The organism is Candidatus Jidaibacter acanthamoeba (assembly GCF_000815465.1).
Taxonomy (GTDB): Bacteria; Pseudomonadota; Alphaproteobacteria; order Rickettsiales; family Midichloriaceae; genus Jidaibacter; species Jidaibacter acanthamoebae.
On sequence record NZ_JSWE01000184.1, the window covers coordinates 1 to 57,671 of the forward strand.

Consider the following 57,671-nt stretch of genomic DNA (forward strand, 5'->3'; position numbering starts at 1 on the left):
AGTTATGGTATGCTGTAAATGATAATATGTGTAAACAAGGACGCCTAACTTATTATTCGGATTATGCAATAGAAACTATGGTAACATTAAGCATGCTACTTAAGTTGCCGTTGAGGCAGACTAAAGGGTTTGTTAGATCTATACATCCCTTGCCGTTATAAAATTTTAATGCATTAGCTTCCCTGTCAGTTTGCTTTATATCGAGTCCGATTTTCAGTATAATAGGAACTGAGTCCTGATAGCCGCTTAAAATATAATTATGACTAAGGTTTTTGAGCGGAGTTAATTCACTTAAACCCCATTGCTTGGCGCAATCGGCGGATAAGCGGGGTAAGCTGTTAAGCCAACTACTTCCTTTCTTTCCCCAAATACTTTTTATGTTATGTTCAAAAGTATTCATTTAGTTACTTTTAAAAATCCTGACGCATTTTCAGTGCTAAGTTTAATGTGCCTTCATCCATATAATCAAGTTCGCCACCCATCGGGATACCATAGGCAAGCCTTGTTATCTTTACCTCAAACGGGGTGAGTAAATCAACGATATAATGACCGGTGGTTTGTCCTTCAAGTGTCGCATTAGTTGCAATGATTACTTCTTGAATAGCACCTTTTGCAACTCGTGTGCTTAAAGAATTAAAGTTTAAGCTTTCTGGGGGTCTTCCGCCGAGCGCGGAAAGAGTGCCTCCTAATACATGGTATTTTCCTTTAAAGAAGTTCGATCTTTCCAGTGCCCACAAGTCAGATACAGTCTCAACTACGCAAACTATCGAATCATCACGCTTTTCATCATTACAGATATTACATGGTGATACCACATCCACATTGCCGCATACTTCACATATTTTTATTTCTTCTGCTGCTTGAGTCAACTGCTCGGCAAGAGGTAGCATAAGCGCGTCGGGGCTTTTAATCAGATGTAATACGATTCTTCTTGCCGATCTCGGCCCTAAGCCGGGTAGCTTTGCAATAGTCGAAATTAACTTATCTAACGTGCTGTTATTCATATTTATAATTGTTCTAAGATGTTTAAGTGCTTACCGCCGTCCAAAAATAAAACCTGTCCGGTCATTGAGGGTGTATTTAAAATGAAATTTATTGAATTGAAAATTTCTTTTATATTCGGCGAGAGCCTAAGCGGTGAATCGTTGATGGACTTAGCAAAATTTTGCTCCGATTGCTGTTCCGCTTTTAAAGTGTTACTAAGTGCAATCGCGTTTACTCTAATATGAGAGGCCATTTCATAAGCTGCAACTTGAGTAAATTCCCACAAAGCTTTCTTACTTAAAATATAGGAGAGAAAATTTTTAGGCATCCCGCTTATACAGTAATCAAGTATATTGATTATATTACCCTGCTTACCCTCCGACTGTAAATCTTTAAAAAATCTTTGACTTAAGATAATCGGAGCATATAAGTTAGCTTTAAAATGTTTATCTAAACTTTTGTAATCAATATTTTTGAAGTTATCGTTTTCAAATATACTTGCATTATTAATAAGCAAATTAAACTTTTCATTAACAAACAAGTTATTCACTTCATTTTCATTTAAAAAATCTACAGTTTCCAGTTTACAACTAACACCCAGATTCTCAATCTCGGATTTGAGCTTAAATGCTTCATCGCTTGAGTGATTATAATGCAGAAGGATATTATAATGATTTTTAGCAAGAAATAAACATATCTCTCTGCCTATCCTTTTTGCAGCTCCAGTAACTAAAACGGTTTTATTAGTCATTGATTATCAGATAAAATGCTTGTGCAATTCATATGGTATAATATAATTAAATATTGTATACAAAAGGTTTTTTATAGGTTTTAAAGGTTTAATGCATAATCTCAGATATTTACCAGACATATTAGTGCTTCTAGGAGCTTCGGTTTTTATAGTTGTTTTGTTAAAAAAGCTTCGTTTAAGCCCAGTTTTAGGTTACTTAGTTGTGGGTGCGGCAATCGGAGAGCACGGGTTTAATTTAATAAAAGATTATCAGTATACTCAATATTTTGCCGAATTCGGTGTAGTTTTCCTATTATTTGTTATAGGACTTGAGCTTACTTTTGAAAGACTGATCCAAATGCGTTTGCATGTATTCGGATTCGGGGGGCTGCAGATCGCGGTGAGTACGCTTGCTATAGTAGCAGTGTTAAAGCAGATATTTATGATTGAAACCAGTGTTGCCGTTTTAATTGCAGCGGCGCTTGCTCTTTCATCCACTGCAATTATTTTACAGGTTCTGGCAGAGAGTAAAAGGCAATCCACCCAGGTGGGAAGGTTATCGCTTGCAGTTCTGCTTATGCAGGATTTTGCCGTTGTTCCGCTTCTTGCAATACTTCCGTTAATCAGTGGTACAAAAGAAAACCTGCTTGCAGGTATCGGCTTAGCATCGCTTAAGGCACTGGTGGTAATTATTTTAATTTCTATAGCCGGTAGGTTATTTTTGCGCCCCCTCTTTTCATTAATAGGTTCTGCAAAAAGCGAAGAAGTATATGTTTCAGCTACCCTACTTATCGTTTTAGGTGCAGCTATGCTTACTAACGAGCTTGGGCTATCAACTGCTATGGGCGCTTTTATAGCAGGGTTATTGATTGCGGAAACCGAATACAGGAATAAAGTTGAAAGTAGTATTATGCCGTTTAAAAGCCTGCTGTTAGGGTTATTCTTTATGACTGTCGGGATGTCGATAGATATCAATTTTATTCTCGGTAATTTAAGTAAATTATTTGCTATTTCTTTCGGATTACTGGCAATAAAAGCAATCATAGTATTTGTGCTGTGCAAGATATTCAGGTTTGGTACGGGTGCTGCCATTCATTCAGGGTTATTACTTTCTCAAGGGGGAGAGTTCGCGTTCGTACTTTTTGGGCTCGCTTCTCAGCAAGGGATTATCGGTCAGGAAACTGCACAGTTCCTATTTATGCTGGTTGCGATCACCATGGCGGTTACGCCACTGCTTTCCATGCTCGGTGCATTTATCGAAGATAAGGTGGATATTAATCAGGAAGTGGAAGGAAATCAGGAATTTAAAGGGGTTAGTGATTTAAACGGGCATGTAATTATTGCAGGATTCGGAAGAGTAGGGAGAGTTGTCGGGTTCATGTTATCGCAAGAGCAGATAAACTACGTTGCGGTTGACAGCAACTATACGCTTGTTAAGCAAGCGCGTACGCAAGGGTTCCCGGTCTACCACGGCGAGCTCAGTAAGATTGATACTCTAAGAGCAGTAGGAGCTGAAAGGGCGGCAGCGGTTATACTTACCATGGATGATAAAGTTGATTTAAGGAAAGCAGTTAAGACTATATCCACGCACTATAAAAACCTTGAAGTTATTGCAAGAGTTCAGGATTATAGAGAAGGTAAAGGAATCAGAAAATTGGGCGCCGATATTGCGGTGCCTTCAACTATCGAGACGGGGTTGCAGCTCGGCGGGGCGCTCTTAAAATCCTTAGGTATTGTTGAGCATGAGATACTAACCACTAAAGAAAAAATCAGAAAAAATGACTATATTTTAGTGGAAGAGCTTGAACTCTTCAGCGGGATAATAAATGGAAAGCCTAAAGCTCAGGTTAAGGCTTAAGGGTTTAAGTTTATAATCTTTAGGGAAGTGTTAATAAAAAAATCTTTATAATTGCTTAGCAGAGCTTTAATTTAAAAGATAATTATTTATAAAATAGTTTGTAAATATATAAAGCTGTTAAAGAATTATTGAAAGTAAATAATACCCTTACTCGTCTTGATTTAAAGTATAATGAAAATGTACTTGAAGGGGTGATAGATTTAGAGAAGAAGGAATAAAAGATAATAAAACTCTTAAGGAGCTAAAATTAATTAAACAATATGGGAAGGGGGCTGACTTAATAGGTTTTTTGGAAGAAGTATTAAAAACAACTTTTGTTAATACCCTAGATGTGACCGAATATTAAGGAATAGACTCAAAAGGGGCAGAACTTTTACTATCAATTGTTCAATCTAATCCGTTTATTACACAAGTTCCATATGAGGCTTATGATCAATGGTCAGTTATACCTTACTGGTACAAAGTTAATGAGGCTTTAGAAAAAGTTAATCAAGTCTGTAAAGAGAATAAAAGATTTCAGGAAGCTTTTCTGAAATTTAATCCAGACGACATCACTTCTTTTACAAAGGAGATAGCTGATTGCTTTAAAATATTAGACAGGAGAATAAATTTAAATGAAGACTTTCAAGAAATAAAAAATAAATTAGAACAGATTCTAATTTTACAACACTTTAAGATAAATAAAATTATGAATAAAAATGGCGTATTGCTTCCAAATATAATTATTCAAAATGGTGTTTATAAATGTGAAGGTATACCTAGTGAGATAAGTGAGGTGATTTTAAGAAAATTAAGTTTTCCCGATATAAAGTTCGAACAAATAAAATTTCAACCTAATATTTTAAACTATGCATTATCAGAGTTGGCGGTTGTTTGCTCAACCTTGGTATTTTTAGCTCTTACCGGATTAGATATAGTTTCTACCACATTAGCAGTAGCTGCTGTTTCTTTGAGCGCAATGCTGTTTAAAGATTACATGCCCCCTGTGATTGCAGGCGCGATTAACTATAGTTTAGAAGCAACTCAAAAGTTTGTTGATATGATAAGCAAACCTCAGCCTGCTTTAGCTAGAGAATAATTTATCTTGGAAGGCCACTCTCTTTCTTTAAAAATTGAGCGTGGCTTTTGCTTTATTATAATATATCTTTATTGATAAATTGCGCTCTACGGCTTTCTCAGCTATATTGTGAACTAAAAAAGATTTATGATTACAGAAATAGAAAAGTTTTTTCTCAAAAATACCAAGTTTGTAACCGGGGCTGTAAGTGTAGAAGGTTTGCCTTCAGCTAATATTCCGGAGGTTGCCTTTATCGGGCGCTCTAATGTCGGTAAATCAAGCATTATTAATGCCATACTCGGTCAGCGTATCGCAAGGGTTTCCAATACCCCGGGCAGAACGCGCGAGCTTAATTTTTTTTCGGTAAATAATAAGTTACATATCGTTGATTTACCCGGCTACGGTTATGCCAAAGCTTCTAAAAGCGAGATAAAAGGCTGGAATCGGTTAATTTATGATTACTTGCGCGGAAGAGTAGAGCTGAGGCGTATTTTTATGCTCATTGATTCCAGGTTCGGTATTAAAGATAACGATTTAGAAATGATTAAATTTTTAGGCGATTATGCAACTACAGTACAGATTATCCTGACTAAAACTGACAAGTTAAAAGCCTCGGAACTGAAAGCGGTAAATGAAAAAACCGAGTCGGAAATAAAGCAGCATGCTATACTGTTTAGCAATATTATTTCTACCAGTAGCGTGAGCAAAGAAGGAGTCAACTTGGTAAGGGAAGAAATTTATAACCTAACTCAGTATTAAATTATTGTTTGTTTAAATCAATATGGGGTTCCCAACTTGTTTAGGAGCTTTCCTTTCATTTTTAATATATTCTATATAACTTATAGGTTTTTTTTCATTAGCATTGTTATATATACTTTTACAAGTCAGCTTTAAATTTAATATATCTCTTGCGTTTAAAGACTCTCTAAAAGCAACTTCCGCTTCATCTGATAAGGCTATAGGAAATATTATAGTCATGAGTGCTTGTGTTACAAGCGGCTTTTCAATTATATTCATTTGATAATTTTTATAATCCTGGTAAGCTGATAGAGCTTTGATTTTTGAGGATAATAGTTTGGTTTCGGGTAAAGATTTAAACCTTGATTCTTGTGATTTATAATTGTAAATATGCTTGTTTATAAATTCAGAGGTGAATTTTCCAACTTCTAAAATTATTTCCAGAATTTTAATATCTCGTATACAATCTATTAAGCTCTTTTTTCTCTCATTAAGGTAATATACATCATCACCGCAACTAATTAGCAATTTGATTATACTAAATAATGATTTCACGTCTATTCTCAGTTCCGGAGGTTTTCCGCAACATATAATTTGTAAGTAATTAAATTTATGTGGATTATATTCCAAATTATCAGGTAGCTTAAGCGAAGAACATGAAGTAGAGGAAGAGGGAGAAGTGGTTTGAAGCGGAATTTTTTCTAAATTAATTTTAATATTATTAGTTAAAGCATGATTTAAAATTTTTTCTATCAACAAAAGCTGCTTACCTTTAAAATCGTCATATCTAAAGTCCGGTTCATGCCTGCGAAATAAATTTTCTAATAACACTTCCAACGGAGTTCGTCCGAACCCCGGATTAATTTCACAACCTTTGTTCAGCAGCAAATTTACCAGGTCTTCTTCAGCTGCTTGAGTTGCGATGGTAAGTAAACTTGCTTTATCCGGTATATGTGCAGGTAAAACCGTTCTATCCGCAAAAGAATATCGATTGCGCGATTTGTGATATTGATAAATACCATTTAAATCTATTAATTTTATGTCTTGGCAGAAAATATATTCATATAAACTTTTCCATTCATAAGAGATAATGAATTTTTGTATTTCAGATTTATGGCGCATAATAATTTATAACATTGGTGTTAATAAAATATTATGAAATAAAACAAGTTGTTAATCTACAATGTTTTTTGTATATGGTTTGTAAATAAAATAAAAAAAAAGATTCAGAATATAAGCCTTTAAAATATTAATTGTTTAGCTAAGAAAAGAAGGATCATTTTCAATATTTTTCGCAATACTGTCAAGCACAACCCTAATGCTAATTTTATCAGGATCTACTTTAGGTGCACCTATGGTTTCACACTCAAACCCGGGATTTAAGTATTTTTTCAACACAGCATGCTGATAACCGATATAAGGCGGGTTGGAAATGGCTAAAATAGTACCTGACTTAGGGTTTGACTTCATCCAAGCTATAACCGTATCACTTGTGGAAGCCCTTTTCACGGTTGCCGGTAACCCGCCTTTCCCCGGGGTATCGACAAATATCACTGGTAAACTTTGAAGTTTTTCAGGTAAATCAGATTGCTCAAATAAAAATTTAGCAATTTCTGTTTCGGTTGCAGGCGTTTTTTTAGGTTTAACCCAACCTTTTTTAAGAGGAAGGTACAAATTATTTTCATCAAATAACATTTCCTCAGTCTCAATATTTTCGAATCGGGGACGCTGGGAAACTAAGAAAACCACCTGCTTAATCTCTACGCCTTGATCAATCTGCTTAGCTAAGTGTGCAAGCCTGATTCTCATAGCATTTGCATTAGCACCTAAGACTACTCCGTAATCATATTGAGAATTCTTAGCATCAATCGCATCATAAATTTTTAATTCATTAAGTAATGTGATTATTCTATCTTTATTTTTTAAGATACTTTCATTCTCGGCATCCCTTATTTCCCATCGCTCTTTGTTTTCAGGCCTCATCCATTGTTTTGTACAACTTGTAATATCTCCTGCTTCTTCATTGCACACAACCCCGGTTAAGTTCAATAATTCTTTAATTACGGCTTTATGGTTAAAATGTTTATGCTTTGCATGCTTTTCGCAAGATAAAGCAGTTATAGAAAGCCAACAAAATATATTAAGTATAATAAAAGAGAAAAATAATAGGGGAAGATTCTTTTTCATAATTTAAAGCCTGCAATAAGGTTTAACTTAAAATTTAACCTAACATAAATAGTCATTTTGTAAAAACAAAATCTATAAAAGTAAAAATCAGTTTATATAAAAAAGTATTCATGTTATAAACAAGCAGGAAATTTTTTAATTATAACTCTTTTTTTTTAAAGATAATGAGCATATTTGATTTACAATCAAGCTATCAACCTGCAGGGGATCAACCAAGAGCAATTGATATGCTTGAACGGGGGATCAAAGCTAATAAAAAAGATCAGGTATTACTTGGTGTAACGGGTTCCGGTAAAACTTTTACCATGGCGCATCTTATTGCAAGAACCGGAAAGCCGGCTCTTATTATGGCGCATAATAAAACTCTGGCGGCTCAGCTGTATTCGGAAATGAAAAGCTTTTTCCCGAATAATGCGGTTGAATATTTTGTTTCATATTATGATTATTATCAACCTGAAGCATATATAGCAAATAAAGATGTTTTTATCGAAAAAGATGCACAGATTAATGAAAGGATTGATTTACTCAGGCACTCCGCAACCAGGGCGCTTTTAGAGCGTAAAGATGCAATTGTAGTTGCCTCCGTCTCATGTATATATGGTCTCGGCTCGCCTGAACTTTATCTGCAAATGACTTTTAAAATTGAAAAGAGCACTAAGGTTGATCGCAATGGCATTATGAGGAAACTGGTAGACTTGCAATATCAGCGTAATGATATAGATTTTAAGCGTGGTACCTTTAGAGCAAGGGGAGATAACCTGGACATTTTTCCTTCGCATTATCAGGATAGAGCATGGAGAGTAAGCTTGTTCGGTGATGATGTAGAAAAAATTTATGAATTTGATCCATTAACAGGAGAAAAGATTAAAGACCTGGAAGAAATTACCGTATTTGCGAATAGCCACTATGTTACTCCAAGGCCAACCCTCGAGCAATCGATTAAGTTTATAAAAGAAGAAATGCGCAAGCGTGTAGAATGGTTTCGAGAGCATAACAGATTAATCGAAGCACAGCGCATTGAAGAGCGCACTAAGTTTGATCTTGAGATGATGATTGAATCGGGAAGCTGTAAAGGTATTGAAAATTATTCCAGATATCTTTCCGGTAGAGGAGCAGGGCAGCCGCCGCCGACATTATTTGAGTATTTACCCTCCAATGCGTTATTGTTCGTTGATGAAAGCCATGTAACCGTGCCTCAGGTGGGCGGAATGTTTAATGGGGATCGGGCTCGGAAAAATGTTTTGGTTGAATACGGGTTTAGATTACCTTCGGCTTTAGATAATCGGCCGCTTACTTTTGCCGAATGGGATTCAATGCGACCGCAAACCATATTTGTTTCTGCTACTCCCGGCAAATTAGAATTAAAATATACAAACGGAGAATATGCCGAGCAGGTGATCAGGCCGACCGGTCTTATAGATCCAATATGCACGATAAAGCCGGTTGAAACCCAAGTAGATGATTTATTAAATGAGTGCAGGAATGCAGTAGAAAAAGGAGAAAGAGTTCTGGTCACTACACTTACCAAAAAGATGTCCGAGAACTTGACCGAGTATTTAACCGATATCGGAATTAAGGCGGTTTATTTGCACTCTGATATTGACACCATTGAGCGTGTGGAAATTATCAGAGATCTTAGAAAAGGTATTTATGACGTTTTGGTTGGGGTTAACTTGCTAAGGGAAGGGTTGGATATTCCGGAGTGCTCCTTAGTTGCTATTCTTGATGCTGATAAAGAAGGATTTTTACGTTCGGAAACTTCACTTATCCAAACTATCGGAAGAGCGGCCAGAAACATAGAAGGCAGAGCCATTCTTTATGCTGATAAACTTACCGAATCAATTAAGCGGGCTATGGGAGAAACCGAAAGGAGAAGGAAGATACAGCAGCAGTATAATGAAGAGCATGGAATTACTCCGCAAACTATTAAAAAATCAATCAGAGATATAATTGAAAGCGTTTATGAGCATGATCATTTAACGATTGAAACTGAAGGGAAGCTTGAAAGCCCTGAAAAGATTAAGTCTAAAATTCAAAAATTACATAAAGAAATGCTTAAATTTGCAGCTGAACTTGAGTTTGAGAAAGCAGCGGAGATCAGGGATCAAATTCAAAAGCTGGAAGAAAGTATTCTATTTAAATAACTTTACAGGCGGTATTTTTTTAATATACGGTATTACTAAGGGGAAAATAACAGTATCAATATTATGAAGCAAAATGCAATATCTGAAAGCATTTTATGCATTTCAAATCCTAATTTTATAGCGAACAAAACTCCTGATCACATAGTGTTTGTTGAAAATGGCAAGGAGAGAAAAGTTAGTAAAGAAATAATCAGGAGAAAAATTCTGGAAGAAACCCAAGACAAGTATTTGTTGATTCTAATGAAGGCTACCATAGACGGAGATAATCTACTAGTAAACGGGTTGAAAAGCGTTGAAAGCTTTAATTCCAAAAAGATTATTAATTCAGCAGTTAAAAAATTTGTTCAAAATGGTTTAGAGGAAGAAACGGATTTCTTGTTAAAGCATGAGGGAGATGTTGAATATGCTGCATTTTGCGCGATTAGTATAGGGGACTACGGCTATGCTGATAAACTTTTAAGTAAAATACCTGACTTACATAACTTAGCTTTTATGGCATTAGATACTAAGCGGTTTAGCTATTTAGAAGATTTAAGGCTAAGTGGTAAAGTCGGTATCGAATATATTATGGCTCAACTAACAGCATATAATGATATTGAATATAATCATTATTTCGCATATTTAGCATCAGTTAATCTTATGGATTGTAATGTTAAGAAAAACGAGAGTGTTTTAAAAACTTATCTTTCAAATGAAATAAACGCAGTGAGATTTTTTTCTTCCTTAAGTCATGAATTTTTTATTAACTATGCTCATCTTATTGATGAAAAAAATAAAAATATCATTATAAGAAGTCGTGAGGTTGTGTTGAACCCGAAAAAGCTTGATATGGAACATATCAATGCGGATAGTGCTTATTTTTACTTAAAAGAAAGAGAAATGATGGAGAGGGGGAAGATTACCCAGGGTGGAGCTGCTGCTATTTTATTATATTATCCCTTATATAAAAACCGTACTAGTAAAGAAGGTGAAAAGTTTGATAAAGCTAATCAACTGACTCCGATTTGTAATATACCGCCTGAGATAATTACCCATATTGTTGATATTTGTTTTACGCACTCTGAAAGAGATATTTCCTATCCGAAAAATATATTAGCTTCGGTTAAAGAACGCGTAGTGGCTGAGTGGACAGAAAGGGTATTCGGTAAAAACCTTACTGTGGCGCATTCTCTTTAAAAAAGCATCTATATAAAGCTTGCGATTATCAAAGCTTTATATTAGGTGTATTTGAAAAGTCGATTAGCCGAAATGTCCGCCAAGAAAGTAAGTAATAGCCAACCGCATGATGTTTTTTTCAAAAAAGCAATGGCTAACCCGAGGGTAGCAAAAGAGTTCTTCGAAGCACATTTGCCTAAAGAAATAAGAAATAAAGTGGACCTGAATACTTTGAAACCCGAGAGTGAAAGCTTCCCGGATAACAGCTTAGGTAAGGGTATGGTGGATATGCTCTTTTCAGTAAACTTCGGCGAAGAGAAAGGGTATTTTTATTTATTGGTCGAGCATCAAAGTAAGCCTGATTACTGGATGCCGTTCAGGTTATATAAATATATGCTTCGTATTTGTGATAAGCACCTAAAGAAGCACCCTAAAGCTAAGCATTTACCGTTTATATATCCGATGATATTTTATGCCGGACTGGAAAAATATACTGCTCCACTTGATCTATGGAGCTTATTTGATGATCCCTCTCTTGCTAAGCAAATATATAATGACCCGTTCCAACTGATAGAGGTGCAAAAGACAGAAGATGAGGAGCTGAGAAAAAGGGTGTGGTCGGGAGTAATGGAATATATAATGAAGAGGATATTTGCACGCGACATTTTACCTTTTTTAAGGAATATACAGCCGCTGTTAAGGGAAATAAGCGAGAAAGATAGTAATTACATAATAGACATTTTGTGGTATACTGTAGAAGCTGGTGAAAGTGAAAGAGCCGAAGAGATAATAGAGGCGTTTAAAGAGGCGGTAACCGAAGAAGGAAGGAGAGATATTATGACTATTGCGGATAGACTTATAGAGAAAGGCGTACAACAAGGGATTGAAAAAGGAATGCAGCAGGGTATGCAACAGGGTATGCAGCAAGTGGCTATTAATATGCTTGATATGGGACAAAGCATATCATTTATCTCCAAAGCTACTGGATTATCTGAATTAGAGATAAGGAAGCTGCAATCTATTCGCTCTAAAAAGCATTAATATTATAAATTAGTAAGCTTGCAAAAAATAGGAGCGTGATCGGAAGCTTTTTCCCATCCTCTCACTTCGGAATAAACACCGGCACTTTGTAAATGATTTGCGGCATTGGGCGAAACCAAAATTTGATCTATACGCATGCCCTTATGATGCTGCCATCCGCTGCTTCTGTAATCCCACCAGCTATACTCATGGCTAAGCGGATTAAGCACTCTAAATGAGTCTTTCATTCCCATATTTAAAAGTGATCTAAACGATTTTCTTTCCTCTAAATGAAAACCTAGACTTCCGTCTAACTTTTTCGGGTCATAAACATCTATATTTTCAGGTGCAACGTTATAATCTCCCCCTGCAACCAACATTTCATCTTGCATTAATATTTGCCGATAACGCGCTTCCATAGCTTTATAAAATCTAAGTTTAAAAGCAAATCTTTCCGAATCCACCTCAGTGCCCTGAGGTACATATACGGAAGCAACTCTTAAGTTTAACCCGTGTACTCGGGTAAAGCACTCTATATACCTGGCATGCTCTTTAAAATCAGGTTCTTCGATAAGGGCAGTAAAAACATCTTCAGTAGGAGACTTACTTAATATTGCTACTCCATTATAAGATTTTTGCCCATGTACTGCTATATTATAACCGAGTTCTTCAAGTTCCAGAAAAGGAAAATTATGTTTTTCACATTTGATTTCCTGAAGTAATAAAACATCAGGTTGATTAGCTTCAATAAACTTTATCAGATGTAAGAGACGAGATTTGACTGAATTGATATTCCAACTGACTATTAGTGCCATTAATATACCCAAAGCTAGCACTTATTAACAAAAGATGGCTCCCCGGGCCGGATTCGAACCAGCGACCAAGCGGTTAACAGCCGCTTGCTCTACCACTGAGCTACCGAGGAACATCCAAAAAAGTTTATAGCATATAAAAATAAAAAAGCTAGCATCATTTTTAAAATTTTTTAACAATAGAGCATTTTTAAATCCATTAGAAGGGTGGGGGAAATAAGATTATAAACCGGTAAGAAATATAGATTAAGTAATATTAGAGTGTTTTGCAGATAATTTGATATTTTGCTTGCAAAGTTATTATCTCTATATTTTAATTAAAGTATACTACTAGGAAATACTTTGGGAGAGGGTATGAAAGACGTTAATAAGAATTTATTAAATCAAAAAGGTTTTACGCTTGTAGAGCTTTCGATCGTGTTAGTTATTATAGGGTTTTTAATTGCGGGGGTATCTGCCGGTAATAATCTTATAAGACAGGCACAATTACGCTCAGTAATTACTGATTTTCAACAATATGCAACAACATATAATAACTTTTTAACTAAATACAGTAAAGTTCCGGGTGATATGGATACCGCATACTATCTTTGGAATACTAACTGCGCGGCATCTTCGGCGATTTGCGTCGGCAATAATAACGGAGTAATCAACTATGATAATGCTTCAACTACTAATAATGAAGTTAACAAAGCATGGAAACATTTGCAGCTGGCCGGTATGTTAAATGCTAATATTGTCGCTGTTACTGCAACTACAACTGCTATAGGAACAAATGCACCGGCTAGTAAGATAAGCGGCGGAGGATATATAATGGCCGGTAATATTACACCTTTTTCTTCAACAACTAATGCAGTGTTTTTAGGAGCACCGCTCGCATCTGATACATTGCTTACCGGTATACTTAACCCTGATAGTGCATGGAGTATTGATCAAAAAATGGATGATGGGGGAAGTGATGCAAGCGGAAATTTTGTCGGCGGGACTTCCGGAATTGTAAGATCTCTTGACGGAAGCGGTGCAGCAGTGGGTGCTTGTGTTGCATCGGCAACTGGGTATTATAATATGACAACTACCTCATCTGCATGCAGAATAGGTATGGCCTTAAATTAAGTTGATATTAAAATTATAAAAATTTGGCTCACTGTTTTTATTTAAGAATAGTGAGCTTTTTTATTGTAATCATATTATAAACACTTCTTACTATTAGTTCACGGTTACTTTAAAACTAATTTTTTAAAATTGTAAATTACGTAGTTTGATTTCATTTTCTCTGCCTATCATTTTTACCCAACCTTTATTATCGCCTTGGTGGATAGAATATGAAAAGTTTTTATTTTGGTGCAATATCGGAGCAATCATATTTACTTTAGATTCTTTTTTTATAAGTAGCTCTATAATAGCTGTCTTCTCATTCTCGATTGCAATATTTAATGCAGTTCTATTTGTGTTGTTTTCAATATTTATATCAGCGCCGTTTTTCATGAGTAATTCTACTACTTCAGCATTTATAGCCAGCATCAAAGCGGTGTTACCTTTTCTATTTTGCGCATTAACATATGCTCCTTTACTTAGGAGTAATTGCATACTGCTTATATCTCCGCTCTCAGCCGCAAAAATTAGAGGAGTATTACCACTGCTGTCTGTTGCATTAATATCAGCGCCTTTAATAATTAAAATATTCGCTATCTCAGCCATATTGAATTGAACCGTAAGCCTTAATGCCTTACTTTTTATATACTCAGAATATGTGGAGCCGTCCTGCTCTAAAAGTTGTTTGGCAGCTTCTTCATTAGCATCTTTAATAGCAGTGATTAAATCTTGTTGTGTATCGGCCGCATTAAAGTTATTTTGGGAGGTATATTCTATATTTTGTTTCATGGATATTAGAAAAAAATTATTTATGTAGTTAATACAGTTTGGTATTATAACATGAATATATTAATAAATATTGTAAAATAATGGAACTTTCGTTATACAGGTTTTTTATTTATTAAATTTAAAGAAAATTAAGCATTATCCTTCTTTCTGGTATAGAAGTTTACATTTAAACCGAATTGGGTTTCAACCTGATAATTGAATTCAGCCCCGAAAATGAATATTAAGCTACATATATAAAAATAGAGCAGGGCTATTATTACCCCTGCAATACTCCCGTAAATTATATTAATTGAAGGAAAATAACTCAAATATAATCTAAATAAGGCTGAAGATATTGCCCATCCTAAGAGCACGGCAATCGTGCCCGGGAATGTCAGGGTGAATTTCATCTTTCTGTTCGGTAAATAATAGTAAAGCCCTGAGACAAGTAGAAAGCCGAAGAAGATTAAAATCAGGTAGCGGAGCATATGTGTCGGTTTACCTATAAAATTAATTAGCGGGTTATCGTAAATTTCTACAAACATATATACATAATTCCATATCCAAGGCACGATTAACAAGGTAACCAGTAAAATAATAGTTATCATCATTAAGCCGGCAAATTCCAGAAAACTTATCAGACGTCTTTTTAAATAGGTGGCTGTTGTAGTTATCTTATAAGCTTTATTTAAAATAGTACGTAACCCCTCAAATATAGAAGAAGCAGTCCAGAGTGCACTTATAATCGCAATAGTAAGTAAACTTTGCGGTGGGCTGGAAGTGATTTCAATAATCCTCGGTTTTAAAGCTTCAATAAAATTAGCCCATGAGCTTTCAAGAATTAAATTAACTAATAGTTCAGATAAGTTCTGTTTGCCGAAAAACCCAACTAAAGCGACAAAAAATACAAGGGTTGGAAAAATAGTCAGCATCAGTAAAAATGCCATGTAACCCGCATGTTCAACGCCTTCGTGGTACACAGTGTCATATATTGCTTTATAAAAGCAACGCAAAAGTGTTTTTAATCTACTTTTCATTTCTTTCTTTCTCAAGAGATATCTTTTTTTGAGCACATGCAGCTTTAATTGTATTGCCGAGCATACAAGCAACAGTCATGGGACCTACTCCTCCTGGAACAGGAGTTAAATAGCCGGCGACTTGTTTTACATCATCAAAATCCACATCTCCGTAAAGTTTCCCCTCTCTTCTTACTATCCCAACATCAATAACACATGCCCCTTCTTTAACCCAGCTTGCCTTCAACATTCCGGGATTACCGGTTGCAGAAATTAAAATATCGGCTCGTTTGCACTCTTCTTCAATATTTTCAGACTTTGAATGTAAAACAGTTACCGTACAGTTTTCTTTAAGTAACATCATAGCCATCGGTCTACCGACAATCATGGATCTACCGATCACGGCAGCTTTTTTCCCCGATAAATCTTCCCCGAAAATGCGCTTTAAAAGGATCAGTACGCCTTTTGGTGTACACGGTTCAAGGCAATCCCGCCATGAGCTGAGTAACCCGATATTTTTGATTGTAAAACCATCTACATCTTTTTCAGAATCAATATAGTTGATTATTTCATGAGAATCTAAATGGCCGGGGAGGGGAAGTTGCAGTAAAATACCGTGTACGCGATGGTCATTGTTTAAATGCTCAATTTTTGCAATTAGTACTTTAGAAGAAATTTTCTCAGGCAGCGGATATTCAAAAATATTGATTCCGATTTCCTTTGCTCTTCTTAACTTATGATTTACATAAACTATGCTTGACTGGTCATCACCGACTAAAATTACTGCAAGGCCGGGAATAAGGTGATGTTTTTCCTTTAAATAATCCACATCAGCTTTAAGTCGTGCATAATATTCTTCTGCTATCTTTCTACCGTCAATAATTTGGCAATTAGCCATAAAATCATATTCTCTTAATATTTTTTATATTTTTGGTATGCCTTTAGTTGTGGAATATTCAAAATGTAAAGGCTTATTCGGATATACCACAGAATAGACTGAGTGGCAAGCCAACGCTGCTTCCGAGAAACCAGTTAGGATTAATTTCAATTTTCCTTTATAGGTGGCTACATCACCGACTGCATAGATATTCTCTAAGTTTGTAGTCATATTTACCGGATCAACCGCAATGTGTTTCTTATCAAAGTTTAACCCCCAATCGGCAATTGCTCCAAGCTCCATAGCAAGACCGAAAAAGGGTAAGAGTATATCCGCTTCAATAGTTCTTACATTATTATCTAAATCAATAACTTCAACTTCTTTCAGATAACCGCTCTCTCCGCGGATTGCACTTAACTGATAGGGGATTACAAATTCAATTTTACCTGTCTTGGATATTTCATGCATTTTGTTTATATTCTCAGGTAAAGCTCTGAATTTATCCCTTCTATGTACTACATAAACCTTTTTAGCAATACCCGAAAGGATGATTGTCCAATCAACGGCTGAATCACCGCCTCCGGCAACCACAACTACTTTATCTCTAAAGCCTTCCTTTTTATTTACCATATAGAAAACACTTTTACCCTCAAAGCTTTCTATACTTTCCAGCGGGGGTTTATTAGGTCCGAAGGCTCCGCCGCCTGCTGCAATTATTATTGCTGATACTTCAATCTCATTATTTTGAGAGGTTTTTAGCTGCCACTTATGATTTTCTCTTTTTATGCAGGTGACTGTGTTATTAAGCAGCAGGTGAGGATTAAAAGGTTTGGCTTGTCGGTAAAGATTTTCAACAAGCTCTGAGCCTGAAATATGCTCAAAACCAGGGATATCATAAATCGGTTTCTCAGGATATAGAGCAGCACACTGGCCGCCCATAAATTCCAATGAATCAATTATTATTGATTTTAAGCCAAGCATACCGGCTTGGAAGGCTGTAAAAAGCCCGACCGGGCCTGCACCTATTATTGCTATATCAGTCTTGATCAACTTTTACCTCAGTGTCTTTTTCTAAACTTTTAAAGAAGTTTCTCATTTCAGTAAACACTGTTTTTGAATCATAGTTAGTATGGTTTATACCCGGATAAATAATTAACTTTTTCGGCTCATTTACTTTTTCTATAATTTTTAATGAGTGAGTATGTGGAATAATCTCATCGTTATCACCATGAATAATAATTACCGGAACCTTAACTTTTGATATATTGTTAATGGTATCAAAGTTATCTTTGAGTAAATATTTAACCGGGATATAGAAATATATTTCACTTGCTCTATCTTGAATCGTTGTATAAGGAGTAATTAACAGCAAGCCTTTAAATTCATGCTTAGCAGCCATTTGAGTGGCGATCCCCGTTCCCAAAGATTCTCCTATAACAATAACTTTTTTAAGGTCATAGCCTTCTTTTTTTATAAATTCAATAGTTGCTTCCGCATCATTAAGGATTCCTTCTTCGGTCGGAAAGCCTTCACTTTTCCCGAATCCCCTCCAGGCAGGAATAATAAATCCGTAACCCATTGCATTTAATTCTTTCAATTTATCTATTCTTTGCGGTATATGCCCGGAATTACCATGGTAAAATATTACCATTTCTTTACCCATATCCGGTTTTTTATACCATGCTTGAATTTTAACCCCGTCTTTGGTAGTTAAAAATATTTCTTCGGTGGTCGGCATGTTATAACTTTCCAAGCCGATTATTTCCTGCTCGGGATGATATAATAACGTCCTTTGATTTAAGTAAATATAACCTAAGACCCCTAGATAAAGCACCATGCAAGCTATAATAATACGAAATATATTTTTCTTGGTCATCACTAACTCTTAAAATTGAAATTCGAGCAATGTTAACAAGTTTTAAAAGCCTGCTCAAGAGAAAGTATATAAACTTTGTTTAGTTAATATAAAAATATCGATAACTCTCATAAAAAAGCTTAGAAATAGGGGGAGATTAATAGTATATAAATTAGCAATTTAATTTTTTGTTTTAACGTGAAAGCGGCTTATCATCTTGTCTTTCATTGTTTTTTATAGTTGTTTTAAAGCTATTTACCGGATTCTTACTAACTTTATCTTCTATTTTTACTTTTGGATAGATTAAATCAATTATATTTTCTATCAACTTATAAAAATGTTGTAATATTGAGAAGCTACCGGGAAAGTTTTCCGGCTGTAAGTGGTTAGATTCTTGCGAAGATTTTTGCGTATTCTTAACATAACCTATGTTATCTTTATTTACCGGTGAATGCACTTTATGGCTGATTTTTGTTTTATTTGATACAGTACCTAAGCTTTCCGCTAATTTTCTATCCTGCTTTTCCTGGAGGTTACGTGCTAGGTATTCATCTTTTTCTTCGGAATCTAATCTTTTAGCAAGTTTTTTATCTTCTTTTTTCTGAAGTGTTAAAGCCAGTTCATAATCTGATTCTTCTTGTTGGAGCTTCTTAGCAAGCTTAATATCTTTATGTTCTTGTTTACTTCTCTTTTGTTGTTCGGTTAAATGTGTATTCTTTTCGTTTTTAGAAGTTGTCTTAGTAGAAGCTATAGATTCTCCTTTATATTGTTGCTTCCCGTCTTTATCAATCATCTCGCTTAGCTTTCTATTACCGATATTGCTCAGCAATCTATTCATTGCACTTAGATCATTTATATTAAGCTTTTCAATATGCTTCTTTATTTCCGATACTATATCAGATTTTTCTCTATCCGCCTCACGTCTGTCAGCGATCATATTATTTACAACTTTTGATACTTTCCCAAGCTCATGAATTTGTGCTTGCTTTGCATCTATAATTTCTTTATTCACTCCTTTCTTCTTAGCAAAAGAAATTTCTTTCATCAATTGCACTGAAAGATCAGTAATTTTAATTTTAATATCTTTGAGCTCTTTTGTAGTTTTCAATTTTAGTTTGAGTTCTGCGGTTCTTTCCCTAAGTTCCAATATGTCTTCATAAGGATTTTTCATTGAGCCTAATTTTTGAGAAATGGATAACTCAGATTCCTTATCAGGTTTTTGAGGTTTGTTGGTTACTTGGTGGGATGCTTTTCTTAACTTTTCTTTATTAAAACCTTGAATTGCTGATAATAATGCAGAACGATCTTCACTTTCAGGTGCATCTTTGGCGTTTCCAGTTTCTGTTATCACCATTTTGGAGATTGCTTTACCTTGGTCAAACATTGATTTTAAGGCTTGGGCATCTTCTAATGTGATATCGTCAAGTTTTCTAGAAATATTATCTTTCAATGTATTCTGCTCAATAATTATACTGTTTTCAATTTTAAATTGAGCAATCTTTTTATCTATATATAATTTTCTTGCCTGGAGGTTTTCTTTGAACTTATTGTATTCCAGTTCTTTTTGAGGGGTGAGCTTGCCGCTTTTATTTAAATGGTTAAGAGTATTAGTTATAAATAGAAGATCTTCTTGCAATGTATTTTTTAACTTTTCTAGAGGTCGTGTATTATTTTGGCATTCTTTGTAGGCATCATCGATCTCTTTCTGAAAAACTTCTTTTTCTACTATCTCCAGTTTTTTGCTTTTAACAGCAACTTTCCCAAGAGATGCTTTTTTTTCACTAAAAGTTTTTTCCGTTTCTTTAATCTCTACTTCTTTGCTTCTTTCAGAGGTTTTATTTAACTTCCCTTTTTTAGCATTTAATTCTTCTAATAATCCCATTATTGCCTTCCATTTTGAATTGCTTATATAAATGTAAAGTAAATATGTTAATATTTAGTTAATATTATTTGTATTTTTATTGTTTTTATAGGAGAAGACTTCCATAAATGCAAAATTATAGCTTATACTATATAAAGAAAGTATATTTTAATTAAATAAATAAATTTTAAATATTACTTTTAAATTAAAGAAATAATATTTTTAAGGTAAATAAGACCTATTCTAAGCCGAATAAGCTTTTACTAAATGCTTTAGCATCAAATTGATCTAAGTCCTCAATTTTCTCTCCTACTCCGATTAAATGAACGGGAGTAGAAAATTTTTGAGCGATTGCAACCAATATTCCGGCTTTAGCAGTGCCGTCCAATTTAGTAACTATAAGCCCGGTAATATTTACTATTTCTTTAAATATCTCAACTTGAGAGATGGCATTCTGCCCGACGCATGCATCCAGAACAAGCAATGTGTCATGCGGAGCTTCAGGGTTTAATTTTTTAATAACTTTAATAATTTTAGCGAGTTCTTCCATGAGATTTTTTTTATTTTGCAGACGTCCCGCAGTATCTATTAATAAAACATCGATTTGTTCGGTTGTTGCTTTTTCTAAAGCTTTATATGCAACACTTGCAGGGTCTGCTCCCGGTTCTCCTTGAATTAGTTCGCACCCTGCGCGTTCAGCCCAAACTTTAAGTTGAAGATCAGCGGCCGCGCGGAAGGTATCACAAGCTGCAAGTAAAACCGTTTTACCTTCATTTTTCAGCTTATTGGCAATTTTGCCGATAGTAGTAGTTTTACCGCTGCCATTTACTCCGCATACTAATATAACTTGCGGTTTACATGTAAATTTCAGCTCTTTAGCAAAGGGAGAAACTATATTTGCTATTTTATCCGCAAGATAAGTTTTAACTTCTTCTTCAGTAATATCTTTTTGAAATTTATCTTTTTTTAAACTTTGGATAAGACTGCTTGCGACTTTTACCCCCATGTCCGACATGATTAAGAGTTCTTCAAGCTCTTCTAAAGTCCGGTCATCAAGTTTTTTAGTCGTGAATATACTAGTTATGCTTGATGTTATATTGCCTGAGGTTTTGCTTAGGCCTTTTTTAATTCTTTCTAACCAACTCATATCAACCAACTAATTTTTTTTGAAAATATAACCATGATAACAATAAATGCAAGAATAGTAGCTGAAGCTCGCAGCTTTTTAAACACTCCCTTTCATCTGCAAGGAAGAAAAAAAGGGATAGGAGTGGATTGTATAGGCCTTATTATAGGTGTTGCGGAATCTCTTACTATTTATTCTAAGCAAGGCGGGTTAATTAAAGATTATGATATTTTAAACTATTCTATATTTGATGGAACGCAATATTTAAAAAAGAAGTTAACACAACACTTAGAAGAAACTAATTTTCTCAATTTAGGCAATATTGTTTTATTTCAAGGTTTGCCGAATTCATACCATTTAGGAATTATTGCGGATTATAGCACAGAAAATTTTTCGCTGATTCATGCTTGCATTAGTAGAAGTAAGGTGGTTGAGCATAGGTTAACCGATGAGCTTAAAAACAAAATTATAAAAATTTATCAATTTGTAAACAGGGGGTAATTAAATATGGCTTCAATTATTTTAAGTAGTGTCGGAAGCATTGCAGGTGCAAGCTTAGGAAGTATGGCAGGCATCGGAAGTGCACTCGGGGCAAGTATCGGACAACTGGCCGGAAGTTTTGCCGGTTCATTTATTGATCAAAACCTATTTGGAAGTAAGCAGAATATTAATACTTACGGTAAGCGACTTTCCGATTTAGCAGTGCAAAGCTCAGTATACGGTGAAATGATTAATATACTTTTTGGTAGTGCACTTATTGCAGGAAATATTATATGGGCAACCGATATCAAGGAAGCTTCTCATATTAGGCGCCAGACCGGCGGCGGTAAGGGGATGAAAATCAAGCAAACCCATACTGATTACAGTTACAGTATTTCACTTGCAATTGCATTATGTGAAGGAACAATTTCTTCAATTAATAAGGTGATAGCCGATGGAAGAGTGTTAGACCCCACTCTTTATAATATGAGGGTTTATCGGGGAGATGAAGCCCAACTTCCAGATCCCTTGATAGAAAGTATACAGGGAATAGGAAAAACTCCAGCTTATCGAGGGATTGCTTATGTAGTATTTGAAAATTTAGAGCTTGCAGAATTCGGTAACCGTATTCCTAATTTCAATTTTGAAGTAAGAAAGGAAATCAGCTCTAGTGGTGAAGTAGAGAGAGTAGAGGATTTAATTGAATCGATTATTATTATCCCGGGTTGCGGGGAGTTTGTTTATGATACGAATACGCAGCAAAAACTGGATGTGGATTATTATGATGGAGGTTGGATTCAAAGGGGAATGCGACAATCAATTAACCGAAATAACTTATCGGGTAAGGCCGATGCCGTGCTCGCGCTGGATCAGTTGAAAGAAACACTGCCTAATGTTAAATGGGTTGCTCCCGTAGTTTCATGGTTTGCCTCTTCGCTAGATATAAATAATGCAATTATTGAACCGAGAGTCGAATATAAAGCTAATGTGCTGACTACTCCTTCAGTGTGGAAAGTCGCCGGATTTACTCGTGAAACAGCTCGGCTTATTACTCAGAAAGAAAGACGTCCGATTTACGGCGGTACTACTAATGATGAAAGCATATCACGCTACTTGGATGAAATGAAATCGAGAGGATTTAAAGTAATGTTCTACCCTATGGTCTTTGTGGATCAAGAGGATAAGCCGTGGCGAGGACATATATCGGGTGAAGCCAAAGATGTTAAAAGCTTTTTTAATAAAAAACGGGGTTATAATGAATTCATTTTGCATTATGCTCGCCTGGTTAAAGGTAAAGTTGATGCTTTTATCATCGGCTCGGAGTTGAAAAATTTAACCTCTGTAAAAACTAAAGATAATAACTTTCCGACTGTTGAGGAGCTAATAAATTTAGCAGCTAAAGTAAAAGTTATTTTAGGGGAGGAGGTTAAAGTCAGTTATGCTGCCGATTGGAGTGAATATCACCATTCTGATGAGGGATGGCACCATCTCGATGATTTATGGGCATCACCTCATATTGATTTCATCGGAATTGATGCATATTTCCCGCTTAGTAATGAAAAGCACAGTGTATATGATGTTGAGAAATTAATGAAGGGATGGGAATCGGGAGAAGGTTATGATTTTTATTATTTGGATTCGGCTAAAAAAGAAGGTAAAGCGGGTTTATCACCCGAATGGGCATGGAAAAATATAAAGTATTGGTGGGAAAATGAGCATCATAATCCGAACGGCAAAAAGACTTCCTGGGTGCCAAAATCTAAAAAAATTTGGTTTACCGAATATGGATTCCCCTCGATAACTTGCGCTTCAAATCAGCCAAACGTATTTTATGATCCGTCTACCTCGGAATCAAATGTGCCGATTCATTCCGATGCAAGTATAGACCTTTTTGCTCAGCGTGCCGCAATTGAGGCCACTGAGAAGAAATGGCGAAATTCCGATATGATTGAAAATAAATTTTTATGGACTTGGGATGCAAGGCCTTATCCCTATTGGCCTAATTTAAATGATGTTTGGGCTGATGGTGCCTGCTGGGTTAGAGGGCACTGGGTACAAGGTAAATTAGGTATCTCGACTCTTGCGCAAGTGATCATGGAACTGCTGCAAAGGACTGCATTAAAGCAATCCGATATTGATCTCTCTAAACTTAATCACCCGATTGAGGGATTTTGTATTACATCACCAAGCAATCTAAGAAATATGATCAAAATACTCCAACAAGCTTACTTCTTTGATATTGTTGAGCAGAACCGGCGCCTTACTTTTATGCCGCGGATACATAAAGAAATATGTAAAATTAATTCGGATGACTTAGTTGCTACTAAAGTCTCAAGAGATAATATTGAAACAATTCATATAAAAAGAGTGCAGGAAATGGAGCTTCCTCAATTCATTAATATTAATTTCTTCAATTCTTACCGTGATTTCCAGGTTTCTACCGTTCATGCACAAAGATATCACACCTCAAGTCAAGAGCAACTAACCATTAACTTGCCGATTGTTATGACTGAGCATATCGCCCGAAGAATTGCTGATATAGCGTTGTTCGGTTCATGGCTTGAGCAGATGCAATATACTTTTACCCTATCACTTAAGTATGCATTTCTTAAACCCGGAAATTTAGTTGAAATTGAGGTTAACAATGAAAAGCATTTAATTAGAATTACTAATACATGTTTCGGTAAAAACCGTGTTTTAAAAGTTGAAGGGGTAGCCGAAAATCTTGATTTATATGATACTAGACCGGATATGGATATCAGCGGTATAAATTCCGTCGATAATAGAATTGCAGAAACTTACCTGGAAATTTTAGATATACCATTACTGGGAGAAGAAAAAACTAATCAGACGGGTAGGGTACTATTTGCAGCTTGCCCACTGAGCAGCAATTGGAGCGGCTGCACCGTATATTTAAATTTTAATACACAAGAATATAAAGAAATTTGCCGAGTAAAAAGAGCTGCGACTATGGGAGCAATATTAAACACTTTAAATAATGCGGCAATTCCGGGAGTTATTGATCTTGAAAGTTCAGTGACGGTAAATATCATAAGCGGTAGCTTAAAAAGCATAAGCTTTGATGAGTTAATTAACTACGGTAATTTAGCTGTGATAAATAATGAAATTATCCAATTTCAAAATGCTGAGCTTCTGAGTGAGAATCAATATAAACTAAGTAAGTTTCTAAGAGGAAGATTTGGTACCGAAAAAGAGATCGGTAACCATAATAGCGGGGATAGGTTTATACTTTTAGATGAAAGTTTAGAATATGTTGAAATACCTAACCAATATATCGGTAAAACAGCTCTTTATAAAGCAATAAGCTTTGGTGAACTTGAAAATAAGGAAGTCGAGCTTAAGGAAATAACATATCAGGCTACTTGTTTAAAGCCTTACAGCCCATGTTATCTTCATGTTGTAAAAGAAGCAGATAACTTAAAAACACTGAAATGGCTACGAAGAACAAGAGGAGATGGAGAATTGAGGGATAATGTTGATGTTGTGCTTAATGAAGATAAAGAAGAATATTTAGTGAGAGTAACTAATAATGAAGTTATAAAAGAGATAATTACCCATATTCCTGAGTTAAAAATAGACTTGGAAATTATAAAGATATTAAAAGAGAAAGGAGCTATGATTAAGATTTCACAACTTTCTCAAAAGGTAGGGGAAGGAAATGAAGTTTCGGTACCATCTGAACTTATAAGGCGGCTTACTTTGTAATACTAGTTTTTTTATCATACCATCCATAAATTAAGCATAAAAATTCTCGGAAAGTATACCATTTATTTTTAAAAAAGAGTATATTCGGAAAGGATTTATTAATCAGTTTCAGTTTCAAAATAATTTTTTAATTAATTTATTTAACCGGAGTATAGCTTATGAGGAAAAATTTTATGATGCCGATCTTTCCGGAAAAAGAATATTGTGATTTACCCTGTGAGCAGGGTACTTTCTCCCAAGCGTTGTGTGAGAAATATAATGTATTAAAGACTCTAAATAATCAAATAGACGCTCAATTAGAAAAGAAGGTTGAAGGAGCATTTAACATCTTAAAGATAACAAGTTTACTCAATAAACTATATGATAAAACATTTAATTATAACAAATCCGATTTTGCTATATGTACTAATATTGTTTCAAAATGTTATAAGGAAAACAGTAAAGCAGAAAACTTCGAGCAGAACTTTAGCAGCTGTGTTGAGGAAAATATAGAATATGTTTTATTTAGGGAAGATTTTAAAACTTATCTGAACGAAGGGCATTGTACTGATAATCTTTCCTATTGTCTAGCTGATAACTTATATGAAATAAACTTAGGTTTCAGTAACATACACGCTATGCTAAGCAATATGGGCAGTTCCTTATGTTATAATTTTATAAATAATGATGAAATTATAAGTTAATCTTTTTGTAAAAGTAACTTTTTTAAAAAGAATTTATATTATTTAAATATATTATCTGTTCATGTAGTTGATGGCCAATCTGTTTATGGGGGGATATAGTAAATTAAGTTGAATACCTTACACATTTATTTGAATAAGCTAATAGTAGCGCGCACCCCCGCCCCCTTTAGAGAGGCAGGGCTCATAAAAATTATTTAATAATTTTTATGTATATTATTTTTTTACAACCAATAGGCTAAGAATTTGTTCTCAGATTTATAGCTTAATTTATTCTAAACAACAGATATGTAATTAATTGGTATCAATTCATACTCGGCTATTTTAAGTCTTTTAAAAAAAACATTGTTCCGTAATTTTTAAGAGTTTTATAATAGCCGGTTAAATCATTTTATGTTTGAAAGTTATTGATTACCTTTTCTTCTTAAGAATGCAGGAATATCAAACAAGTCCTCTTTTGAAGGCTGTTTCTGAGATTTATCGTCATTAGAGGTGTTTTTATGTGCAAAGCTTGAAGTAACTTTACTGAATAAACTGAAAGGCTTAGCTTCTTTGGTTTTATCAGTTAAAGCTTCAGCGGCCGGTTGTTGAGTATGCTCAAAAGATGTATTGTCTTCCGAGTCTTCTTCCTGATCATTAACCAAGTTTTGAAACTCATACTCTTCAGGTTCAGCCGGTTTTGGTGCTATAAAAGCATTGCTCACCTGTTGCTGCTCTTCACTTTCGGTTACCGAGTCGTTAGCATAAGTAGTTGTATCAATTGCTTGAGGCCTGGTTATAATATTTTCAGGCTTTTGGTAGCTTACATCAGGTTTAGTACGTTTGATGAAATGTTCGGAATCAATGCCGGTTGCAACCACCGATACCCTGATTTTCCCTTCTAAATCCGCATTGAAAGCAGAACCGAAAATAATATTCGCTTCGCCGTCAACTTCTTCTCCAATTCTCTTAGCCGCTTCATCAACTTCAAATAAACTCATATCCGTACCTCCTGTGATGTTGATCAGCACGCCTTTAGCACCTTTCATGGACGAATTATCAAGGAGCGGATTAGAGATAGCATTTTCAGCTGCCTTAATCGCGCGATTTTCACCGTCAGCTTCACCGGTGCCCATCATTGCTTTACCCATTTCACTCATAACGGTTCTAATATCCGCAAAGTCCAGGTTAATAAGTCCCGGCATGGTGATTAAGTCGGTTATACCTCTTACTCCCGAATGCAGAACATTATCTGCCATTTTAAAAGCATCAGCAAAAGTTGTCTTTTCATTAGCGATTCTAAATAAATTTTGGTTCGGGATCACAATTAATGTATCCACATATTTTTGCATTTCTTCTAAACCGAGTTCGGCAACTTTCATCCGGCGCATTCCTTCAAAATGAAACGGCTTGGTAACAACACCTACAGTTAAGATATTTTTTTCTTTTGCAGCCTTAGCGATGACGGGAGCTGCACCTGTTCCGGTTCCGCCTCCCATACCTGCGGTGATAAACACCATATTCAAATTTTCCATCGCGGAAAGAAGTTCGCTCATTGATTCTTCCGCCGCTCCTTTACCGACCTCAGGATGAGAACCGGCTCCTAATCCTTTTGTCGAAGTTGCTCCCAACTGAATTCTGTTACTGGTAAGTGCGTGATCTAATGCTTGTGCATCAGTATTTGCCGCCCAAAAATCCACCCCTTCAAGGTTCGACGTAATCATGTTATTGACTGCGTTATTACCTGCTCCACCAACACCGAATACTCCGATTTTTACTATCATATCCATGTTGCTTGGAAGACTAATACTTAATGCCATAAATTATAACTCTAAATTTTAGATAAAATATTCTCAATTAATAGTAGCATTAAAGGTGATAATTACAACCCCTATTGTTATAAATGCAACACATAATTTAAAGTTTAAATAAGTGCTCCATCTGCTTGTTTTATGAGCCGTAAAGTTGTTGTTACCTCTCTGTTAGCCCGCATGCGACTTTTGTATATAACCATTTATTATTTAATTATTATTAAATATTTAAGGATTTAAAACTCAAAACGACACTTTATTATAATTTTAACTACTAATCAATCATAAAATTTTAATCGTTCTACTTGTTACCCGATAAAATCAGATCTTATAACCATAATATTTTCTACGATTATAGAGCTAGAAGAATTAAGGAGTTATTATATCAACGCATACCATATCTTTTGCGTTAATAAAATTCCAATCTGACTTCCCGACTAAACTGTCACTTTCGACTAAACACATCTTATCAGGCTTATTAGCATCAACAGCGCCATCATAAATTCCAGGGCACACTGAAAATTCAGCAGTATAATCAGGCTCAAGCATAGCACCTTTCGGATTTTTACATGCCGTAATAGGCGGAACTAAACAGTTAGAAGATTCCACTCCTCCGGCACAGCATAGATTTCTGATTCTTTTTCCTGAAGGGACAGTATATGAAGGATACATATCGGAACCTGTGTATCCGTCTTCTCCCGGGATTACACTATAAGCACCGCAACCGTCCGTACTTGCTCTTATAGCAGGAGTTATAATTTTTACTTTGCGATATGTACCGTTAGCATTAAATTGCGGAATGAATGCAGCAAATTGTACACCGTAAACTTTTGCCGAAACGTCTTGTGCAAGTATAGTTGTGGTTTGGCCATTAGAAGCGGTAAGAATATTTTCATAATATTCTTTAAGCGGAGGGGAATCTTTTTCTTGATTGCCGAAGGTCGGAGATAGCGCAAGCTTAGCATAATTCAAGGTTCCATTAGCCGGCGTTGCGGTTAAACTACCCGCAGCATCAAGCTTATAGGCTATTTTATCACTACCGTAGGCTGCGGCCGAGCCGTCGACATCAATATAAATGATTTCTCCGCTATTAGTTAACTTAACAAAATAATATTTTAGAGCGGGATATTGTGTAGATTTGCCGCTAACCGTGCCGTTAGTGGTAGTATATTCACTGACAATTCCGTAGTTTGATTGACGAGGAGTCGGTCTTGGTACGCATCCTAAATAAACTTCGTTAGCACAGGAATTTTCCTGACAAACACACACCTGCGAAGGATTATCAGATGGAACTTGCGCACAATAACTTATTTTATTTTCCGAGCCCGGGATTTGGCTGCAAGTTTTTAAATTGTCGTAATTTGTAGTATCACCAGGAAACTTATATCTAAGTAGTAGTGTACGTTCAATACTTCCGGCACCGGTAATTTCATTTAAGCGAATCACCGGTTGATCGAATTTACTGCCTAAACTTATGTACCCCAAAACTCTATTGCCGTTTACATCAAGTGAATCCTCAAGCCCGATCGTGTCATCAACCATCGGTTCCATTCCGGGTGCGATTGTGTCATTAAATGTTGGGGGCCCAGGATAAACAGGTCCGTCAACACATCCTATTAAGGAATAATCCCAACTGAAAGTAGGAGAGCACGTGCCCCCGACATCAGACATACAGTAATAACCGCAAATTTTTGTGCGATTTGTATCATTTCTTCCGCTATGGTGATAACCTGCGCCCGGTGCATATGAATACACTGCAACCGTATGACAAAATAATTGTCTTGCATTAGAGCTTAAGCCAAAGTTTTCACTAAGCCGATTATAAAAATCGCTTTCATGAAATGTTGCGCTACGAATATTAGTATCCCAAAGTACGCATTCGCCGAAAAATTGAAACCAGCACCATTGATGGTAAATTTTATATACGGGGCTAAACGCATCAGTATTAACTCTTGCTATTTTCAGGCGCTCATTAGTGGTGGGGAACCCGCCTTTACATACTTCCCTTCTCCCCATGGTATCCGGCTCCCTTGTCCAATCTGCGCATGAGCCGCTCTCCGAGTAAGCAGAAGATAAACGTATATCAATAAAAATAATAGAAAACGATAAGAAAAATATATATAAAAAAGAACGCATTATTTAAGTACCTCTAATATTTCAGGTAGATCCGCAAGATTAAGCACGCCGACAATTGAATATTCACCCTGCTTTAGTACAAACATTCTGCGCTCAACACTATAAGCTTTGATTTGAGTTAATTCAAATTCATTTAGGCTGAAAGAATGCTTAAATTTTTTATCGGCAAACTTATTTGAGGTGAAAATTTGGGTAGCAAACTTATCTAAACAATTTCGCAAACAGTCATTATCTAATATTCTATCAGTCGTATCGGTTGAAAAAAAGGCAATCGCATTTTTACTTGTCAGTTCATCAAGCCAGGAAGAAAAGAGCGGAGAAAACACATTGCTGAAGAATAAGTCATAACATTTATTAAATGCAATAATAGTCGGTCTGCCGTCGAGAAGTGAAGGTATCTTAAGCAGTAATAATACTAAGAAAGCCTCCTGAATCGGTTTAGACTTGGAAAGCTCAGTTATATCAATACTTAGAATATCCTCCAAAGTGAATAGATCCAAGAAATCTTCATCAAAAAAGTTTGAGTAAATTTCACTATTGAAATAACTGTTAAAACTGGATTTTATTGCTTCATCTTCTGATTTTTCAATTATACCGCTAAGTAGGGTATAAGGATCTTCATTCTCATTACCTTCAAATAAGCTTTTAGCAAGGGCGGCAAAAAAAGTTTGGTATTGTGCATTATCACTGGCACGGGGATAAATTAAATTAGTTAGGAAATTACTGAACAGTTCTAATTTTCCTTTAAAAAGTTCTTTATCAAAAAGCTTTATTTTAATCGGGGAGAAATCATCCGGATTTGGTTTAACATATAATCCGCCTATCTCCTCGATAAATTTTTCGGAATTGCCTTCGGCGTCGATAAAAATAATTCGCGGGTTTAATTTAGTGCTTTGGGTAAGAAAGAACTTCATAAGCACATTTTTTCCGCTGTGTTCATTGCCGATAATTAATGTGTTTCCGTTGTTATGATTATGAAAATTGAAATAATATGGGTTCCCGTCATTGTTTCTAAACAGGGAAATAGCAGGCCCCCATTTACTGCCGCTATAGCAGCCTATATTTTTATGATGTATCGAGGTGAGTGCACCGATTAAATTAGTCGCCGTATAGTTAATTCTATCTATAAATCTAAAATTACCCGGCAGCTGTGACCAAAAACATTTGGCCATTTTAAAATCTTCTCTTACCGCAACCAGTCCGATATTTTGCAGTACTTCAACGGTTTTGTTTAATTTATCCTGGAAAAAACTCTCATCATCACTGTATACTAATAGGGTAACCTGATGAGCGCAGTAATCATTATTATTGCCCTTATCTTCATTTAGAATCTCGGCTAAGTCATTCTCTTGAGCTATATCTTGTGCTTTGGCAGCCTCTAAATGAGACATCATTTTTTTATGGTCCTTTAGTGCGGTATTTGATGATACAAAGCACAGAGATTCTGAAATTATGAACTGCATGCCAAGCTGAAGCAGCTTGTCATATGCGCTAACCGAGATATTTTGCGGTTGTTTTAAACTAAATACCGCGCAATATCTTTTAAAATCAGTGCCCTCTATTACCACGGTGTTAAATTTATATTTAATTTTAATATTTGCTAAGTACTCAGATAAATCTTTAATCGGTACATGAGCTCTCGTTTGGGTTAATTGTACAAGGTTGTTATATAAAGAAAGAGGCTCGGATATATATCCTTCGTCTTCGGTTTTTTGCATAGTGAGCTTGGTTGAGCCGAATCTTTTTAGGTCATCAACCATATTATTGGTGATGTCGTGCAACTCTTCACATGCGGTATTTAAGTGATTGTAATGTTGGTTTTTAATTAGTGGAAAAAACAAAGTTTTCGGGTCGAAGGTACCGGTTTGAATGTTTTGTCTGATAATGGTTACATATAACGTGTTAACCAACTGTTTATCCCAATTGTTTTTTTTAGCCCACCTTTGGTTTAGTTCTTCAGCAAAGCCAAAAGGCATTTCACCCGGAGGAACCATATTTTCTCGATTTCTAAGCACATGTATATGAACTGCATACTTATATTCGGTAACATGTTTTTTTATTACTTTTCTAAGTTGGTCACGCAAATTTACTTTTTGAAATTCGCTATCATTTGTTTCCAGCCCGGAAATTTTAATTATTTGCAGTAATTCCCCATTCTTGGTAAGTAGTGTTTCTTTGTCATAATGGCAGGCAATCGGAATAAATTCCGCTATCTTATCCTCAATAAAATATTTTTCATCTTCTATAAAAATGGATCTGTCTCTAAAAAACACTTTAATCTAATTACCAAATTTTCTATCTTACAATAGATTAAAATGAATATTCTATAGGTCAACAGTATTTTACAAAAAGAATAGATGTAAAAGATAAAAGGAGTCAACTATACCTATAATCTGCTTGTCTACTGATGAGCCTTAATAACTTTCCGCCATTTATTAGCCGAAAATTTTTCAATCTCTCTATGCAACCTTTTTTTTCTGTTAGGAGATATAGCATTGCTTAAGTCCATGGTTTCGTTATGTAGGTATTCTACTTTAACTTTAGCCAACCCTTTCTTGCTGAAACCCAGTACTTCCGCCGCCATTCTTGAAAGATCAATAACGCGAGCTCCTATATAAGGCCCTCTGTCATTGATAATAACTTTTGCCGATTTACTATTCTCAAGGTTAGTGACCTTAACTATGCTGTTTAGAGGTAGATACTTGTGAGCCGCCGTCATTAAATCAGGGTTAAAGATCTCTCCGCTTGCAGTCGGCCTTCCGCCGAATTCACGGCCGTACCATGAAGCAATCCCGGTTTCGGTAAAAGATAATCCGACCACGGGTTTTGCAATTTTTTTCTTTTTATCTATTGATATAATTTGCATTTCTTTCTCAAATAACACCTCATTGTTATTTGCTGTTGCAGCTTGTGAGAATAAGATAAATAAAACAGTAAAAAGCCGAAGAATAATATTCATGCTTACCATAATAAATTTATTTATAAAGCGCTGGATTATACCCTATTTTTCTTTATATTGCAAGCTTTTATCGAATTACCGAAGATTTTTGTGGGAATTAATGCCTGGAAAGTGCGTGAAAACGTAGGATAGAGTTATCAGGCAAATTGTTATTTATATCACTAAATAAATAGGATTCAAGGTAATTATTTTCTTATTTTACCGCTGGATTTTTTGATATTTTTTGGTATATTTTGCATTAAATTAAAAAATGCATATGGTTTTTACTCATGAGCTCAAGTAATATTAACCTCAAGCAAGTGCTGCTGATATTCATTTTAGGAGCAGTGCTTTGGAATGTTCCTGCACCGACCGGAGTCGATCTTAAAGCTTGGCACCTGTTCGGGATTTTTATAACTACTATTATTGCCATAATTTTAAACCCTATGCCGATCGGAGCCATAGCGTTATTCAGTATTTTAGTATGTATAATTACTCATACTCTGACTCTCCATCAGGCGCTCTCCGCTTTCAGTATAGACATAGCTTGGCTTGTAGTGTTTGCTTTCTTTATATCAAGGGGATTTATTAAAACAGGTTTAGGTAAGCGGATAGCTTACTACTTTATTTCTAAGATCGGTAAAAGTACCTTAGGATTATCATATGGCTTAGTATTAACCGACTTTATACTTTCTCCGATGATTCCAAGCGTAACGGCAAGAGGCGGGGGAATAATATTTCCGATTGCAAAAGCATTATCCGATGAATATGAAAAGAATAACCCTTCCAGGAAGGATAAAAACCACAGCGGCGGGTTTTTGATACAGGTTTGCTTCCAATCGAACGTAGTTACCAGTGCCATGTTCTTAACTGCAATGGCAGGAAACCCTTTGGTTCTTAAACTTGCGCCGCAGTTCGGTATAGATATATCTTGGGAAACTTGGGCATTGGGCGCAATTGTTCCGGGGATAATAAGCTTGCTCCTTATTCCTTTAGTGATTTATCTTATTTATCCGCCTAGTGTTAAAAGCACTGAAAATGCTCCCCGCCTTGCTAAGCAGGCTTTAAAAGAAATGGGTAAAATCACTAAGCATGAAGTAGTAATGCTTTTAACTTTTATATTATTAATTACGCTTTGGATTTTAGATTATAGGATCGGGTTTAATGCAACTACCACTGCGTTACTCGGTTTTTGTATATTGATAATTTCCGGGGTATTAAGCTGGAATGATGCCTTAAGCGAAAAAGGAGCCTGGGATACTTTGACCTGGTTCGGTACGCTTGTAATGATGTCGGGTTTTTTAAAAGAATTCGGCATAATGGCATGGATCGGCGTGCAAATGGAACACCTGGTTGCAGGCAAAGGCATGATGCTGACAATGGTGGTAATAGGATTGCTATATTTCTATGTTCATTACTTCTTTGCGAGTATTACTGCTAAGATTACCGTGCTTTATAGTACATTTTTAATGTTACTGATCAGTGCAGGCGTACCGAAGTTGGTTTCCGCATTAGCGCTCGCTTATTTTTCCTCGCTTGCCGCAGGTTTGACTCACTATGGAATCAGCTCAGCTCCTGTTTTCTTCGGGGCAGGTTACTTTAATACTAAAACTTGGTGGAAGGTCGGATTTTTGGTAAGTTTGGTTAATTTGGCGGTTTGGGCGACTATCGGCTCGGCATGGTGGTATGCTTTAGGCTGGTGGTAAAAATATAATTTTTCTAATTCAATACTTTACCTGGCCGAAATATTATATAATACTAATTCTTAAGGGTGTATTTAATATTTCGGCAACGGTGTTTCAATTAGGCATAATTATAGTAATACTATCACTAGTTATCGGCTTTATAGGCGGAGGTGGTAATATTTTAGTTTTAATCCATCCGTTTGAAGCTTTAATTATTCTCGGTACTGCAATTGGTTCTTTTATTATATCCAATTCTAAAACTTCACTGACATTAGCATTCACCAATATTCATAAAGTTACAAAAAGAGAACCTTATTCAAAAGAAGATTATGTTGAGTTGCTCTCATTTTTATTCAATTTACTTAAATACTCTAAATCAAATTCTAAAATGGATTTAGAGACTCAAATTGAATACCCTGAAAAAAGTTTTCTATTTAAACGCTTTAAAAAAATTTTTGATGATAAGCAGGTTACCACCTTTATCTCCGACTATATGCGTCTAATAGTACTAGGGTTTGAAAACCCTTATGAATTGCAACAAATGATGGAAGATGAATTATTTGAGAAAAAAATACAAGGTCAAAACCTTGCTTCCTGCTTTAATAGGTTAGGGGATAGCTTACCCGGGCTCGGAATAATCGCCGCCGTACTTGGAGTAATTAATGCAATGGCATCAATTGCAGCTGACCCGAGCGTGCTCGGAAGGAAAATTGCCGCAGCCCTTATAGGCACATTCTTAGGTGTATTTTTATCATATGGAATAATATCCCCAATCGGTGCGTTTTTCGAAGGCTATACCAATGAAGAAGTAAAATTTCTGGAGTGCATAAAAGCAGCAATTGTTTCACATGCTAAGGGGCACCCTCCCACTATTTCCATTGAATGTGCCCGCCAGATTATCCCAGATCATTTAAAACCAAGCTTTATCGAACTTGAAAAAAGCTTGAAAAAGAACTTAATTGTGAGATAGGAATGCAAGAGAAAGATAAAGATAAAGATAAGGAAAAGGAAGAAACTAAAAAAGCCCCGATAATTATAAAGAAAGTGTTTGCCGCGCATCACGGGCACCATAGTGGAGCTTGGAAGGTGGCTTATGCAGATTTCGTGACTGCAATGATGGCTTTCTTTTTACTTATGTGGCTTTTAAATGCCGTTCCGACTGAAAAGTTAAAGGGTATTGCCGAATACTTTGATCCGACGATTGGAATTTCAGGGCAGCTAGGTGAAGGTTTTAAAGGTGGGTTTAGTTCAGCCGCGCAAAAAGAAGGATTAAAAGAGGAAGATAAAACTCAAGGATTTAAATACGGCGTAAAAAGCGTCGGTGATATTGTAACCGTAAAAAAAATCGGCACCGAAGCGAACTTAGAAGAACAAGAAAATCAAAGATATGAATTAGTTGAAGGTGAGTTAAATAAGTTAATTGAAAAAGATAAAAGCCTGCAGGACTATAAAAATTCATTACAGTTAGTTATTACCCCTGAAGGCTTAGAAATTAGGATTTTCGGACAAGACAAGCATCCTATGTTTAAACCCGGTAGTGCTGAGCTCACCGCTTTCACGGAAGTAATATTATTTAAAATTGCCAAGCTCATTCAATTTACCCCTAACTTCCTTCAATTATCGGGTTTTACCGATAGAACGGTAAATGATACGAATGGCGTATATACTAACTGGGAACTCTCTGCGGATAGGGCAAATGCAGCACGTAGATATTTGGTGCAAAGCGGGGTTCCTTCCGAGCAAATCGGAAGAGTAATTGGAAAAGCCGATACGGATCCGGCGGATCCGAATAACCCTTATGCTGAGAAAAACAGAAGGATTACTATTACACTACTTAGAAATTCAATAATGCCTTATAATAAAATTTCCGCACCTAAAGATTTAATCGGAACGCCTTCAAGGAATGATTTTGATGAAAGTGCGCGTGTAAAATAAGTATATTTTAAAGCTGTCAGTCTAAGGGGGTGGAAATTCAATCCAGCTTAATAAAAATAATTTTATTTTCATTTATATGATTAAAGAGTATCATTCCTCTAAAAAATTAATGAGTGAAAGTTATGTTTATACAGACACAAGAAACTCCTAACCCTCAAACTCTAAAATTTATTCCCGGGGTTCAAGTGTTAAAAGAAGGGACTCTTACCTATCATTCAGGTGAAGATTGTTCTACTTCTCCGCTCGCCGCTGCTCTACTTGATGTTGAAGGGGTAAAGGGGATATTTTTAACTGATAATTTTATCTCCGTTACAAAAGATCCGAGTGCTGATTGGAGTGTTTTAAAACCTATAGTACTTGCTTCCGTTATGGATCACTTTGTTGCACAAAAACCTGTGATAACGGAAAGCGCATTTAAAGCAGACGTTACGAGTGATGTGGAGGATGATGAAGCGGTAAAACAAATTAAAGAATTAATTGAGACCAGAGTAAGGCCGGCTGTAGCTAATGACGGCGGGGATATAATTTACAAAGGTTTTAAAGAAGGAGTGGTTTATGTTGAGTTGCATGGAGCTTGCTCAGGTTGCCCAAGTTCAACGCTTACCTTAAAAAGCGGTATTGAGAATATGCTCAAACATTATATACCTGAAGTTAAAGGGGTTGAATCGGTTTAAACGAGGAGAGTGGGCAACACTATATAAGCAGCCTGCTATTAGGAGCGGCTTACGCACTGCTTTTAAGCTCGCTATTCGATAAATTAATTAACTTACTTTAGGAGCTATAATGCCGCATACAAATCAGAAAATTACGGCTAATGAGGTTTCGGCGCTTATGTGTCCTGTCTGCGGCGGGGAAAAGCTCATCGGGTTTGAAAAATATTTAGGGTGTGCGAAAGGTCATATTTATGATAAAGCACGCCAGGGTTATGTGAATTTATTATCGGCCAATCAGAAAAACTCTAAAAACCCGGGTGATAACCGGATGATGGTGAAGAGCAGAGCAAAGTTTTTAAATGAAGGATATTACCAACCGATATCCAACACTTTAAATATGTTAATTACTAATGAATACTTAAAACCGGTAAAAGATAACTTTCATATAGCTGATATCGGCTGCGGAGAGGGGTACTATTTATCTAATTTAAAACAGCATTTAGACAGCCATTTAAAAGTAAAAGCAAATTACTATGGAATTGATATTTCAAAAGAGGCGATAAAATTAGCTGCCGGGCATAATAAAGGGATTTTATGGTGTGTAGGGAGCGCAATTAAGCTACCCCTTCAAGAAAAGACAATAGATATAGCACTTTCCGTATTTGCCCCGCTTTATTTAAATGAATATCATAGGGTGCTTGCCGACATGGGCAGGTTAATTACTGTTACGCCTTCTACCCTACATTTAATAGAAATGAGAAATATATTATTTTCCTCTATTACCGAAAAAGAAAAAGATAAATTAGTAAAAAAAGCAGAAGAATATTTTACACTTGAAAATTGTTTACCTCTTACCTTTAAATGCCGGATCGGCGTGCAGGAAGATATAGAAAGCCTGCTTGCTATGACTCCTTTTTATTTTAAATCGGGAGGTGAGAAAAAAGCAGAGCTACTTTCATTAAAAGAATTAACCGTGACGGTAGATGTAAAAATATCAGTTTTTAAAAAGCGAGGCGAATAAACCGGCTAACAGCTATTTTTAAACTCCATGAATATATGCTCTCTTATCCAAATTACTTGCATTAACTTTTCGGTTAAATTAATATACCGAAAAATTTAAATTTAAAGTAGGATATATAATGAGTTTATTTTCAGTAGCTTTTGCAGCGGATGCAACATCAGCAGCAACTCAGCAGCCTTCAATGCTCACCAGTTTTGCTCCCCTTGTTTTAATCATGGTGGTATTTTATTTTCTCCTTATTCGCCCGCAGCAAAAGAAAATGAAAGAGCATCAAGGGATGCTTAATAAAATCAGTAAAGGTGATAAAATAGTGACCTCAGGCGGAATTTTCGGGCAAGTTGTTAAAGTTGAAGAAAACAGCAACTATTTGGTTGTAGAAATTGCAGAAAACGTTAAAGTAAAAATTAAAAGAGAAAGCGTTTCTGAAGTTATAAATGAGCAAAACGCATTAAAAGCTGCTTAAGGGATAAGATGCCTAAAATTAATTTTATTGTTAATGATGGAACTACCAAAACTATAGATGCGCCCTTAGGGCTCTCATTACTTGAGGTTGCTCATCAAAATGATATTGATTTAGAGGGAGCATGCGACGGTTCGCTTGCGTGCTCAACCTGCCACGTTATTGTGGATAAAGAGTTCTATGATATGTTACCCGAACCTTCTGAAGCTGAAGAAGATATGCTCGATTTAGCATTCGGGCTTACCCGTACTTCAAGACTTGGATGTCAAATAATCGTGAGTGAAGATTTGGAAGGGTTAACGGTAACTTTACCGTCGGCGACAAGAAACATTATGGTTGATAAGAAGAGCTAGTATGCAACATATTCTAACAGATTATTTACCGATCTTACTTTTTTTAATACTAGCAGGAGGCTTGGCGTTTATAATGTCTATTCTGCCTTTTTTGCTTGCTACACTGCGAGGCGACAGTGAAAAATTATCTTCCTATGAGTGCGGATTTGAAGCATTTGATGCTCCCAGGAGTAAATTTGACGTTAGGTTCTATTTAGTTTCAATTTTGTTTATAATTTTTGACCTTGAAATTGCTTTTCTTTTTCCGTGGGCGATAGTTATAAGAGATATCGGGTTGCTCGGCTTTTGGTCAATGATAATTTTTTTAGTAGTGCTGACCATAGGTTTCATATATGAATGGAAAAAAGGCGCATTAGATTGGGAATAAAAGGGAGTAGAAAAAGTGACGTTAAGACCTATACCACCTGGAATTGAACAAGATGCTCTGCTTAATCAGGTTACTGATGAAATAAGTGACCGCGGTTTTGTTATAGCTCAGCTCGATAAGTTAGTAAACTGGGCGAGAACCGGTTCGCTTTGGCCGATGACTTTCGGGCTTGCCTGTTGTGCAGTCGAGATGATGCATGTTGCTGCCAGCCGTTATGATCTTGATAGGTTTGGGCTTATATTCAGGCCTTCGCCAAGGCAATCGGACGTGATGATTGTTGCAGGAACGCTGACCAATAAAATGGCACCTGCGCTGAGGAAAGTTTATGATCAGATGCCTGAACCGAGATATGTAATTTCTATGGGAAGCTGTGCAAATGGCGGAGGGTATTACCACTATTCTTATTCGGTTGTGAGGGGGTGCGATAGGATTGTGCCCGTTGATGTTTATGTTCCCGGCTGCCCGCCTACAGCTGAGGCATTGCTTTACGGAATCCTTCAATTACAAAGAAAGATTAAAAGAACCGGAAAAGTTTTTGTTCGCTAATAAAGCCTTCATATTATAAGTTATAGTAAGAAGCACGCGCCTATCTGCCATTTATGGCGAGTGTGCTTTATAAATGGCTATGTCATTTATACGTAAACTTAGTTTGTTTTTATAGTTCAACTATGCTCTCTATATGGAGGATATTCAACTTAATTTACTGCATATAGCATTGGTAATCTTTTCCTTATATTCGTTTACATCAAGAATTATAGCCAATTAAGTTGAATACCTTACACATTTATTTTGATAGATTTTAATTACCCTAATGACTTCTTTTCTGAAACTACTTAAATAATAATAGCGCACCCCTCCACCCCCCTTTAAAGGGGCAGCGCTCATAAAAATCATTTAATAATTTTTATGTATCTTTACTTTGTTATAAAGCACCCGGGTTGAATAAATGCTATTGTATGATTTATAACTTAATTTACTATATTTCTTTTTGTTCAGATTCAAAAATCATAACCCCTTCTTTAAAAATATGCATTTAGAATTATAAGAATAACCTGCCCGCTCGAAATCACGTTCATATCCAAGTTTTTCATAAAAACTCGAAGCCGCTTGAAAGCTTAAAGTAGTAACGGTTGCTAAATTACAGCCGACTTCACATCCATAGCTATGCACTCTTTCCATTAGCATTTTACCGAGCCCTTTATTTCTATACTCGGGATCAACCCAGAGTTGATCAGTATAAATTGCTCCGTAAATGACCGAACCGTTACAGCCTGCAATAATTTTTTCCCCATTTACTTTTATAAAAAAAGCAAACGGGTAAGCTTCTTCACTTATTCCATATTTATTTGCTTCCTCATTAATTTTTCTTGTAAGAAAGTCAATATCTTCACCGGAAGGAGATAAAGTTTGTTCAATTATATATGTCATGACTTGATCCCTATATAAACATCAACTATAGTGTTATTCGGATCTTTGCTTCTTGCATCATAAATTTCAAAATCCGCCTGATAGTTGCGTATCCCGCCTAAATCAGCTCCCGACATTTGCCAAATTTGTTGCCAGGCATTTATAACCACATTAGGCATAGCTCCCGATTGCGTAGTAAATTTTACATATGTTTGCGCAGGAATAGTATAGATATCCCATCCTTTCGATATATTATAGTAAGAAGTTACCTCTTCACCGATAAAGTAAGAATACTCCCCGTCCATATCACTTTCATATTCCGCATATAAACAAATTGTCGTACCAGGATTCTTCCGATCAGCTATTTTACTGGCAATTCGATTTTTAAAATATCGCTCAATAGTTGTCCTTATTTTTGCAGTGCTCGAATTAAATTCAGCTTTATTACTTGTCCTTACTTTAATGCCAACCAACTTTATCTCATCTTGTGTAACTTTTGTTCTTTTCATGTTCCGTCCTTTTTGAGATTTCTGCTATCTTGCGGTGCTAATGAATAATGTAAACGGTTTACTTGCTTAATTACCAGAAAAATTACAGCTGAAGAAATTAAGAATTTGATGACATAATTAATAAATATTCCATAGGCTACCACCGGTGCTCCTGCATCTTTAGCAGACCTGAGGCTATCATAATGCTTTCCGTTAAGAGCTATAAAGTAATTGGAGAAATCAATCCCTGCCGTCAACCAGCCGACTATCGGCATAATTATATCTCCTACCAGAGAATTTAGCATATTGTTGAAGGTAGCACCTATCATAATCCCGGCTGCAAGCTCAAATACATTGCCACGAGAAATAAAAGCTTTAAATTCTTCTATAAATGCCATTATTTACTCATATAATGTTTAAAGTTAAGTTAATTATATTTAATCCATAGTTTAAATCAACCTAGAGATGAAATAATTAAGGTAATTAAAGTCTTATCAAAATAAATGTGTAAAGTATTCAACTTAATTGACTATAAATTTTATTAACACCTGTAAAATAACCTTTGCCTTGACAAAAAACAATATTTTATGCAGCTATAAATAAAAAGTTGAAGAAGTATTATTAAAATGAACCCGTTTAAAAGTTATCGTAATTCAATTGTAATTAAGGATCATATTAGATCTAAACATATAACCGCCGGCGACTATTCCTATTATTCAGGATATTATTACGGAAAGCCTTTTGAAGATTGCGTAATGTATTTGGATGAAGGAGACAATCTCCATGAGCTAGGTACCACCGATCAACTTATTATTGGCAAATTTTGTTCAATTGCTACCGGTGTAAAATTTATGATGGGCGGCACGCAAGGGCATAACTATAATTGGATTGCTGCGTATCCTTTAGATGAGTTTGATGACGACTTCGACGGTTATACCGAGATTCCTCCTAAGGCTCACCGGTCAAAAGGTGATGCGGTTATCGGCAATGATGTTTGGATCGGAGCGGAAGTGCTTATTATGGGGGGAGTGAAAATTGCTGACGGGGCAGTGATAGGAGCAAGGTCGGTAGTCACTAAAGATGTCGGAGCTTATGAAATTTGGGCAGGAAACCCGAGTCGCTTAATTAAGAAGCGATTTAATGATAAAGATATTGAAAAATTACTCGAAATTAAGTGGTGGGATTGGGATCTTGCTACCCTGAAGCAAAACTTAAATTCTTTAAGAACTAGTGATGTGGAAGCCTTATGGAGTAAATTTAAAGAGGGAGGGTTGTAAGCATAATTTTATTTGCGCTTATGAAAAAGCCGGGTTTAAGGCTGTGAAACAAGAGACTGATTTAAGTGTGGTATGGATGATCAAGGAACGTAATGATGCGTAAAAAACCACTAAGTGTAATCAAAAAGTTAATCGATAAGCGCTATAGTGATGCAAAAGCAGTCTTTTGGGGAGGCTCCGTTTCACGCGGGCTAGGTACTAATACTTCCGATTTGGATATTATCATAGTTTATGAGCAGATATCTAGTTCTTACCGAGAGGCTTTTATCTATGAAAATTGGCCAATCGATGCCTTTATTCATGACCCTGAAACTTTGGGAGTATTATTTAAAAAGATAAAGGAAATAGGGATATGTGGTACTATGGAAATGATTATAAACGGAAAAGAAATAATGCTTGAGTCAAATTTCTCAAAACGCATTAAGGATTCTACCCGAGAAAAATTTGATCTTAAACCCTTAGCCTGGGAAAAGAAAGAAATTGATAATGAGCGTTTTTTAATCACTGATTTACTTGATGATATTCTTTATCCCAATTCACGTGCAGAACAGATTGCTTCCACTGCCAAGCTTTATGAGCAGCTGGCACGCTTTTATTTTAGAGCGCAAAATAAATGGAGTGCAAGCGGGAAATCAATTTTGCGTTATTTAGAAAAAGATAATTCTAATATTGCTTATGAATATTCACATGCGTTTGAAAAAGCGTTTCAAGGTGGGGATGTTCAGGATTTAAAAAACTTAGTCACTAAACTGCTTGCTCCATATGGCGGATTACTTTGGGATGGTTTTAGGTTTGATATACCGAAAGCTAAAATCATATAAAGATAAATATTTATAAAAATTTAACTTCCAATGTAATTTAGTTTTATCTATTTGTATGCTTTTTGCAAAGCTATATAGATAAAGAGGAAAGGATGGGTAGAAAAAAAAGCCATAAATCAAATAATACTACTTATAAAAATAGAGAAGATAAAAAAGAAGAGCTCCCGTTTGCAAATAATGAAAACGTAAAATTTTTTATGTTGGCGGCGCTTAATGGAGTAAGGAGGAAAGGGATAGTTTCCCTTAAAGGAAGCGAAGTTAGGGGATTGGAAGAGATATTTTCTGCTGAAATAAGCGCAAAATTAAGAGACAGAGGTAATAATATAAACGGATTAAAAAATCTGTTTTTAAACTTCCGATTAAGAAATGAAGACAAAAAAATGTTTATAAGAAATTTTTTACTTAATGAGAATAAAATTGGTAGTCCGTGCCCTAATAGAGAAGCGGTAATAAACCTGTTACTTAGTAAAGGATGTGAAGGAAATGCAGCTTTGATAACAAAGGAAGCCCCTCTTGAAGTCATTAGGCAGCTGATACGACATGGAGTTAATGTTAACAGCATTACACCTTCATATTACACTCCGTTGCATGCAGCGGTAGAATCATGTGATATTAATAAGATTACTTACTTATTAGAGGAAGGAGTAAAGTATAACTATTCGGATACAACCTTTGGTACTGCACTGCACCTAGCAATCAGAAAAGAAATTTTTACGAATAATAAACCTTATTATATAGCCCAATTTTTAATCAATGCTTTAAAGGAAAAAAAATTTGAGTGGAACACTAAAGACAATGACGGTAACAGTGTATTAGTCCTGGCTGCAAAAATGAGGACTTCCGAGCTTGTTGAAATGTTATGTTCCTTAAAAGAAAAAGGGCTAAATATTAATGAAAAGGATAAGGAAGGAAGAACAGCCCTTCATATAGCTTGTGCACTCGGTGATATAAGAGCTGCGCATGCTTTGATTGAAGCAGGTGCTGGTATTAACGTTGCGGATAATTGTAAAAGAACACCGTTACATTATGGGGTTTTGAGAAGTGAACTTGTTAGAAGTTTATTAAAAGAAGTGGGTATTAACCCAGAAAGGGATGAAAAAGCTCTTAGTAATTTTTTCCAAATGTCGAATGGGCAAAATTTTGAACGTCCGGGTGGAAATGTTTTCGTCAAAAAAAGTCGGTTAATAATTTTTGAAACAGGATGTTTTGAGGAAAAATATATTAAAAAATTTTACAGTGATGAGCAAATAAAGTTTCAAATTAGTATACTAACCGGAAGCTCATTAATTAATGCATGTATGTTCGGGCATGAGAAGGTGGTAGATCTTTTGCTTGATTATGGGGCAAATCGTAATGCTTGTAATATTAATAACAATACGCCCGTTCAAATTATAAAGAGAGATAAGGAGAAAGGTGCAGAGATAGATAAGGTAGCAGCAAACTTAATTGAAAAAGTATTAACAAGAGATAAGGATAGAGAGTTGGGTGAAGAAGGCAGTTTTGCTCCCGATAGAGGTAAGATGCTTTGGACAGAGCATATCAGAAGGCAAAAATATATAGAATATAAAGCCGAAAGATGAAGCAACTAAGCTATTATAATTATAAAAAAATAATACCTGAGTAAGGTTATGGGTTATTGTTAACGATTTGTTAACAATTGGTATGTGTATAATGAAATACATGAAGCGGGGGAGTCTATCAAGTAGATAGGAGGCTTCGTTTTAAAGTCAGGTGTTTTTTGGGGGAGAAGCTCCTGACTTTATTCATTTATTTATCATACAATATTTTTATGCTATACTGCCAAAAATTTTACAGATAAAAAAAGGCAGTCGTGAATATCCAAGATATTAATCAATTTAAATTATCTGATGAAAATATAGCCCGCCAAGTGATTAAAGGCGAGATCCAAGGGCTTCAGGATCTATTATCGGAAATTAACCAGAACTTTACTAATATCATTGATGAAATATATGCTATTACCGGTAGAGTAATTGTAAGCGGTATGGGGAAAAGCGGACACATAGCGCGGAAAATTGCTGCAACTCTTGCTTCTACGGGCACGCCTGCAATATATATTCATCCCGCCGAGGCAGGTCATGGCGATCTCGGTATGATAACCGTTAACGATATTGTAATTTTACTTTCTAATTCAGGGGAGACTCCGGAGCTTGCTCCCATCATTGATTATTGTAAACGATTTTCAATAAAAATTATTGGTATCAGCAGAAAGAAATGCTCAACCCTTTCAAATGCCGCCTTTATTCCCGTAGTGCTGCCTGCAACGCCAGAAGCTTGTGATATAATGGCTCCTACTACTTCTGCAGTTATGATGATGGCATACGGTGATGCTATAGCAGTTGCATTATATAAAAGACGAGGTTTTACCGATTCCGATTATAGAGTGTTCCATCCGGGGGGAAACATCGGAGCCAAATTATTAAGGCTCAAAGATTTAATGCATAAGGATAAAGAAATTCCGTTAATTAATTATAATGAAACTGCTTTTGAAGCAATATTAACTATGACAAGCAGGAGGTTAGGATGCGTCGGCGTATTAAATGAAGTCGGCTTACTTATGGGGATTATTACCGATGGGGATCTAAGGAGAAATATGGATTTAAATTTTAAACAAACTAAAGTGACTATGGTAATGACTGCTGATCCTATTACCCTGCATGAGGATAAGTTAGCCTCGGAAGCTTTAGGAATTATGAATTTAAAAAGCATTACAGTAATATTTATAGTAAATGATGAAAATAAACCTGTAGGGGTTATTCATATACATGATCTTTTAAGGGCTGGTGTTGTTTAGAATATGGAAAAAAAATACAGTTTAGCAGTTAAGGTTTTAAAAAGAATGCTGGTAGTTTTAGTGGCTATTCTATTGTTTAGCATCATGATATTACCCTCATTTTTAAAAAATAACGATAGAGTAAAATTAAATAGTATAAGTAATGAAGAATTAGACACTCTTTCTTCTAATGAAATGGTTAATCCGAATTTACACGGCCAGGATAAAAACGGTAGGCCTTATATACTTACGGCAAAAAGCGGTTATAAAACAAATGATAATATAATTAAATTATCCGACATAACAGGTAAGCTTAGAATTGAGGGTGAGCATAAATACTACGCTTTATCTTCTAAAAACGGAGAATATAAGCAAAATTCTGATTTAATACATTTATGTGGTGATATAGTACTTATAAACCAGGGTGGGTATACGGCGACTACTCAGGAAGCGGTAATTAATTATAAGAAAGGAAGTGCTTATACCATAACTCCTATTCATATTGAAGGTAAAGATTTGCGTTTAGAGGCCGGTAATTTTGAGATGCCTTCAGCTAATGTTTTAATATTTAAAAATAATGTAAAAGTTTTGATAAAATAAAATTATGATAAAAACAAGAAAGAATAAATTAAATAAAGATTATTGGATTTATGGGAAACATACGGTTTTAGCCGCGTTAGCCAATTTTAGAAGAAAGATTTATGAGTTGCTTATAACTCAAGAAACATATAATGAAATAAAATCGACAATCCCCTGCAAAATAGCCGCCAAGATAGTTGAAAGATACGAAATCGACAAAATATTAGGGGGTAATCAAGTGCACCAGGGGGTTATCTTAAAAACAAATCCTCTTGAGCAACCTAATTTAAAAGATTTTTTAAATCTAAGTAAGAATGAAATTTCTACTATTGTTATTATAGATAAAATTAACGACCCGCAAAACTTAGGGGCGATTTTAAGATCAAGTGCAGCTTTCGATGCAGATGCCGTAATTATTACAAAAGAAAACTCAGTAAGAGAAACAGCGGTTTCAGCTAAAGCTTCTTGCGGGGCTATTGAAAATATACCGCTTATATCGGTAACTAATATATCTGATGCTATAAAATTGCTTAAAAAGCATGAATTTTGGATTATCGGAATGGATGCAACCGGAGACAAAGGATTTGCTAAGGTGAATTCTTTTAAGAAAACCGGAATAATTTTCGGTAGTGAAGGGGAAGGGCTAAGAAAGTTAACTAAAGAAAACTGTGATTTTCTGATATCAATACCAATATCAAATAAAGTAGAAAGTCTAAACCTTTCAAATGCCGTTGCTATAAGTTTATTTGAACTTAATAAAAAAGAATTATATTAAAATAAAAGGTTGATTAAGTCGCTTATATGAACTTATCTGTTTATAATTATTTAAAAAACAATTTATGCATATTATATTTCTATAACCAATGCAACTATTTATTTTCTATATAAAGTTTTGAACATTTTCTATAAAAGAAATAAAAGAATTTTATATATATTAGTGATATCTTATTAAGGTAAAAATGTTGATGAAGGCCAAAAATTTATTTAACCTAAAAACTTTTAAAAGAAATGTATTAAATTTAACCAAGAGCTTCTCCCTTGCTAATCTTCATCTTCATTTCTCCGTATGCGTTGTAATCATAACCGTTTGTGTTTCAATCATTTTCGCAGTGTTAAAATATAAAGATTTTCAAAAAGAAAAAAATTATTATTTATTGGAGCAAAGCTATAAACTAAATATAGCTCTTTATGAAAAAATAAGTTTTGCTGAAAATATGGTTAAATTTTTGGCTGAAAAAATTATCCAAAGCGGTGATTACTCATATTCAAATATAGCTTTTTTACTAAAGCATCAAAGGGAAAATTTTAAGAAAGATACATTAGCATGGACATTAATTCATTATGTAAATCCTGAGCATTACATGGTGGTTGATAGTATAATGGGGGTAAGGCAGCAACCGATAAATTTAAGTTCAACGAAACGCTCTTGGATTGAAGCGGCATTTGAAGATCCATGGAAATTAAAATTTTCTAAGCCGGATTTCGGTTTAATTACTAGGCAAAGGGTGCTTTCCACAGCACTGGGAATGCAGGTTAAAAATAAATTTATAGGATATTTATCTATTGCAATTTATCTTGAAAAAATTTCAAAATCGTTGCAGTCGGTAGTTGATAAAAATGTCAGTTTCATTTTATTAGATACGGAAGGAAATTTTTTACTTGCATCAGACCCTGCTATTAATGAACAAAGTATTAAAATACCTGAAGCATTAAAGTACGAAGTTTTTAGGTTAAAACATTCAAATTCTTATCTTCTATCAAAACCTATCAAAATAGATAATCATATTTTTACCCTAAAAATGAATACGGAAAATTATCCTTTTATATTCTTAGTCGGTCAAGATACCGTAAATTATTATGAACAATTTAAGCAGGAAATAATTCCTCATATTATTAAAAATATAACCCTAGGGGTTGTTTTTATAACTATCTTGTTATTCCTGTCCTATATAGTTGTAAGGCCAATAATTGAACTAAGTAATGCCGCCGATAACATCAGTAAAGGGGCAAATGTAGAAATTCCTGAATATGAAGCCTTGGAATTAAATAACCTTGCTTCTCAGCTTGCGAATATTCAGAATATTACTAAGGATTTAAGGCTTAAACAAGCTGAGCTTACTAAAGCGAATGAAAACCTTCGTAATGCAAACGAATTTATTCAAAGTAATATGTCATTCTTAAGCCATGAATTAAGGAACCCGATTTCAAGTATAATAGGTTTTGCTAAGCTTTTAAAAAAGAAATTAAGCGATGCAGAGGATAAAGAGAATAGGGAATATACAGAATTTATTTATAATATCGCCGTACATCAGGATAAGCAAATAAATTTCTTCTTAAAGTTATTTGAATTTCAGGAGAGAGGGAAGAAACTTGAATATAAGGAAATTAACTTAACCGAAGTAATTCAAAGCAATATCAACATGGTTATGCACCATGCAAATAAGAAAGGAGTAAGAGTAATTTTAAATATAGCCTCCGATCTGCCTAATATGATAGGTGATGATATAATGATAGGGCAAATGGTACAGAATTTTGCAACAAACGGAGCTAAGTATAACAAGCAGGGCGGAAGTTTGGAAGTTAAGGCCTTTACTAGAGTTCATAATCGTAAGAAGGAAATTGTAATTCAATTTAAAGATACCGGAATTGGCATTGAAGAGAAAGATTTGCAAAAATTATTTAAAAAATTTGAGCGGATTCAGAATGATAGAAATGTAGGAGTTATGGGTTACGGATTAGGATTAGCATTTGCTAAAACTTGTATTATTGCTCACGACGGAGAAATTAATGTGGCAAGTGAGCCGGGTAAGGGAACTGTATTTGGTATATCTTTTCCTAGAGCGCGTATTGTTGAAAAATTATAGTTTCATCATATATACTAATATTTTTAAAAGTGTATTTATATTTTAATAATAAAAATATTATTATTTAAAGAAATACTTTATACCTTGGTTTGTAAATTGAATTTGAAAGGTAAATATGAAGCAAAGTTCAAGCTTAATGCGTGCGTTATCTGAGTTAGGATTTAACGGTTGGGATAAATATGATGCAGATTATTCTTACAAAGACGGGAACCCGCCTAAAATTGTTGAAACCTATTCGGCACAGGCTCAGCAAGAAGCGTTTATAAAGAATATGTATATTTCAGGTCTTTTTTCAAAGGAAAATATTTAGGAAAGTATAAATATTATGGGAGGATTTGAAGATCCTGTTTCTACTTTTAATTCAATTTGTACCCATCTTAACGGTGCAGGTGCATTTCAGCCTGGTTTTGAAAAATTTAAAGCCTCCGATATATTAAAAAATTTATTTTCTGAATCTTCGTTTGATAATCAAGATATTCAGGACTTTATTTTATATTGGACTCAAACTGCATTTAACAGAAAAGTTAACCAAGAGCGCGCTTCACTGGCTACAATGGATTGGATGCAGGCTAATGATTTAAAGAAAGATTATTTTGAAAATGCTAAGATAATGGGCTTAGTTACAGCTAAGGTACCGTTAGCCGAAAGCTACGATGAAACTTGGGTTTTGGGGTCAGCTGCACTTCCGTTAATATGGAAGATGGATAATCTTAAAAATACAAAAGAATTAAAAGGAGTTAATCTAGGATTTGAAAGGTTTTTAACCGGCAAAAGAGAGTTAAGTAATATGGGTGCCCTGGAAAGCCCCGGCTTTATTAAGAAAGTAGCTGATTTCATTGGAGTTAGATATATCGATGAACCTAATTCTTTTATAGAGAGGTCGGATGGTAGGCAGTATTTAAACTATGCTGAAGGTGAAACAAAGAAAGTTTATGAAAGTGATTTAGTAAGGTATATTTATCAAGATTGCTTTAATAAACCTTTGGATGAGCAAAATTTAATTGATGTGGCAGCTAGAGAAGGTACTGCCAGGCCGGATACCGGAGATACTATAAAAGCAGCTTTAAATAAGTTGATCCAAGAAGCGGAAGAAAAAGAAGAATTTAAAACAGGAAAGGAAATAATTATATTAATTACTTCTATACAGCCTCATATTGAAAGACAAAGAATCGGTGCTCAAAGGATTATTGATAATGAATTAAAAAATAAAGGTTTTGCACATATTAAAATTTCTACACATGCTCTGGCGCCGGAATTAAATGAACAAGTAGCTCTTGCTAATATATCAATTCTTCATTCTGATATGGCAACGCTAATTTCCGAACAATACTTAAAAATTACGGAAGGAAAAGAAGCTAAAAGAGATGCCAGCCATTTAATGTTCCAATCTAGACAACAATACTTAAAAGAAAATTTGCCGCCGATGCCTGAGCCTGTTTTATTAGGAGAGATGGTTAGGGAGGAATTTCCTTTAGAAATAGCTCTTAAAGAAGTCGGTAGTCATTTAAGTTTATAAAAATATGAGATTAAGCTGTAAAATTTTTTTAGAAAGAGGTAAGGTCGGAGGCAAGGATGCTTGGTGCTATATTAAAGTACCGAAGATTAAAGTACCGTTATATCTGAATCCTCGAAAAGGTGAAAAAATTAATCCGCAAAATTATGGAGAAGTTATTCTATCAGGGTGGGGTAAAAACCCGCCTCTTGAGATTGAAGAATTGATAAAAAGAAAATACTAAGTTTTAATAAGATATCAGATATTGAGTTGGCAAATAGTGCTTTTGGGCAGGGTTCTTTTACAGCTAAATTATTAAAAGAACGTAGGCAAATAAGTAGAGAGAGTGCTAAAGATTTTCAAATTTTCTTAAAGGTATATCCACTTATTAAACATTCTTATAATTGACTTGGAATCGGTAGGGAGTTCCGATATGTCTTTACTTACCCATCTAAGTTCCTTAGATTCATGATTTATTTTTACTTCTTCATTGCTTTTAACTTGAAGTAAAAACCTAATATCATAATGATTGTGACTGGATTCGGTATGAAATGCCGGAATATAATGAATATCGATATCAAAGATTGTATGCGAAACAAGTTCAATACCATTAATTCCGGATTCTTCTTTAGCTTCCTTTAAAGCAACTGAAATTATATCCGGGTCATTATCACAGTGTCCGCCGGGTTGTACCCATGAATTTAGTTTCGCATGGTGCATAAGTAATGCTTTATCACCACTCCTGTTTAAAAGCCATGCTGAGGCGGTAAGATGGCCTGCCTTGTTAGATCGGTCAAAACAATCACTGTTTTGTTTAATAAATGAAATAATTTGGTTTTTATATTCAACTTCTTCTATATGGTGCGAGGTGTAATCATTAAGTAATTCTAATATCTTTTTTCTATGCACGGTTAGCTATCTTGAAAGGTTTTTAAGTAATTTAATAAAAATTATTTAACAAGCCAAGCTCTGAGATATTGAAGCCTTTACTTTAAGCTTGCAAAAATGTTAATATACTAATTAAGATACGGAAATTAATAAAAATGCAAAATACAGAGAATATAAAGAAAATTGATGTCAGGTCATATCAAATGGCTGCACAAGTGCTTTTCCTAACGCTCGGTATATATTTTTTAGATTTTGATATTAATTATTTTAATGTTTTTATCACAATGCTAAGTACAATATTTACTCAGTATATTTGTTGCCTTTTTTTTAAGCAAAGGTTTGAAGCAAAAAATGCGGTAATTACCGGGTTATCATTAAGCTTGGTGTTAAGAAGCAATGATCTTGTAATTTTTATACTGGCGGGAGTAGTTGCGATCCTTTCAAAGTTTATTATCAGGTTTAATAATCGTCACATATTTAATCCAGCAATTTTTGGATTAATCAGTGTATTATTATTTTCAAATTCCGCCTGGATATCGCCTGGGCAGTGGGGAACTTTATCTTGGGTGCTGGCACTCTTAATTATAATTGGGTTGTTTGTCGCAGTGAAATCAAATAGACTTGATGTCGCTTTAGCTTTTATTTCTACATATATAGTATTAACCGGTGTGCGCGGATTTTGGCTTAATGAGCCTTTAAATCTTATTTTTTATCAATTTGAAAACGGGGCGGCATTTTTGTTTACGTTTTTTACTATTTCCGATCCGAAAACTACGCCTCAAACTTCCTCTAAGCGAATAGTATTCGGTATTATTGCCGGGGTTTGGGCAATGATACTAAGATATTATTTTTATAATCCGTATTATATTGTGTACTCTTTAGCCTTAACTTCAGGCATGATATTACTGATCAAAATTATTCTTTCTTTTGAGTACCCAAAAATTTTTAATAAAATGAGCAAAGCACTATGAAAAAAATTATTTCTAAACTGTTAATTACTTCAGCCTTTCTTTCAGTTTTTACCGCAAATAATGCAAATGCATTTTGCGGATTTTATGTTGCTAAAGCTGATACAAAAATTTTTAATAAGGCATCTAAAGTAGTAATTACCCGCAACGAAGATAAAAATGTAATAACCATGGCGAGTGATTATACAGGCGATGTTAAAGAGTTCGCGATGATTGTTCCGGTGCCGGTTAGTATAGCTAAAGAGCAAGTGCATGTAACTGAAAATAAAATAGTAGATCACTTGGATGCTTTTACTTCTCCCAGGCTTGTAGAGTATTTTGATCCAGATCCTTGTAGGAAAGAGGAAAGATTTATAGCATTTTCTGCTGTAGGCAAGATGGCTGGAGGCGGTAATTCCACAGCGTCACTTGGGGTTACGATTGAAGAAGAATATACGGTCGGTGAATATGATATAGTAATTTTATCAGCAAAAGAGAGCGGTGGGCTCATTCAGTGGCTAAATCAAAATGGTTATAAAGTTCCGCATGAAGCTAAAGATGTAGTGATGAGTTATATAAAGCAGGGAATAAAATTTTTCGTTGCTAAGGTAAACCTTGCCGAGTATGAAAAGCTTGGGCATAAATATTTAAGGCCTATTCAGGTTGCTTTTGAATCCAAAAAATTTATGTTGCCGATTAGGCTCGGTACCGTTAACGCAGACGGCGCGCAGGAATTATTTATTTTTACTTTAACTAAAAATGGCAGGGTTGAGCCGACCAACTATAGGACTTCGCGCATACCTACCGATATAAATGTTCCTCTCTTTGTCAGAAAGGAATTCAATAATTTTTATAAAGCTCTTTTTGATGAGCATATTAGAAAAGAGAATATGCAGACAATAATGCTTGAATATGCTTGGGATATGGGATGGTGTGATCCATGTGCTTCAGAGCCGATTGCACCTGAGGAATTAAGAGAGCTCGGAGTATTCTGGGTGGAAAGCCTACTTAATACCGGTGCAAGCGATTCTTTTGCGTCAGGGAGTGTAGGAAAAAGATTTATTCAGCCGGTTAATGACGTGTTTGTAACCAGAATGCATGTCAGGTATGACCTTGAACATTTTCCGGATGATATAGTATTTAACGAAACCAAAGACAAAACTAATTTTCAGGGCAGATTTATTATGAATCATCCTTGGAACGGGGAAAGCAGCTGTGAAGAAGCTAAGAAATATAAAGACGGCTTAGGTGCGAGATTTGAGGAAGAAGCACAAAACCTTGCGAAACTTACTGGGTGGAAAATAGAAGATATTAGAGAGAAAATGAAAAAAGACGGCCAAACTACTTTCAAAAAACCTGTTAAGTGGTATGAAAGAATCTGGCCAAAAAATTAATTTTTCTGGCTTAGCTTCGGTAAATTCCTTCCGAAGACTTTGATAATCTTCTACCGGTTATAGGAGATAGGTCAGGCATATCCTCTATATCGTCAAAAGAACCGTTTTCGGAGCATGAGTCAATTGAAAAGCTTTGGTTTGGAGTATCATTACTATCCAGCACTTCAGTTAAGGTAAATTGCGTGATATTAAACAACCTTTCGGTTAAAGTATTGCAGATTATCTTGCCGGGGCTTGCAATTATCGTAAAGAAACCATCCGCATATTTTGAGTCAAATTCGCTAAATATATTCATAAGAACTGGAGATAACTCGAGAAATTTTATGTGGCTAACTACAATCTTATATTGGTATTTTTTATCATCTGAAAAATTGATTTTCACTTCGGAATCCAATTTTAATAGCTGACTTAATATTTCAAGTTCCTGCTTATAATTGATATCTTCAAAAGCAAAAAGATTTTTTTGCACCGATCGGCTTGCCTCTAAAATAGCAGAAGGTAAGAAAAATGAAGGAAGAGGAGTATCTAAAGGATTTGCTTCGGTATCTGAACTGGTTAGTGCTTTTACGCGTGATGATTTAGCAGTTTTGATTCTAAAGGGAGAAATAGCATACTGATTTACTTTAGGGATGCACCTTTTTGGTGTCATAGCATCTGCATTCAGGTCGGTATGATAGTTTTCTTGTATTTTTTTAACTAAGCTGTAATTATCTTTAAAACAATGTTTTTTAAAATTATCTTTCAAAAAGAAAGGCGGCTCCCAATTCTTAAATTCTAAATCATGTTGTCCTCTATTAAGTATAAAATCTCTATCTAGCGCCTTGTTTACACTTTCAAGTACTAGTCTGCAATTATGGCAACATAACTTTGTTATGCCGATATATATACTTTGCATATTAATTAAAGAAGTAGTTGCCAGCAGAAAGCTAAGTATTCGCATTTCCGCGTGCACGGCTTTATATTCAATATGAAGCAGCGTATATCCGAAAGCATCGCTAACTGCTAAGCTTTTATATTTTGTTAAATTTAATTTTCTCTTATCCTTTCTGGGAGTCGGTAAATCTATTTCATTATTAATAAAAGCAAGATTTATCGGATGTGTCCTTCCAAACTTAACTAACGTCTCTTCAATCTTAATTAAGTTTATTGCAATTTCCGTGAAAACCGTAAAAAGTTGAAGAGCTTGGGCTGTATCCTCCGGATTTAAACCGGATTCCATAACTGTAGCGCAATGAATTTTTCCAAGCGGATAATTAAGATAATTTTCTTCGGTAATAACTTCCATAGCTATTTTTTGTATAATATTATCAGGTAAGGTAACAGGTTGCACAAACCTTCCCTGAGCCTTTTTTAAACAAATATCTATGAAAAGGCGCTTCCTTTCTTCTAAGCTTGTATTGTTTTGAATAAAATTAGAAAAATATGCCATAATATTTTCTATAAACCTAATTTTTAGGTTAACTTCTTTAGAATTATAGAATACATCATTATCAGTTATAATAATTTTATTATTTACAAATGTTATAGCTGTACATGCTTCGGTTTTATCCTGCATCATGCGGGCTAATTGATCCCATATTCTTTGCTCGGGAGTTAAATCTTCTATATTGGAATGCCTTCCGGTTTTTATTTTTTTAACTTTATCTTGAGGGCTTTTCGGGGATAAATTTTCATTTGGTATTTGCTGTTCACTATCTCTTTTTCTACGCATATTTTAAAATATTTGTACCTTTTGGTTTTTATTAAAAGAAATTATAGCATAAGAAAGTTACAGAAAAATTAAGAGTAAATTAATGAATATTTAATAAAAAATAGCATTTAACTAAAAATTGCTTATTTGAATGTATTGAAAAGTATATTGATATTTTGCTAATTAAATAATATTTTAACAAAGTATATGATAAAAATTTTTAGAATAAATTTTTATTTACTATTTAATATAGAAATATTATGAATGATTTGTAGCCTTATTGAATATTATTGTGTTTATAAACGTTAATAATTATTTTAATGCTATTATTTAAGGGAAATAAAATGAAACGAAAAATGAGTGAATTTGAAAAAAAGAGAGAATTAGAGGAAAAGATTTTGGAAACTTCAAGAGAAAGGCAAAGGAGAGTTAAACCTAGAATTGAAGAAAGTGAGAGTAATGCAAAGCAGGAAATCAGCAAGGAAGAGCTTGAAAAAATTACTGAAACTATTAAAGAAGAAGCTGAAAATACTATGTATTTTCTAGAAAAAGAAATTAATCGATCTGCAATAATCTCCTTCGGTTTAATGATTAGGGAGATAAATCGTATTAAAGTATCAGATGAGCAAGAAATTAAAAATAAAATAATTGCACCTTTTAAATTCCTAATTGAGAAAAAAGATCATTCTCTGTTTTTTAAATTTTTTAAAATTATAAGTATATACACAGTTGCAGCTGACTCAATTATGAAAAAATACTTAAATTCATTTGTTAAAAGTTATATCTCAAAGGAGGTGAAATATAATAAAGAAGAACGCATAAAGTTTTTTGCGGATTTTATTAATATCGATAATGATAATATAAAAGACTACTTATTTGAATGGATGAGTGAAGCTAAGGAATGCAACTTTAAAGTTTATAAAATATTAAAAGAGGATTTAAATGAAGCCATCGATAGATTTACATCAAAGCAAAGCATAGATGATATAGGACAAGATGCTTCAAATAAGGAGAATAGAGAGCAGCAAGATGATAATTTACATGGTGAAAAAGATAAAAGGAAAATAACTTGGCAACAAAGGATAGCAAGAAGAGAAGAAGTAGAGGAGAAAAGAGGAAAAGTTATAAGTACCTCTTCAAATATACTTAACTTATAGCTAAAGCTTGCGGGGTTTCTCCTCTGATTCAAATGCTATTGATCCAATTTGAAGAAATGTTATCTAGAAACTCCTGAACGGGTTGTCTCACGAGGTTAGTATTGCTTACTGTGCAAGAAAGCACAAGAATTATGGCAGAAATAGCGGACAACATTATTGTACCGGAAGTTGCCCCCATGCTATAATCGGAAGAGGCATACCAATTAAACTTACTGCGTCCAAAGCAGCTGCTACCGAACCGGGCTTAGAACCGGAAAACAGATTTTGCATATAGTGCAGATTGATTAAGTTACCATTATAGTTTAATCATTCCCGCATATGCTAAAAAAGCGTTATGGTTCTTGTAAATAATGTAAAAGTAATTCATAAATA

General features: G+C 35.0%; 54 protein-coding genes and 1 tRNA gene. 33 read left to right on the top strand and 22 right to left on the bottom strand.

Annotation, left to right across the window (positions count from 1 at the left end):
* Positions 1 to 77: 77 nt before the first annotated feature.
* Entirely contained in the window at positions 78 to 161 is an 84-nt protein-coding gene (locus NF27_RS13335) for a hypothetical protein (RefSeq protein ID WP_410518033.1), read from the top strand.
* A gap of 249 nt (positions 162 to 410) precedes the next feature.
* On the opposite strand, the gene recR is transcribed toward NF27_RS13335, so the two are convergent.
* Together recR and NF27_RS08550 are read right to left on the bottom strand one after the other, a co-directional pair.
* Positions 411 to 1,004: a recombination mediator RecR gene (gene recR, locus NF27_RS08545; RefSeq protein WP_039458360.1), complete on the bottom strand. Its 594-nt coding sequence runs from the start codon at positions 1,002 to 1,004 to the stop codon at positions 411 to 413.
* A gap of 2 nt (positions 1,005 to 1,006) precedes the next feature.
* Positions 1,007 to 1,735, bottom strand: a complete 729-nt coding sequence (locus NF27_RS08550) for an SDR family NAD(P)-dependent oxidoreductase (protein ID WP_039458363.1) — start codon at positions 1,733 to 1,735, stop codon at positions 1,007 to 1,009.
* Positions 1,736 to 1,826: 91 nt separating this feature from the next.
* Between NF27_RS08550 and NF27_RS08555 the strand changes: the two genes are divergently transcribed.
* The 3 genes from NF27_RS08555 to yihA all read left to right on the top strand — a co-directional run bounded on the left by NF27_RS08555 (position 1,827) and on the right by yihA (position 5,388).
* A complete protein-coding gene (locus NF27_RS08555) occupies positions 1,827 to 3,572 on the top strand; it encodes a monovalent cation:proton antiporter-2 (CPA2) family protein (protein ID WP_053332719.1) in 1,746 nt (581 codons plus the stop codon).
* 688 nt (positions 3,573 to 4,260) lie between these two features.
* Positions 4,261 to 4,650: a hypothetical protein gene (locus tag NF27_RS08560; protein WP_039458365.1), complete on the top strand. Its 390-nt coding sequence runs from the start codon at positions 4,261 to 4,263 to the stop codon at positions 4,648 to 4,650.
* A gap of 126 nt (positions 4,651 to 4,776) precedes the next feature.
* On the top strand, positions 4,777 to 5,388 hold the full coding sequence (gene yihA, locus NF27_RS08565; protein WP_039458366.1) for a ribosome biogenesis GTP-binding protein YihA/YsxC: 612 nt from the start codon (positions 4,777 to 4,779) through the stop codon (positions 5,386 to 5,388).
* A gap of 12 nt (positions 5,389 to 5,400) precedes the next feature.
* Here yihA and NF27_RS08570 read toward each other — a convergent pair whose 3' ends face one another.
* Positions 5,401 to 6,489 carry a hypothetical protein gene (locus tag NF27_RS08570; RefSeq protein ID WP_039458369.1) on the bottom strand — a complete coding sequence of 363 codons (1,089 nt, stop codon included), beginning with the start codon at positions 6,487 to 6,489 and terminating at the stop codon, positions 5,401 to 5,403.
* Between the two features lie 135 nt (positions 6,490 to 6,624).
* Positions 6,625 to 7,554 (bottom strand): hypothetical protein, encoded by a 930-nt coding sequence (locus NF27_RS08575; protein WP_039458372.1) that lies wholly within the window; start codon positions 7,552 to 7,554, stop codon positions 6,625 to 6,627.
* Between the two features lie 164 nt (positions 7,555 to 7,718).
* Here NF27_RS08575 and uvrB point away from each other — a divergent pair, with 164 nt between their 5' ends.
* The 3 genes from uvrB (at position 7,719) to NF27_RS08590 (ending at position 11,894) form a co-directional block, all read left to right on the top strand.
* Positions 7,719 to 9,698, top strand: coding sequence for an excinuclease ABC subunit UvrB (uvrB, locus tag NF27_RS08580; RefSeq protein WP_053332720.1), 1,980 nt, complete (start codon positions 7,719 to 7,721; stop codon positions 9,696 to 9,698).
* Between the two features lie 63 nt (positions 9,699 to 9,761).
* Positions 9,762 to 10,874 carry a hypothetical protein gene (locus NF27_RS08585; protein WP_039458375.1) on the top strand — a complete coding sequence of 371 codons (1,113 nt, stop codon included), beginning with the start codon at positions 9,762 to 9,764 and terminating at the stop codon, positions 10,872 to 10,874.
* 51 nt (positions 10,875 to 10,925) lie between these two features.
* The gene (locus NF27_RS08590) at positions 10,926 to 11,894 is read left to right on the top strand and encodes an Rpn family recombination-promoting nuclease/putative transposase (RefSeq protein ID WP_152606889.1); all 969 of its coding nucleotides are present in this window, start codon (positions 10,926 to 10,928) and stop codon (positions 11,892 to 11,894) included.
* A 2-nt stretch (positions 11,895 to 11,896) separates the two neighbouring features.
* Here the strand turns inward: NF27_RS08590 and xth are convergent, their stop codons facing one another.
* Both xth and NF27_RS08600 read right to left on the bottom strand, forming a co-directional pair.
* On the bottom strand, positions 11,897 to 12,688 hold the full coding sequence (gene xth / locus NF27_RS08595) for an exodeoxyribonuclease III (protein ID WP_039458378.1): 792 nt from the start codon (positions 12,686 to 12,688) through the stop codon (positions 11,897 to 11,899).
* 35 nt (positions 12,689 to 12,723) lie between these two features.
* Positions 12,724 to 12,798, bottom strand: a tRNA-Asn gene (locus NF27_RS08600).
* A 241-nt stretch (positions 12,799 to 13,039) separates the two neighbouring features.
* Here NF27_RS08600 and NF27_RS08605 point away from each other — a divergent pair.
* Positions 13,040 to 13,798, top strand: coding sequence for a type II secretion system protein (locus NF27_RS08605; protein WP_152606890.1), 759 nt, complete (start codon positions 13,040 to 13,042; stop codon positions 13,796 to 13,798).
* A 123-nt stretch (positions 13,799 to 13,921) separates the two neighbouring features.
* On the opposite strand, the gene NF27_RS11395 is transcribed toward NF27_RS08605, so the two are convergent.
* From NF27_RS11395 to ftsY, 7 genes are all read right to left on the bottom strand, one after another.
* Positions 13,922 to 14,566 carry an ankyrin repeat domain-containing protein gene (locus NF27_RS11395; RefSeq protein WP_053332722.1) on the bottom strand — a complete coding sequence of 215 codons (645 nt, stop codon included), beginning with the start codon at positions 14,564 to 14,566 and terminating at the stop codon, positions 13,922 to 13,924.
* Positions 14,567 to 14,694: 128 nt separating this feature from the next.
* Positions 14,695 to 15,582 (bottom strand): YihY/virulence factor BrkB family protein, encoded by an 888-nt coding sequence (locus NF27_RS08615; RefSeq protein WP_053332723.1) that lies wholly within the window; start codon positions 15,580 to 15,582, stop codon positions 14,695 to 14,697.
* Positions 15,572 to 16,459: a bifunctional 5,10-methylenetetrahydrofolate dehydrogenase/5,10-methenyltetrahydrofolate cyclohydrolase gene (locus NF27_RS08620; RefSeq protein ID WP_039458382.1), complete on the bottom strand. Its 888-nt coding sequence runs from the start codon at positions 16,457 to 16,459 to the stop codon at positions 15,572 to 15,574. Before NF27_RS08620 ends, NF27_RS08615 begins: the two co-directional genes overlap by 11 nt.
* A 24-nt stretch (positions 16,460 to 16,483) precedes the next feature.
* On the bottom strand, positions 16,484 to 17,488 hold the full coding sequence (locus NF27_RS08625; RefSeq protein WP_039458383.1) for an NAD(P)/FAD-dependent oxidoreductase: 1,005 nt from the start codon (positions 17,486 to 17,488) through the stop codon (positions 16,484 to 16,486).
* Complete coding sequence (locus NF27_RS08630) at positions 17,475 to 18,314, bottom strand: alpha/beta hydrolase (protein ID WP_039458385.1); 840 nt, start codon at positions 18,312 to 18,314, stop codon at positions 17,475 to 17,477. Before NF27_RS08630 ends, NF27_RS08625 begins: the two co-directional genes overlap by 14 nt.
* Positions 18,315 to 18,486: 172 nt before the next feature.
* The gene (locus NF27_RS08635) at positions 18,487 to 20,175 is read right to left on the bottom strand and encodes a WH2 domain-containing protein (RefSeq protein ID WP_039458387.1); all 1,689 of its coding nucleotides are present in this window, start codon (positions 20,173 to 20,175) and stop codon (positions 18,487 to 18,489) included.
* Positions 20,176 to 20,392: 217 nt separating this feature from the next.
* Positions 20,393 to 21,301, bottom strand: coding sequence for a signal recognition particle-docking protein FtsY (ftsY, locus tag NF27_RS08640; RefSeq protein ID WP_039458389.1), 909 nt, complete (start codon positions 21,299 to 21,301; stop codon positions 20,393 to 20,395).
* Between the two features lie 33 nt (positions 21,302 to 21,334).
* Between ftsY and NF27_RS11400 the strand changes: the two genes are divergently transcribed.
* The 3 genes from NF27_RS11400 (at position 21,335) to NF27_RS08655 (ending at position 26,169) form a co-directional block, all read left to right on the top strand.
* Positions 21,335 to 21,781, top strand: a complete 447-nt coding sequence (locus tag NF27_RS11400; RefSeq protein WP_053332724.1) for an NlpC/P60 family protein — start codon at positions 21,335 to 21,337, stop codon at positions 21,779 to 21,781.
* Positions 21,782 to 21,787: 6 nt separating this feature from the next.
* Positions 21,788 to 25,486: a baseplate multidomain protein megatron gene (locus NF27_RS08650; protein WP_039458391.1), complete on the top strand. Its 3,699-nt coding sequence runs from the start codon at positions 21,788 to 21,790 to the stop codon at positions 25,484 to 25,486.
* A 158-nt stretch (positions 25,487 to 25,644) separates the two neighbouring features.
* Complete coding sequence (locus tag NF27_RS08655) at positions 25,645 to 26,169, top strand: hypothetical protein (protein WP_152606891.1); 525 nt, start codon at positions 25,645 to 25,647, stop codon at positions 26,167 to 26,169.
* Positions 26,170 to 26,570: 401 nt separating this feature from the next.
* On the opposite strand, the gene ftsZ is transcribed toward NF27_RS08655, so the two are convergent.
* The 4 genes from ftsZ to NF27_RS11405 form a co-directional block, all read right to left on the bottom strand.
* Positions 26,571 to 27,965 carry a cell division protein FtsZ gene (ftsZ, locus tag NF27_RS08660; protein WP_039458394.1) on the bottom strand — a complete coding sequence of 465 codons (1,395 nt, stop codon included), beginning with the start codon at positions 27,963 to 27,965 and terminating at the stop codon, positions 26,571 to 26,573.
* Between the two features lie 360 nt (positions 27,966 to 28,325).
* A complete protein-coding gene (locus tag NF27_RS08665; protein WP_039458396.1) occupies positions 28,326 to 30,092 on the bottom strand; it encodes a hypothetical protein in 1,767 nt (588 codons plus the stop codon).
* Positions 30,092 to 32,365 carry a VirB4 family type IV secretion/conjugal transfer ATPase gene (locus NF27_RS08670; protein ID WP_039458398.1) on the bottom strand — a complete coding sequence of 758 codons (2,274 nt, stop codon included), beginning with the start codon at positions 32,363 to 32,365 and terminating at the stop codon, positions 30,092 to 30,094. Before NF27_RS08670 ends, NF27_RS08665 begins: the two co-directional genes overlap by 1 nt.
* 128 nt (positions 32,366 to 32,493) lie before the next feature.
* Positions 32,494 to 33,051, bottom strand: a complete 558-nt coding sequence (locus NF27_RS11405; RefSeq protein WP_239647839.1) for a septal ring lytic transglycosylase RlpA family protein — start codon at positions 33,049 to 33,051, stop codon at positions 32,494 to 32,496.
* 269 nt (positions 33,052 to 33,320) lie between these two features.
* Between NF27_RS11405 and NF27_RS08680 the strand changes: the two genes are divergently transcribed.
* The 9 genes from NF27_RS08680 (at position 33,321) to NF27_RS08720 (ending at position 40,050) form a co-directional block, all read left to right on the top strand.
* Positions 33,321 to 34,736: a DASS family sodium-coupled anion symporter gene (locus NF27_RS08680; RefSeq protein WP_039458401.1), complete on the top strand. Its 1,416-nt coding sequence runs from the start codon at positions 33,321 to 33,323 to the stop codon at positions 34,734 to 34,736.
* Positions 34,737 to 34,824: 88 nt separating this feature from the next.
* Entirely contained in the window at positions 34,825 to 35,685 is an 861-nt protein-coding gene (gene motA, locus NF27_RS08685) for a flagellar motor stator protein MotA (protein ID WP_039458403.1), read from the top strand.
* Between the two features lie 2 nt (positions 35,686 to 35,687).
* Positions 35,688 to 36,650: a flagellar motor protein MotB gene (locus tag NF27_RS08690; RefSeq protein ID WP_053332726.1), complete on the top strand. Its 963-nt coding sequence runs from the start codon at positions 35,688 to 35,690 to the stop codon at positions 36,648 to 36,650.
* Between the two features lie 122 nt (positions 36,651 to 36,772).
* The gene (locus tag NF27_RS08695; protein ID WP_039458404.1) at positions 36,773 to 37,324 is read left to right on the top strand and encodes a NifU family protein; all 552 of its coding nucleotides are present in this window, start codon (positions 36,773 to 36,775) and stop codon (positions 37,322 to 37,324) included.
* 109 nt (positions 37,325 to 37,433) lie between these two features.
* Positions 37,434 to 38,324, top strand: a complete 891-nt coding sequence (locus tag NF27_RS08700; protein WP_053332727.1) for a methyltransferase domain-containing protein — start codon at positions 37,434 to 37,436, stop codon at positions 38,322 to 38,324.
* A 118-nt stretch (positions 38,325 to 38,442) separates the two neighbouring features.
* Positions 38,443 to 38,787: a preprotein translocase subunit YajC gene (gene yajC / locus NF27_RS08705; RefSeq protein WP_039458406.1), complete on the top strand. Its 345-nt coding sequence runs from the start codon at positions 38,443 to 38,445 to the stop codon at positions 38,785 to 38,787.
* A gap of 8 nt (positions 38,788 to 38,795) precedes the next feature.
* Positions 38,796 to 39,137, top strand: a complete 342-nt coding sequence (locus NF27_RS08710) for a ferredoxin family 2Fe-2S iron-sulfur cluster binding protein (protein ID WP_039458408.1) — start codon at positions 38,796 to 38,798, stop codon at positions 39,135 to 39,137.
* A gap of 1 nt (position 39,138) precedes the next feature.
* A complete protein-coding gene (locus NF27_RS08715) occupies positions 39,139 to 39,504 on the top strand; it encodes an NADH-quinone oxidoreductase subunit A (protein WP_039458409.1) in 366 nt (121 codons plus the stop codon).
* Between the two features lie 30 nt (positions 39,505 to 39,534).
* A complete protein-coding gene (locus NF27_RS08720) occupies positions 39,535 to 40,050 on the top strand; it encodes a NuoB/complex I 20 kDa subunit family protein (RefSeq protein ID WP_458692790.1) in 516 nt (171 codons plus the stop codon).
* Positions 40,051 to 40,509: 459 nt separating this feature from the next.
* Here NF27_RS08720 and NF27_RS08725 read toward each other — a convergent pair whose 3' ends face one another.
* Genes NF27_RS08725 through mscL form a run of 3 tightly spaced genes read right to left on the bottom strand, consistent with a single transcriptional unit; the run spans position 40,510 to position 41,797 of the window.
* A complete protein-coding gene (locus tag NF27_RS08725; protein WP_039458413.1) occupies positions 40,510 to 40,932 on the bottom strand; it encodes a GNAT family N-acetyltransferase in 423 nt (140 codons plus the stop codon).
* Positions 40,929 to 41,420 (bottom strand): GyrI-like domain-containing protein, encoded by a 492-nt coding sequence (locus NF27_RS08730; RefSeq protein ID WP_039458415.1) that lies wholly within the window; start codon positions 41,418 to 41,420, stop codon positions 40,929 to 40,931. Before NF27_RS08730 ends, NF27_RS08725 begins: the two co-directional genes overlap by 4 nt.
* Entirely contained in the window at positions 41,417 to 41,797 is a 381-nt protein-coding gene (mscL, locus tag NF27_RS08735; protein ID WP_053332728.1) for a large conductance mechanosensitive channel protein MscL, read from the bottom strand. Before mscL ends, NF27_RS08730 begins: the two co-directional genes overlap by 4 nt.
* A 228-nt stretch (positions 41,798 to 42,025) precedes the next feature.
* Here mscL and NF27_RS08740 point away from each other — a divergent pair, with 228 nt between their 5' ends.
* The 10 genes from NF27_RS08740 (at position 42,026) to NF27_RS08785 (ending at position 51,467) form a co-directional block, all read left to right on the top strand.
* On the top strand, positions 42,026 to 42,676 hold the full coding sequence (locus tag NF27_RS08740; RefSeq protein ID WP_039458418.1) for a CatB-related O-acetyltransferase: 651 nt from the start codon (positions 42,026 to 42,028) through the stop codon (positions 42,674 to 42,676).
* Positions 42,677 to 42,771: 95 nt separating this feature from the next.
* Entirely contained in the window at positions 42,772 to 43,497 is a 726-nt protein-coding gene (locus NF27_RS08745; RefSeq protein WP_039458420.1) for a nucleotidyltransferase domain-containing protein, read from the top strand.
* Positions 43,498 to 43,589: 92 nt separating this feature from the next.
* The gene (locus NF27_RS08750; RefSeq protein WP_039458423.1) at positions 43,590 to 45,077 is read left to right on the top strand and encodes an ankyrin repeat domain-containing protein; all 1,488 of its coding nucleotides are present in this window, start codon (positions 43,590 to 43,592) and stop codon (positions 45,075 to 45,077) included.
* Positions 45,078 to 45,328: 251 nt separating this feature from the next.
* Positions 45,329 to 46,309 (top strand): KpsF/GutQ family sugar-phosphate isomerase, encoded by a 981-nt coding sequence (locus NF27_RS08755; protein ID WP_152606893.1) that lies wholly within the window; start codon positions 45,329 to 45,331, stop codon positions 46,307 to 46,309.
* A 3-nt stretch (positions 46,310 to 46,312) separates the two neighbouring features.
* Positions 46,313 to 46,888 carry an LPS export ABC transporter periplasmic protein LptC gene (lptC, locus tag NF27_RS08760; protein WP_039458426.1) on the top strand — a complete coding sequence of 192 codons (576 nt, stop codon included), beginning with the start codon at positions 46,313 to 46,315 and terminating at the stop codon, positions 46,886 to 46,888.
* A 4-nt stretch (positions 46,889 to 46,892) separates the two neighbouring features.
* Entirely contained in the window at positions 46,893 to 47,642 is a 750-nt protein-coding gene (gene rlmB / locus NF27_RS08765; protein WP_039458428.1) for a 23S rRNA (guanosine(2251)-2'-O)-methyltransferase RlmB, read from the top strand.
* Positions 47,643 to 47,832: 190 nt separating this feature from the next.
* On the top strand, positions 47,833 to 49,731 hold the full coding sequence (locus NF27_RS08770; RefSeq protein ID WP_039458430.1) for a HAMP domain-containing sensor histidine kinase: 1,899 nt from the start codon (positions 47,833 to 47,835) through the stop codon (positions 49,729 to 49,731).
* 115 nt (positions 49,732 to 49,846) lie between these two features.
* Positions 49,847 to 50,041 carry a hypothetical protein gene (locus tag NF27_RS08775; protein WP_039458432.1) on the top strand — a complete coding sequence of 65 codons (195 nt, stop codon included), beginning with the start codon at positions 49,847 to 49,849 and terminating at the stop codon, positions 50,039 to 50,041.
* 15 nt (positions 50,042 to 50,056) lie between these two features.
* Positions 50,057 to 51,247, top strand: a complete 1,191-nt coding sequence (locus tag NF27_RS08780) for a hypothetical protein (RefSeq protein ID WP_039458434.1) — start codon at positions 50,057 to 50,059, stop codon at positions 51,245 to 51,247.
* A 4-nt stretch (positions 51,248 to 51,251) separates the two neighbouring features.
* On the top strand, positions 51,252 to 51,467 hold the full coding sequence (locus NF27_RS08785) for a hypothetical protein (protein WP_053332729.1): 216 nt from the start codon (positions 51,252 to 51,254) through the stop codon (positions 51,465 to 51,467).
* Positions 51,468 to 51,592: 125 nt separating this feature from the next.
* Here NF27_RS08785 and NF27_RS08790 read toward each other — a convergent pair whose 3' ends face one another.
* Complete coding sequence (locus NF27_RS08790; RefSeq protein WP_039458436.1) at positions 51,593 to 52,132, bottom strand: NUDIX hydrolase; 540 nt, start codon at positions 52,130 to 52,132, stop codon at positions 51,593 to 51,595.
* A gap of 134 nt (positions 52,133 to 52,266) precedes the next feature.
* Here NF27_RS08790 and NF27_RS08795 point away from each other — a divergent pair, with 134 nt between their 5' ends.
* Both NF27_RS08795 and NF27_RS08800 read left to right on the top strand, forming a co-directional pair.
* Positions 52,267 to 53,082, top strand: coding sequence for an RnfABCDGE type electron transport complex subunit D (locus NF27_RS08795; protein ID WP_053332730.1), 816 nt, complete (start codon positions 52,267 to 52,269; stop codon positions 53,080 to 53,082).
* Positions 53,079 to 54,452 carry a DUF2330 domain-containing protein gene (locus tag NF27_RS08800; protein ID WP_039458438.1) on the top strand — a complete coding sequence of 458 codons (1,374 nt, stop codon included), beginning with the start codon at positions 53,079 to 53,081 and terminating at the stop codon, positions 54,450 to 54,452. The genes NF27_RS08795 and NF27_RS08800 overlap by 4 nt, the downstream gene beginning before the upstream one ends.
* A gap of 10 nt (positions 54,453 to 54,462) precedes the next feature.
* On the opposite strand, the gene NF27_RS08805 is transcribed toward NF27_RS08800, so the two are convergent.
* Complete coding sequence (locus NF27_RS08805) at positions 54,463 to 56,163, bottom strand: hypothetical protein (protein ID WP_039458442.1); 1,701 nt, start codon at positions 56,161 to 56,163, stop codon at positions 54,463 to 54,465.
* A 323-nt stretch (positions 56,164 to 56,486) separates the two neighbouring features.
* On the opposite strand from NF27_RS08805, the gene NF27_RS08810 reads away from it, so the two are divergent.
* Positions 56,487 to 57,299, top strand: a complete 813-nt coding sequence (locus NF27_RS08810) for a hypothetical protein (protein ID WP_039458444.1) — start codon at positions 56,487 to 56,489, stop codon at positions 57,297 to 57,299.
* Positions 57,300 to 57,671 lie beyond the last annotated feature (372 nt).

Bases quoted from the DNA above. Each gene is read 5' to 3' on its own strand.
- NF27_RS13335 (WP_410518033.1), top strand. From the start codon at position 78: ATGGTAACATTAAGCATGCTACTTAAGTTGCCGTTGAGGCAGACTAAA.
- recR (WP_039458360.1), bottom strand. From the start codon at position 1,004: ATGAATAACAGCACGTTAGATAAGTTAATTTCGACTATTGCAAAGCTA.
- NF27_RS08550 (WP_039458363.1), bottom strand. From the start codon at position 1,735: ATGACTAATAAAACCGTTTTAGTTACTGGAGCTGCAAAAAGGATAGGC.
- NF27_RS08555 (WP_053332719.1), top strand. From the start codon at position 1,827: ATGCATAATCTCAGATATTTACCAGACATATTAGTGCTTCTAGGAGCT.
- NF27_RS08560 (WP_039458365.1), top strand. From the start codon at position 4,261: ATGAATAAAAATGGCGTATTGCTTCCAAATATAATTATTCAAAATGGT.
- yihA (WP_039458366.1), top strand. From the start codon at position 4,777: ATGATTACAGAAATAGAAAAGTTTTTTCTCAAAAATACCAAGTTTGTA.
- NF27_RS08570 (WP_039458369.1), bottom strand. From the start codon at position 6,489: ATGCGCCATAAATCTGAAATACAAAAATTCATTATCTCTTATGAATGG.
- NF27_RS08575 (WP_039458372.1), bottom strand. From the start codon at position 7,554: ATGAAAAAGAATCTTCCCCTATTATTTTTCTCTTTTATTATACTTAAT.
- uvrB (WP_053332720.1), top strand. From the start codon at position 7,719: ATGAGCATATTTGATTTACAATCAAGCTATCAACCTGCAGGGGATCAA.
- NF27_RS08585 (WP_039458375.1), top strand. From the start codon at position 9,762: ATGAAGCAAAATGCAATATCTGAAAGCATTTTATGCATTTCAAATCCT.
- xth (WP_039458378.1), bottom strand. From the start codon at position 12,688: ATGGCACTAATAGTCAGTTGGAATATCAATTCAGTCAAATCTCGTCTC.
- NF27_RS08605 (WP_152606890.1), top strand. From the start codon at position 13,040: ATGAAAGACGTTAATAAGAATTTATTAAATCAAAAAGGTTTTACGCTT.
- NF27_RS11395 (WP_053332722.1), bottom strand. From the start codon at position 14,566: ATGAAACAAAATATAGAATATACCTCCCAAAATAACTTTAATGCGGCC.
- NF27_RS08615 (WP_053332723.1), bottom strand. From the start codon at position 15,582: ATGAAAAGTAGATTAAAAACACTTTTGCGTTGCTTTTATAAAGCAATA.
- NF27_RS08620 (WP_039458382.1), bottom strand. From the start codon at position 16,459: ATGGCTAATTGCCAAATTATTGACGGTAGAAAGATAGCAGAAGAATAT.
- NF27_RS08630 (WP_039458385.1), bottom strand. From the start codon at position 18,314: ATGACCAAGAAAAATATATTTCGTATTATTATAGCTTGCATGGTGCTT.
- NF27_RS08635 (WP_039458387.1), bottom strand. From the start codon at position 20,175: ATGGGATTATTAGAAGAATTAAATGCTAAAAAAGGGAAGTTAAATAAA.
- ftsY (WP_039458389.1), bottom strand. From the start codon at position 21,301: ATGAGTTGGTTAGAAAGAATTAAAAAAGGCCTAAGCAAAACCTCAGGC.
- NF27_RS11400 (WP_053332724.1), top strand. From the start codon at position 21,335: ATGATAACAATAAATGCAAGAATAGTAGCTGAAGCTCGCAGCTTTTTA.
- NF27_RS08650 (WP_039458391.1), top strand. From the start codon at position 21,788: ATGGCTTCAATTATTTTAAGTAGTGTCGGAAGCATTGCAGGTGCAAGC.
- NF27_RS08655 (WP_152606891.1), top strand. From the start codon at position 25,645: ATGAGGAAAAATTTTATGATGCCGATCTTTCCGGAAAAAGAATATTGT.
- ftsZ (WP_039458394.1), bottom strand. From the start codon at position 27,965: ATGGCATTAAGTATTAGTCTTCCAAGCAACATGGATATGATAGTAAAA.
- NF27_RS08665 (WP_039458396.1), bottom strand. From the start codon at position 30,092: ATGCGTTCTTTTTTATATATATTTTTCTTATCGTTTTCTATTATTTTT.
- NF27_RS11405 (WP_239647839.1), bottom strand. From the start codon at position 33,051: ATGAATATTATTCTTCGGCTTTTTACTGTTTTATTTATCTTATTCTCA.
- NF27_RS08680 (WP_039458401.1), top strand. From the start codon at position 33,321: ATGAGCTCAAGTAATATTAACCTCAAGCAAGTGCTGCTGATATTCATT.
- NF27_RS08690 (WP_053332726.1), top strand. From the start codon at position 35,688: ATGCAAGAGAAAGATAAAGATAAAGATAAGGAAAAGGAAGAAACTAAA.
- NF27_RS08695 (WP_039458404.1), top strand. From the start codon at position 36,773: ATGTTTATACAGACACAAGAAACTCCTAACCCTCAAACTCTAAAATTT.
- NF27_RS08700 (WP_053332727.1), top strand. From the start codon at position 37,434: ATGCCGCATACAAATCAGAAAATTACGGCTAATGAGGTTTCGGCGCTT.
- yajC (WP_039458406.1), top strand. From the start codon at position 38,443: ATGAGTTTATTTTCAGTAGCTTTTGCAGCGGATGCAACATCAGCAGCA.
- NF27_RS08710 (WP_039458408.1), top strand. From the start codon at position 38,796: ATGCCTAAAATTAATTTTATTGTTAATGATGGAACTACCAAAACTATA.
- NF27_RS08715 (WP_039458409.1), top strand. From the start codon at position 39,139: ATGCAACATATTCTAACAGATTATTTACCGATCTTACTTTTTTTAATA.
- NF27_RS08725 (WP_039458413.1), bottom strand. From the start codon at position 40,932: ATGACATATATAATTGAACAAACTTTATCTCCTTCCGGTGAAGATATT.
- NF27_RS08730 (WP_039458415.1), bottom strand. From the start codon at position 41,420: ATGAAAAGAACAAAAGTTACACAAGATGAGATAAAGTTGGTTGGCATT.
- mscL (WP_053332728.1), bottom strand. From the start codon at position 41,797: ATGGCATTTATAGAAGAATTTAAAGCTTTTATTTCTCGTGGCAATGTA.
- NF27_RS08740 (WP_039458418.1), top strand. From the start codon at position 42,026: ATGAACCCGTTTAAAAGTTATCGTAATTCAATTGTAATTAAGGATCAT.
- NF27_RS08745 (WP_039458420.1), top strand. From the start codon at position 42,772: ATGCGTAAAAAACCACTAAGTGTAATCAAAAAGTTAATCGATAAGCGC.
- NF27_RS08750 (WP_039458423.1), top strand. From the start codon at position 43,590: ATGGGTAGAAAAAAAAGCCATAAATCAAATAATACTACTTATAAAAAT.
- lptC (WP_039458426.1), top strand. From the start codon at position 46,313: ATGGAAAAAAAATACAGTTTAGCAGTTAAGGTTTTAAAAAGAATGCTG.
- rlmB (WP_039458428.1), top strand. From the start codon at position 46,893: ATGATAAAAACAAGAAAGAATAAATTAAATAAAGATTATTGGATTTAT.
- NF27_RS08770 (WP_039458430.1), top strand. From the start codon at position 47,833: ATGAAGGCCAAAAATTTATTTAACCTAAAAACTTTTAAAAGAAATGTA.
- NF27_RS08775 (WP_039458432.1), top strand. From the start codon at position 49,847: ATGAAGCAAAGTTCAAGCTTAATGCGTGCGTTATCTGAGTTAGGATTT.
- NF27_RS08780 (WP_039458434.1), top strand. From the start codon at position 50,057: ATGGGAGGATTTGAAGATCCTGTTTCTACTTTTAATTCAATTTGTACC.
- NF27_RS08785 (WP_053332729.1), top strand. From the start codon at position 51,252: ATGAGATTAAGCTGTAAAATTTTTTTAGAAAGAGGTAAGGTCGGAGGC.
- NF27_RS08795 (WP_053332730.1), top strand. From the start codon at position 52,267: ATGCAAAATACAGAGAATATAAAGAAAATTGATGTCAGGTCATATCAA.
- NF27_RS08800 (WP_039458438.1), top strand. From the start codon at position 53,079: ATGAAAAAAATTATTTCTAAACTGTTAATTACTTCAGCCTTTCTTTCA.
- NF27_RS08805 (WP_039458442.1), bottom strand. From the start codon at position 56,163: ATGCGTAGAAAAAGAGATAGTGAACAGCAAATACCAAATGAAAATTTA.
- NF27_RS08810 (WP_039458444.1), top strand. From the start codon at position 56,487: ATGAAACGAAAAATGAGTGAATTTGAAAAAAAGAGAGAATTAGAGGAA.